The sequence below is a fragment of the Sporosarcina pasteurii genome, assembly GCF_041295575.1.
Taxonomy (GTDB): Bacteria; Bacillota; Bacilli; order Bacillales_A; family Planococcaceae; genus Sporosarcina; species Sporosarcina pasteurii.
In genome coordinates this window covers 1,153,431-1,211,101 of sequence record NZ_CP160452.1, presented here as the reverse complement: position 1 = coordinate 1,211,101, position 57,671 = coordinate 1,153,431, and the positions used below count along the sequence as shown (strand labels likewise).

General features: G+C 39.8%; 42 protein-coding genes, 2 other RNA genes and 1 pseudogene (1 of these 45 only partly in view). 14 read left to right on the top strand and 31 right to left on the bottom strand.

All coding sequences use genetic code 11. From position 1 onward, the window contains the following. Nucleotides 1-2,275, bottom strand: the 5' portion of a protein-coding gene (gene fdhF / locus AB1H92_RS05450) for a formate dehydrogenase subunit alpha (protein WP_115361713.1). 659 nt of this gene lie to the left of the window's left edge; only the first 2,275 of its 2,934 coding nucleotides appear in the window; the start codon lies at nt 2,273-2,275; the stop codon falls past the left edge of the window. A gap of 270 nt (nt 2,276-2,545) precedes the next feature. Between fdhF and fdhD the strand changes: the two genes are divergently transcribed. Beyond that, on the top strand, nt 2,546-3,340 hold the full coding sequence (gene fdhD / locus AB1H92_RS05445; protein ID WP_115361715.1) for a formate dehydrogenase accessory sulfurtransferase FdhD: 795 nt from the start codon (nt 2,546-2,548) through the stop codon (nt 3,338-3,340). 239 nt (nt 3,341-3,579) lie between these two features. Here the strand turns inward: fdhD and AB1H92_RS05440 are convergent, their stop codons facing one another. The 16 genes and pseudogenes from AB1H92_RS05440 to AB1H92_RS05365 all read right to left on the bottom strand — a co-directional run. After that, nucleotides 3,580-5,067, bottom strand: coding sequence for an APC family permease (locus AB1H92_RS05440; protein WP_115361717.1), 1,488 nt, complete (start codon nt 5,065-5,067; stop codon nt 3,580-3,582). A gap of 494 nt (nt 5,068-5,561) precedes the next feature. Continuing rightward, a complete protein-coding gene (gene glaH, locus AB1H92_RS05435; RefSeq protein ID WP_115361718.1) occupies nt 5,562-6,500 on the bottom strand; it encodes a glutarate dioxygenase GlaH in 939 nt (312 codons plus the stop codon). 270 nt (nt 6,501-6,770) lie between these two features. Beyond that, a complete protein-coding gene (locus tag AB1H92_RS05430) occupies nt 6,771-7,085 on the bottom strand; it encodes a DUF3870 domain-containing protein (RefSeq protein ID WP_115361720.1) in 315 nt (104 codons plus the stop codon). Continuing rightward, complete coding sequence (gene lhgO, locus AB1H92_RS05425; protein ID WP_115361722.1) at nt 7,078-8,313, bottom strand: L-2-hydroxyglutarate oxidase; 1,236 nt, start codon at nt 8,311-8,313, stop codon at nt 7,078-7,080. Before lhgO ends, AB1H92_RS05430 begins: the two co-directional genes overlap by 8 nt. Nucleotides 8,314-8,330: 17 nt before the next feature. Next, nucleotides 8,331-8,975, bottom strand: coding sequence for a GntR family transcriptional regulator (locus AB1H92_RS05420; protein ID WP_243835728.1), 645 nt, complete (start codon nt 8,973-8,975; stop codon nt 8,331-8,333). 345 nt (nt 8,976-9,320) lie between these two features. Then, nucleotides 9,321-10,274, bottom strand: coding sequence for a cyclase family protein (locus AB1H92_RS05415; RefSeq protein ID WP_208407982.1), 954 nt, complete (start codon nt 10,272-10,274; stop codon nt 9,321-9,323). A 595-nt stretch (nt 10,275-10,869) separates the two neighbouring features. Beyond that, entirely contained in the window at nt 10,870-12,267 is a 1,398-nt protein-coding gene (locus tag AB1H92_RS05410; protein ID WP_166739481.1) for an amidase, read from the bottom strand. Between the two features lie 87 nt (nt 12,268-12,354). Beyond that, the gene (locus tag AB1H92_RS05405) at nt 12,355-13,656 is read right to left on the bottom strand and encodes an aromatic amino acid transport family protein (RefSeq protein WP_115361728.1); all 1,302 of its coding nucleotides are present in this window, start codon (nt 13,654-13,656) and stop codon (nt 12,355-12,357) included. A gap of 454 nt (nt 13,657-14,110) precedes the next feature. Continuing rightward, nucleotides 14,111-15,313, bottom strand: coding sequence for an acyl-CoA dehydrogenase family protein (locus AB1H92_RS05400; RefSeq protein WP_115361730.1), 1,203 nt, complete (start codon nt 15,311-15,313; stop codon nt 14,111-14,113). 15 nt (nt 15,314-15,328) lie between these two features. Further along, nucleotides 15,329-16,483 (bottom strand): CaiB/BaiF CoA-transferase family protein, encoded by a 1,155-nt coding sequence (locus AB1H92_RS05395; protein ID WP_115361732.1) that lies wholly within the window; start codon nt 16,481-16,483, stop codon nt 15,329-15,331. 260 nt (nt 16,484-16,743) lie between these two features. Then, on the bottom strand, nt 16,744-18,192 hold the full coding sequence (locus tag AB1H92_RS05390) for an NAD-dependent succinate-semialdehyde dehydrogenase (RefSeq protein ID WP_115361734.1): 1,449 nt from the start codon (nt 18,190-18,192) through the stop codon (nt 16,744-16,746). A gap of 29 nt (nt 18,193-18,221) precedes the next feature. Next, a complete protein-coding gene (locus tag AB1H92_RS05385) occupies nt 18,222-20,204 on the bottom strand; it encodes a hydantoinase B/oxoprolinase family protein (protein WP_115361736.1) in 1,983 nt (660 codons plus the stop codon). Nucleotides 20,205-20,221: 17 nt separating this feature from the next. Beyond that, nucleotides 20,222-22,261, bottom strand: a complete 2,040-nt coding sequence (locus AB1H92_RS05380; protein WP_115361738.1) for a hydantoinase/oxoprolinase family protein — start codon at nt 22,259-22,261, stop codon at nt 20,222-20,224. A gap of 145 nt (nt 22,262-22,406) precedes the next feature. Beyond that, a complete protein-coding gene (locus AB1H92_RS05375; RefSeq protein ID WP_115361740.1) occupies nt 22,407-23,759 on the bottom strand; it encodes an aspartate aminotransferase family protein in 1,353 nt (450 codons plus the stop codon). Nucleotides 23,760-24,256: 497 nt separating this feature from the next. Then, the gene (locus tag AB1H92_RS05370; protein ID WP_243835727.1) at nt 24,257-25,093 is read right to left on the bottom strand and encodes a YitT family protein; all 837 of its coding nucleotides are present in this window, start codon (nt 25,091-25,093) and stop codon (nt 24,257-24,259) included. Nucleotides 25,094-25,310: 217 nt separating this feature from the next. Beyond that, nucleotides 25,311-25,523 (bottom strand): annotated as a pseudogene (locus AB1H92_RS05365) (isocitrate/isopropylmalate family dehydrogenase); the annotation flags it as partial. A 120-nt stretch (nt 25,524-25,643) separates the two neighbouring features. Between AB1H92_RS05365 and AB1H92_RS05360 the strand changes: the two are divergent. After that, nucleotides 25,644-27,065, top strand: a complete 1,422-nt coding sequence (locus tag AB1H92_RS05360) for a YfcC family protein (RefSeq protein WP_115361746.1) — start codon at nt 25,644-25,646, stop codon at nt 27,063-27,065. A gap of 160 nt (nt 27,066-27,225) precedes the next feature. On the opposite strand, the gene AB1H92_RS05355 is transcribed toward AB1H92_RS05360, so the two are convergent. The 4 genes from AB1H92_RS05355 to queD form a co-directional block, all read right to left on the bottom strand. Continuing rightward, on the bottom strand, nt 27,226-27,585 hold the full coding sequence (locus AB1H92_RS05355) for a YciI family protein (RefSeq protein WP_115361747.1): 360 nt from the start codon (nt 27,583-27,585) through the stop codon (nt 27,226-27,228). 87 nt (nt 27,586-27,672) lie between these two features. Next, nucleotides 27,673-28,143 carry a peptide-methionine (S)-S-oxide reductase gene (locus AB1H92_RS05350; RefSeq protein ID WP_115361749.1) on the bottom strand — a complete coding sequence of 157 codons (471 nt, stop codon included), beginning with the start codon at nt 28,141-28,143 and terminating at the stop codon, nt 27,673-27,675. 79 nt (nt 28,144-28,222) lie between these two features. Then, nucleotides 28,223-28,951 (bottom strand): 7-carboxy-7-deazaguanine synthase QueE, encoded by a 729-nt coding sequence (gene queE / locus AB1H92_RS05345; RefSeq protein WP_172481076.1) that lies wholly within the window; start codon nt 28,949-28,951, stop codon nt 28,223-28,225. Continuing rightward, entirely contained in the window at nt 28,942-29,379 is a 438-nt protein-coding gene (gene queD / locus AB1H92_RS05340) for a 6-carboxytetrahydropterin synthase QueD (RefSeq protein WP_115361753.1), read from the bottom strand. Before queD ends, queE begins: the two co-directional genes overlap by 10 nt. Before the next feature lie 489 nt (nt 29,380-29,868). On the opposite strand from queD, the gene AB1H92_RS05335 reads away from it, so the two are divergent. From AB1H92_RS05335 to AB1H92_RS05300, 8 genes are all read left to right on the top strand, one after another. Then, nucleotides 29,869-31,134 (top strand): Zn-dependent hydrolase, encoded by a 1,266-nt coding sequence (locus AB1H92_RS05335; RefSeq protein WP_243835726.1) that lies wholly within the window; start codon nt 29,869-29,871, stop codon nt 31,132-31,134. A gap of 55 nt (nt 31,135-31,189) precedes the next feature. Next, on the top strand, nt 31,190-31,474 hold the full coding sequence (locus AB1H92_RS05330) for a hypothetical protein (protein WP_115361755.1): 285 nt from the start codon (nt 31,190-31,192) through the stop codon (nt 31,472-31,474). A gap of 204 nt (nt 31,475-31,678) precedes the next feature. Continuing rightward, nucleotides 31,679-33,190 carry an AbgT family transporter gene (locus AB1H92_RS05325; RefSeq protein WP_370475421.1) on the top strand — a complete coding sequence of 504 codons (1,512 nt, stop codon included), beginning with the start codon at nt 31,679-31,681 and terminating at the stop codon, nt 33,188-33,190. A 42-nt stretch (nt 33,191-33,232) separates the two neighbouring features. After that, the gene (locus tag AB1H92_RS05320; protein ID WP_172481024.1) at nt 33,233-33,406 is read left to right on the top strand and encodes a hypothetical protein; all 174 of its coding nucleotides are present in this window, start codon (nt 33,233-33,235) and stop codon (nt 33,404-33,406) included. A 364-nt stretch (nt 33,407-33,770) separates the two neighbouring features. Then, complete coding sequence (locus AB1H92_RS05315) at nt 33,771-34,610, top strand: YitT family protein (RefSeq protein WP_115361759.1); 840 nt, start codon at nt 33,771-33,773, stop codon at nt 34,608-34,610. A gap of 1,073 nt (nt 34,611-35,683) precedes the next feature. Continuing rightward, on the top strand, nt 35,684-37,126 hold the full coding sequence (locus AB1H92_RS05310) for an amidohydrolase (protein WP_115361761.1): 1,443 nt from the start codon (nt 35,684-35,686) through the stop codon (nt 37,124-37,126). Nucleotides 37,127-37,135: 9 nt separating this feature from the next. Continuing rightward, nucleotides 37,136-38,647 (top strand): AbgT family transporter, encoded by a 1,512-nt coding sequence (locus AB1H92_RS05305; RefSeq protein ID WP_115361763.1) that lies wholly within the window; start codon nt 37,136-37,138, stop codon nt 38,645-38,647. Between the two features lie 42 nt (nt 38,648-38,689). Further along, entirely contained in the window at nt 38,690-39,979 is a 1,290-nt protein-coding gene (locus tag AB1H92_RS05300; protein WP_115361765.1) for an amidohydrolase, read from the top strand. A gap of 214 nt (nt 39,980-40,193) precedes the next feature. Here AB1H92_RS05300 and AB1H92_RS05295 read toward each other — a convergent pair whose 3' ends face one another. Then, nucleotides 40,194-41,114: an HNH endonuclease gene (locus AB1H92_RS05295; protein ID WP_115361767.1), complete on the bottom strand. Its 921-nt coding sequence runs from the start codon at nt 41,112-41,114 to the stop codon at nt 40,194-40,196. A 391-nt stretch (nt 41,115-41,505) separates the two neighbouring features. Between AB1H92_RS05295 and AB1H92_RS05290 the strand changes: the two genes are divergently transcribed. Continuing rightward, nucleotides 41,506-42,243, top strand: a complete 738-nt coding sequence (locus AB1H92_RS05290) for a hypothetical protein (protein ID WP_115361769.1) — start codon at nt 41,506-41,508, stop codon at nt 42,241-42,243. Nucleotides 42,244-42,445: 202 nt separating this feature from the next. Here AB1H92_RS05290 and ssrS (AB1H92_RS05285) read toward each other — a convergent pair. The 4 genes from ssrS (AB1H92_RS05285) to AB1H92_RS05270 form a co-directional block, all read right to left on the bottom strand. Continuing rightward, nucleotides 42,446-42,641: non-coding RNA, 6S RNA (gene ssrS / locus AB1H92_RS05285), on the bottom strand. Between the two features lie 98 nt (nt 42,642-42,739). Continuing rightward, a complete protein-coding gene (locus AB1H92_RS05280; protein WP_115361771.1) occupies nt 42,740-43,570 on the bottom strand; it encodes a carbohydrate ABC transporter permease in 831 nt (276 codons plus the stop codon). Nucleotides 43,571-43,581: 11 nt separating this feature from the next. Continuing rightward, nucleotides 43,582-44,499 carry a carbohydrate ABC transporter permease gene (locus tag AB1H92_RS05275; protein WP_166739480.1) on the bottom strand — a complete coding sequence of 306 codons (918 nt, stop codon included), beginning with the start codon at nt 44,497-44,499 and terminating at the stop codon, nt 43,582-43,584. 65 nt (nt 44,500-44,564) lie between these two features. Next, nucleotides 44,565-45,860: an extracellular solute-binding protein gene (locus tag AB1H92_RS05270; RefSeq protein ID WP_115361775.1), complete on the bottom strand. Its 1,296-nt coding sequence runs from the start codon at nt 45,858-45,860 to the stop codon at nt 44,565-44,567. Between the two features lie 375 nt (nt 45,861-46,235). On the opposite strand from AB1H92_RS05270, the gene AB1H92_RS05265 reads away from it, so the two are divergent. Beyond that, the gene (locus tag AB1H92_RS05265) at nt 46,236-47,540 is read left to right on the top strand and encodes an alkaline phosphatase (protein WP_243835725.1); all 1,305 of its coding nucleotides are present in this window, start codon (nt 46,236-46,238) and stop codon (nt 47,538-47,540) included. A 255-nt stretch (nt 47,541-47,795) separates the two neighbouring features. Here AB1H92_RS05265 and nhaC read toward each other — a convergent pair whose 3' ends face one another. Then, nucleotides 47,796-49,274 carry a Na+/H+ antiporter NhaC gene (gene nhaC / locus AB1H92_RS05260; protein ID WP_115361777.1) on the bottom strand — a complete coding sequence of 493 codons (1,479 nt, stop codon included), beginning with the start codon at nt 49,272-49,274 and terminating at the stop codon, nt 47,796-47,798. 1,239 nt (nt 49,275-50,513) lie between these two features. Between nhaC and ltrA the strand changes: the two genes are divergently transcribed. Next, a complete protein-coding gene (gene ltrA, locus AB1H92_RS05255) occupies nt 50,514-52,313 on the top strand; it encodes a group II intron reverse transcriptase/maturase (RefSeq protein WP_115361779.1) in 1,800 nt (599 codons plus the stop codon). Nucleotides 52,314-52,486: 173 nt separating this feature from the next. On the opposite strand, the gene AB1H92_RS05250 is transcribed toward ltrA, so the two are convergent. Then, the gene (locus tag AB1H92_RS05250; protein WP_115361781.1) at nt 52,487-54,082 is read right to left on the bottom strand and encodes a glutathione ABC transporter substrate-binding protein; all 1,596 of its coding nucleotides are present in this window, start codon (nt 54,080-54,082) and stop codon (nt 52,487-52,489) included. A 474-nt stretch (nt 54,083-54,556) separates the two neighbouring features. On the opposite strand from AB1H92_RS05250, the gene AB1H92_RS05245 reads away from it, so the two are divergent. Next, nucleotides 54,557-55,102, top strand: coding sequence for a hypothetical protein (locus AB1H92_RS05245; RefSeq protein WP_115361784.1), 546 nt, complete (start codon nt 54,557-54,559; stop codon nt 55,100-55,102). 285 nt (nt 55,103-55,387) lie between these two features. Here the strand turns inward: AB1H92_RS05245 and ssrS (AB1H92_RS05240) are convergent. The 3 genes from ssrS (AB1H92_RS05240) to ectB all read right to left on the bottom strand — a co-directional run bounded on the left by ssrS (AB1H92_RS05240) (nt 55,388) and on the right by ectB (nt 57,658). Next, a non-coding RNA gene (gene ssrS / locus AB1H92_RS05240) (6S RNA) lies at nt 55,388-55,584 on the bottom strand. Nucleotides 55,585-55,813: 229 nt separating this feature from the next. Beyond that, complete coding sequence (locus AB1H92_RS05235) at nt 55,814-56,218, bottom strand: ectoine synthase (RefSeq protein WP_115361786.1); 405 nt, start codon at nt 56,216-56,218, stop codon at nt 55,814-55,816. 159 nt (nt 56,219-56,377) lie between these two features. Next, on the bottom strand, nt 56,378-57,658 hold the full coding sequence (ectB, locus tag AB1H92_RS05230) for a diaminobutyrate--2-oxoglutarate transaminase (protein WP_115361787.1): 1,281 nt from the start codon (nt 57,656-57,658) through the stop codon (nt 56,378-56,380). Between the last annotated feature and the right edge of the window lie 13 nt (nt 57,659-57,671).

The following is a 57,671-nucleotide window of genomic DNA, read 5'->3' as shown; positions in this document are numbered from 1 at the left end:
GAGATAAACTTGCCATTTCCGCGAATATTTCGCTAGGATGTGTGTAATTCCAATTTGCACCGAGTCGATTGGCAACTTCTTGTACAATCCACCAATCTGCTTTTCCTTGCCCTAATTCTGGAAGCGCTTTGTATAAACGCTGCACACGTCTTTCCGTATTCGTAAAGGTTCCATCCTTTTCGAGTGACGGAACAGCTGGTAAAATGACATCCGCATACCTTGCAGTTCTTGAAAAGAAAATATCTTGAACGACGAGAAAATCCAGCTTAGATAACATATCGTGGACATAGTTGGCGTTGGAATCAACAAGTGCCATATCTTCACCGATGATGTACATCGCTTTCATAATGTCATCGTTAACTGCTTCTAGCATTTGGATATTGTCAAGTCCAGGTTTATTGTCAATTTTCACACCGTACGCTTTTTCAAACTTCTGTCTTGCTTCGTCATCCGTCACATGCTGATACCCCGGCAACCAACCCGGCAGCGTTCCCATATCACAGGCGCCTTGTACATTATTATGTCCGCGTAATGGATAGGCCCCCGCACCCGGACGGCGATAGTTCCCTGTCGTAAGAAGCAAGTTAGAAATGGCGGCAGAAGTATCCGAACCACCTGTATTTTGCGTGACACCCATGCCCCAAAGAATACATGTACCATCCGCATCACGAATCGTTTCCGCTGTTTGAATAAGCATTGCTTTCGATACACCAGTTATTTTTTCAGCATAGTCCAACGTATACTTTTCAAGGATTTCTTTAAATTCATCAAATGAATGAATATTCTCTTTAATAAATCGTTCATCATGCCAACCATTGTCTATCATATATTTCGTTACGGCCATTAACCATACTTGGTCAGTGCCCTGTTTCGGTCTCATAAATAAATCCGCACGCTCTGCCATTTCATGTTTTCTAAGATCAGCAACAATCAATTTTTGACCGTGCAATTTATGCGCACGCTTCACACGTGTTGCAAGAACAGGATGTCCTTCAGCAGGGTTTGCGCCTACGATGATGACAAGTCCAGCTTCAGCAATATCTTTAATCGTTCCGGCGTCTCCCCCCATGCCGACTGTTCGAAAGAGTCCGTCAGTAGCTGGAGACTGACAGTATCGGGAACAATTATCTACGTTATTTGTTTCAAACACTTGTCGTGCAAGCTTTTGAATGACATAGTTTTCTTCGTTCGTAATCTTTGAGGAAGAAATAATGCCGACTGAATCTTCACCGTGTCTCTTATGAATGTCCCCAAGATTCTTGGCAACGAGGTCCAGCGCTTCATCCCAAGATGCTTCAACGAATTCATCATCTTTTCGGATAAGTGGCGTTGTAATCCGCTTTTCACTATTCACAAAATCCCAGCCAAACTTTCCTTTCACACAAGTTGAAATGGCATTAACTGGTGCCTCAGAAACCGGTTGGATTTTCAAAATCTTACGGTCTTTCGTCCACACTTCAAATGAACAGCCAACACCACAAAACGTACAAACCGTTTTCGTCTTTTTCGTTCTCGTTTCACGCATGGTTGCTTCCGCCTCAGACACCGCCATAATCCCGCTGTAGCTAGGTTCAATCTCTTTCACTAAATCAATCATCGGCGTGAGTATGTCTTCTTTCATGCCCGTCATAAATCCGGCTTCACCAAGCATCGATTTTTCCATTAATGCATTACATGGACAGACGGTCACACAATGCCCGCAGCCGACACATGACGAATCATTAATCTTTGCGCCACCATCCCACAAAACAATCGGACGATCCCTCTCCCAATCCATCGTCAACGTCTCATTTACTTGTAAGTTCTGACAAACCTCCACACATTGCCCGCAAGCAATACATTGGTTTGGATCATAGCGATAAAATGGGTGCGTAAAATCAACACTGTCTTCAGTACATTTTGGCTCATATGGATATTTTTGATGTTCAACTTCCATCATATGTACAGTATTATGAATTTTACAGTTCCCATTGTTATTGTCACAGACCGTACAGTACAGCAAATGGTTTTCAAGAATTCGATCCATTGCTTCCGTCTGCGCTTCCTTGGCACGCGCAGATGAAAGAGAGACGGTCATTCCTTTGACTGCTTTCGTTGAACAAGCGCGCACTAGCTCCCCATCCACTTCAACAATACATGTATCACAAGTTTCGATGGGATCTACTTCCGGCAAATAACAAATTTGCGGATGTTCAATGTTATGCTCATTGATTACTTGTAGTATCGTCATGCCGTCTTGAAATTCATAATTTGATTCATTTAGCTTGATTGACATGGAAGCGCCTCCTTTTCCAATAAAAAACCACCATGAATACGCCTATAGCCTAATGGTGCGCTTTCATCATGGTGGAAGTTTTCTTGCAAAGCCTACTAGATTACGATTCAATCTAATTGAAGTCAAAACATTTTCATATATCTTCTTTCATTCTATTATAGTTGATAGAATAGATTGAAACAATGTATTATTATAATTATCTGAAAGAACTCTAACTAGTATGATATGATGTCGAACATAATATATGAGATTTGTTTGGAGGGAGTTTATATGAAACAAGTCAATAAACGAAAAGTTCACCGTTTTTCAAACGGCCATTTCAAGCAAATTGAAGATATCATTGCGGTTGAATACCCAATCACAATAAAAATTAACGGCAAAGAATTTATCACAATCGTCTGCACCCCTGAGTATATTGAAGACATGGTTGTTGGTTTTTTAGCATCTGAAAAAGTCATTGGCAAATATGAGGATATACAAAAGATTTGGGTGCAAAAGGACTTAGGTTTTGTCCATATCGAAACGAGTAAGGTGTTTCCATATTACGAACAATTGCATAGCAAAAGATACATCACCTCTTGCTGTGGCATGAGCCGTCAAGGATTTGTGTTTGCGAACGATGCGTTAACTGCCAAACAAATGACCAAGACGAATGTGACATTAACGCCTAAAGAATGCTTTTATTTAATGAAAGAAATGGAGAAAACAGCAGATGTTTTTCATCATACAGGCGGTGTCCATAATGCCGCTTTATGTAACCAAAAAGGCGTTGTGCTGGCAAGAATGGATATCGGCCGGCATAACGCATTAGATAAAATTTATGGATACTGTTTAAGAAATAACATCTCCGTACACGACAAAGTCATTGTGTTCAGCGGCCGTATTTCTTCAGAGATTTTATTGAAAGTCGCAAAAATCGGCTGTGAAATTGTTCTTTCAAAATCGGCGCCTACGGAACTTGCGTTGGAACTTGCGGAAGAACTTGGGATTACGACGGTTGGGTTTCTTCGGAATGAGTCGTTTAATGTGTATACACACCCGGAAAGAATCGTTTCAAATCAATAATTGAATGTTTTATCTGATTTGTGTAAACTAAAAATTATACGTACGTCGAACTCTCACCCATCTACCTGACTGCTTGATTTTCACTTACAGATAGATGGTGAAAGACCAAACTGTATTGAATGATAACTAATATCGGTTGATTAAATAACCAAAACTAAAGCCGATTCATCCCACAACGGACGTCATGAGAGTTGTCGGCCTATCTATAAAATTCGGCAATTTAATACTTCATGCTACCATTAATTGTATATCCCCTTCTCAATTTGTTCTCCTTCAGGGAATTCTTTTTCCACTGATTGAACTTCAGATTGCTCTTCTTCATGAAGAATCCGATTCACTTCTTGCTGCATTAATACATCTGCATTTGTAGCCCCATACTTAGAGATCGACCATTTATAAAAAATGAATCCTAGTAAACTCCAGACGAGAATGATAATCCATTCATACGGCCATAACAGTGCAGATGGCATGCCTGGCATATATAAAATTGCAATGCCGATAGACATAAACAAAGCAATCCATCCAATAGACGTGCCACCTTGAACGCGGAATGGTCGTTTCATTTCCGGACGCTGTTTCCTTAGAATAATGAAGGAAAGTGATACCATAAGCCAAGCAACGACTAAAGCGAGACCGCCTGCATTAACGAGCCAAACGAGTGCTGGTCTTCCAAATAAAGGCGCTGCGGTTGTTAAAACTGCGATTAAAAGAATTGCATTGTGTGGCGTCTTATACTTCGGATGAAGTTCTGCTAAAAATTTCGGTAGCATGCCTGCTTTTGCTAATGCGTAGATGGCACGGCTTCCACCAACATAAAAACCAATCCAACTTGTTAAGATCCCACCAATTCCGCCAAGCACAAGCACATTGCCCATCATTTTGCTGCCCCCGAAAGCCTGTGCCATCGCATCGGCCGTTACCAAAGAAGAACCAGCAATTTCTGACGGCGTCAAAACCCGTGAAACACCGAAAATAATTAATAGATACCAAGTAATCGCGAGGATAACCGAAAAGATGAGTAACTGGCCAATCCGCTTACGAGGTAAATTAATTTCCTCCGCTGCTTGAGGAATGACATCAAATCCAACAAACATGAAAGGTGTCATAATAAGTACAATTAAAAGCCCACTCATGCCATTGCCAAATAAAGGTTTCATATTCTCAACATTTCCGGCCAATGAGCTCCCTGTAATTAATAAAACGCCGGCAATCGCAATTAAGAGCGTTAAAATCCCCATAATGACACTCGTCAATTTCATCCCGCGATAATTAATCCAAGAAATAAGAATCGAGCCAACAATCCCAACGGCGGCCCATGTAAGCGTTACATCCCAGCCCGCAATTGTATACATATGACCGACTCCGTATCCAGGGATGAGATAATCGAAAACGGTTGGGAGCGCAACAGCTTCGAATGCTATAACAGAAACATACCCAAGAATGATTGCCCAGGTTGTAATAAAAGAAGCCAACCTTCCCATTGCAGCAAAGCCGTAATACATTTCTCCCCCCGCTAGTGGCAAGGCAGACGCTAATTCTGCATAAGTTAATCCAACAAAAACAACGAGCAATCCCCCAATTAGAAATGCAATAATTGCCCCAAGCGAACCAGCCTCTGAAATCCAAAGACCTGCAGTAACAACCCATCCCCAGCCAATCATAGCACCAAATGCAAGTGCCAGAACATCCTTATTCCCTAATATTTTTAACAGCTTTTGATCTTCCATTTTCATACCCCCTTATGTTTAGCTTTTAATTATATAAAACGCTTACATCAGTTATTTCATGCCTTCCTCCTTGCTATGCCAATAGAAAAAGCCAATTCAAAAAGACCTCGATGGAGACTGTAAGTCAAATTGAACTGGCTTGTACCTGCGAAGAAAAACCTGACTTAGGCTTTAAACAGGCTAGGCAGTATTTTTATTTCATTTGAATGGTTACTGCCTATTATACACAAGGGAATGACTATTGTAAATGTTCTAAATAATTATTTTAAAGCAATTTCTTCTTTAACTTGAAGGAGCTGTTGGAATGAAGAGTGCTTATTAAGAGATTGCGAGCCACTGAATTCTTCATTATTCTAACAAACCCTGTTTAAATCAGCAGTGTTTTAGCTGATTTTTTCAGTAGCTTCCCTCTTTAGATTTTTCTTACGATAAAAAAAGGACATCACCGATTCTTGGCGATGTCCTTTTATCAAACTGAGTGTATATTCTTTTTCTTATTCGTTAAAAAATCCTCTCTGGCGAAGCAATTCACGATTTAGATCTTTATTTTTTTCGAATGCCGCTCTGCCGTGCAACCAGAATAAGTTGTTCAATGCTACTAAATCACCTACCGGTAATGTAAGCTCCAACACGCTACTGTCGTTCTCCATTGATTCTGATAATCCTCTTAAATATTGTGCTTGTTCAATTGTTTCAGGGTATACGAATTGGTCGATGAAGCAAATACAAGGCTTATCATTTTGCTTAAAGAATGTCGCACGGTGCACTTCTTGGTCAACATTTTTACTGCTCGGTGCCTTATACTGGAATTTGTAGCTCGCAAGCGGATGGTTGGCGTAAGTCTCTAATTCAGCCCAATCATCTAAATGCAATAAACGTGATTCTCCGCCAACTGCATTTTCCTCAAACATTTTTTGCATGATTAACCAATCCGTCGGCTCATCAACAAACGTTCCATCTGTATGCATTGTGAATAGACGATATGCTTGACGTAAGTATGAATCACTATCGTCAGTATCTTTCACAACGAAACGTGCGTAGTATTTTCCTGACATTGCATCGAAATTTGGTGTTCCTAAAATATGGGAGATAGCTGTTGAGAAAATGACATATTCATCAGTATCCTTCGTTACGCCTTCTAAACCAACAGTGAAGCCGCCGGTCTCTCTGTCATGGATAATTCCAGTTAAAATGTCGCCAAACTCTTCACCCAATTCTTCTAAAAGATATGCCGCAACAATGCGCCTTTCAAGCGGCGTATACTCTAGCCTTTGGACTGATTGATCGTCCTGGCGGATTCTGTCTAAAAAGTTGATGATTGCCTCTTTTTCAATCGTAATATGATAAAGCCGATCTGATTGAGGATGTACGTTCACTTCATATTTATCTGTTTTAGTTTCGAATGACTTACTCGCTTTTTCTACAATTTTCATTTCCAATTCCTCCTAAAATAATTATTAAAAATAGAAAAACCAGTTGAAAATAAATACCCAGACGTCTTGGGTTTTATTTACCAACTGGCTCCAATTTACCTATCTGCTCTGCTTTAACAGAGTCAAAGTAAATTCGACAGTAATTTATAATAAAAGTTTCACAGACTATTTATGTTTCTGAATGGAATGTTCATACGATAAATATGTCTAATTCTGATTACAAATCTATCTTATCACAAAATTTGAAAGAGTTCAACTATAATTAAAGTATTATTTCAATTGCTGATAGTGTTGCTCTAAATCTTTTAAAGCGGCGACAAGTGTTTTAGTAGCTTTTCCTTTGTAGTAATTTTGAATGCACTCGGAGGCCTCAGCTACCCCTTCATTTAAACTAAATCCCTTCAGCAATTCCCCAATAAAATCTCTTCCTTGGTCTGTAGCTAATGTGCAAGAAGCTTCTATAATGACACCGTACTTGATATCTACTTCTGCAGTAATCGTTAAACTGTCAAATACATTTTTAGCCGCCATTCCTTGCGGTAATCTCGCGTGACCTGCTATAAACATAGTTTTTCCGTTAAACATAAACTTCCTCCTTAATTCCGGTCTCTCTTTCCAATAGATGTGAAGCTCCGGAAATTCTTCGAACAATTTCCTTACCTATTTCAATTGAAGCGGTAGCTGCAGGTGATGGTGCATTGCACACATGAATTGTATTTTTCCCCATAATAATATGAAAATCATCCACCATCGTCCCATCTGCACTTAATGCTTGTGCTCTAACTCCTGCAGGCGCCGGTATTAAATCTTCTTCCTTTATTTCTGGAATGAGCTGTTGTAAACTCTTCGTAAATCTTTTTTTGCTGAAAGAACGTGCGTATTCCTCCATTCCTTCTTTCATAAATTTATTGGCAAGCAGCCAAAATCCTTTGAACCTCAGCACTTCGGCAAGGTCTTTTGCACTAAAATCAGTTTTCTTATACCCTTCACGTTTAAAGCTTAATACAGCATTCGGTCCAGCATCCACTTCTCCGCCAATCATTCTTGTAAAATGAACACCTAGAAACGGGAATTTGGGATTAGGTACAGGATAAATTAAATGTTTAACCAAATGTCTTTTTTCGGGAACTAAATTATAGTACTCTCCCCTGAATGGAACAATTTGCATATTTGTTTGATATCCTGCGGCTTGTGCTACACGATCACTATGTAAACCGGCACAGTTAATGACTGTCCTTGCCTTAAATGTCTCGTTTTTCGTTTCAATAATCACATAATCATTTTCTTCATTGATATTCTCAACCTTGGCATTCAGCTTAATTTCCCCGCCATTGGCTACGATAATTTCTGCAAATTTCTGACTAACCTGCTTATAGTTAACGATGCCAGCTTGAGGTACCTGAATCGCACCTAACCCACTAACATGAGGCTCTATTTCTTTTAATTCATCTACGCCGATTTTTTGGATATCTAGTTTATTTTCAAGCCCTCTTTTGTATAAATTATCTAATAAAGGAAGTTCTTCTTTTGTCGTAGCCACGATTACTTTACCACAAATATCATGTTCAATTTCATGCTTCTCACAAAATTCCGTCATCGTTCTGCTGCCTTTTCTTGCAAATTCCGCTTTAAAACTTCCAGGTTTATAATAAATACCAGAATGAATCACCCCACTATTATGCCCTGTCTGATGTGTTGCAATCTCCGCTTCCTTTTCCAATACGACTACTTTGGCATTTGGAAATCGATCATATAAAGCCATCCCAGTTGAAAGTCCAACGATTCCTCCTCCAACTATTAAAAAGTCATACATCGTTAATATCCCCCTTATTAATCGATCATTTCCATGTATTCTAACAAGTTGTTTTTCGTTCTCAAGACATGGTACTCTACCGCAGAACGTACTTCAGAGGCACTTCCTCGGCATACCGCTTCATAGATAAGCCTGTGCTCACGTTGGGTTTGTTGATAGTATTCGTGTAATAAACTTGGTGCCACTGGAGATATTCCTAGATTATCGACAGTCTTCATTAACCTGACCCAAGGACTTTTCTGTCGTAATAATTTGTGGTATTCATTGTTCAGTTGGATATAAAGTTCATTCGTTTCCTCATTTATTTCTAAATTTTCCATTTCTATTAAAGTTTCTTCGAGTAATCTCTTATCTACTTCACTAATATAAGGAAGTGCTTTTTCTACGACTAATCCTTCTAACATCATTCTCATCGTATAGACTTCTTCAATATCTTCTTTCGTAAACGAATTAACAATTGCACCTTTATGTGGAATAACTTTTACAAGTCCTATCGCTTCAAGCTGAGTTAAAGCCTCCCTAATCGGCATCCGGCTAACCTTTAACTTATCAGCCCATTCTTCTTGAATAATTCTGTCTCCGCCTTTAAGCATACCATCCAGAATTGCTTGTCTTAATTCTTTGACAACTGAACTGACAATCGTAGACTTATCATTTATCATTTCCATTCTTCCACCTTCTCTTTGGATACAATTACATTTAACTTTATCATATATTCTGATAATAATCAATATACACAATCAACTTTGTATCCAATCCTGGTACTCGCGAATGAAATGCGAACACTTATCTGTATACTGTTCAAATAAAGTGGAACTTCAATCATTGGGGGTCCTCATCCCCAACTGATGAACAAAAGCTAAAAGCGTCACGCCCTGTGACAACGCTTGTGTGACACACTCCTGTTGGCCCGAACCAATCGGGCTTTTACGGGCAGTTGAGAGTTTTACTGCCCGTTAATGCGGGATAAAAAAACAGGCGTAAAGTCCATGATTTCTCCAGCAAATCTATTTATACGGAAAAACAATTGGTTGAAGTGGAGCACCTGTAGCACCTTTAATCGGCATAGCCTTCGCAATAAATCCAGACTCGTATACCTTTTCTTTTGCCAGCTCTTCCAAATTTAAGAGTTCAATAATTGGTATCCCAACTTCGGCAAACAAGTAGGTATGCACAGGAAAGTAATTATCTGGCTCTACAGAAGGTCCTTGTTCAAGTGCAATATTATCAGCACCGATAATCATTGCTCCTAATCCCGCTAAATATTCGGCACCTTCAATGTTTAGTCCTGGTGAATTATTTAAATACTGATCTCGATTCGGCCAAACCGTCATTCTACCAGTGCGGATCATAATAATATCGCCTTTTCGTATGTCAACGCCTTGTTTTTGAATCGTTTCTTCAAGATCTTCTTTTCCGATTCCATATGAATCTGGCAACATATCTACGCCTTTTACAGCTGCTACATCCAATAGGATCGCCCTTGCAATAATGACTGGGAATTTTTCTGGACCGCATTTATTCCAATGACGGCTACCTAAGTGTTCCTTTTCATTGAATTCATTCCATATTTCACCTCTATAGCCGAAGTGATTCAATGTATCGATATGAGTTCCGCAATGTGTATACATTGAAATCGCATCCCCAGAGTAACTGATTAACTCCTTGCCTGCTTGACTAACATTCATTAGATCATCATTTTCATTTCCAGTCGGTGTGTGAGTCATCCATATTTGGAAAGGCGGATCCCCTGCACCTGACCACGAAGGCATTCCATTAAAGTATTCAACAGTTAAATCAAAAGTTCTAGTAATGTCTATGCTTTTCATAACTTGTTCTCTTGACTCTGAAGTAATCCAATTTAATCGACCTATTTCATCGTCAGGCCCCCACGGACTTTTACTAGCCATTAATGTTCTTTTATGTTTAAGTTTTTCCATATCCATTACAAATTCACACATTTTTATTTCCCCCTCATAGCCCCTTTAATTTAAGGTAATCTACTTTATGAAAGTATTACATCTAATTGGATACAATAATATGCACAATACTTGTATTTGACAACAACCTTTATAAACCCCATAGCTAGAATGAACAATGGATCCAACTCTACATTGGATCCATTGTTCACTTTACTTGAATCATTACTTTTTCTTTTCATTTTCCGTTTCTTTCAAGACTTTGCAACCACCGCATTGCTTACAGCCCAAATTCGCACGACACATGTTTCTTTCCCTCCTTATAAAATCATCTGTTAAATCAGAAACCGGGCATAAAAAAACCCAATCCTGCATTTACCTCAGTAAACACAAGACTGGGCTTCTGCGTAATTCCAACGGTCTCCCGCGGTGGAACAGATTTCAACAGTCTTCTTAATTTAACAGTTCATTTTTATGCGTACTATTTTACAAGAACCGGTAAAGGCTATTTTATCGGAAAGTAAATTTTGTACGCCTTAACGATATATTATACTATTTAAAATATTTTGTCTACTGTTTTTTGACCGTAGCATAAAAAATTATGCGGAACAGATTAAACCCTCCCAATGGGCCGTATTTATATTCCGATTTCTTGCTCATAAGCATAGGCAATTCGGTAAAGATCACTTTCTCCAAAAGCCTTCCCGATGAGTTGAAATCCATTTGGCAGTTCACCGCCAGAAGCTTTAAATGGAACGGATATACTTGGCAAACCGGTTAGATTTGTAGGGCCTGTCAGCCTATTTAATATCGAAAATATATGTTTCTTAGCGCCATTTACTTCTATTTCTCTTTCATGAAGATTCGTTGGATAAATAGATGTAACCGGGGTCATAATCGCATCGACTTCTTCAAAAATCTGATTAAACTGGAGAATAGCTTGTTTTTTAATTTCCAATGCCTGGATATAGTCATGCGCTTTAACACTTTCACCTTGCTGCAGACGACTTTTCACTTCGCCATTCCACTCATGCGAATGATTTTTAATATGTAGCTTGTGCGTTGCATAAGCTTCACTTCTTAGTACAGTTTGAAATGCTTGTGATATGTCTTCCATACCTTCAATATTTATATAGCGAATTTCAGCGCCGAGTTCTTTATATAGTTGAATCACCTTTTCGATTTCTTCCCTGATGCCATCTTGTAGATCATCAAAATAAAATGAGGTAGGAATTCCAATTACAGTCCCCTTTACACCATCATTCATCGCTTCTGTAAAACTTTCATTTTTCCTATTCACCGAAGATTCGTCTTTTGCATCATAACCCGCAATGGCATTTAAAACGATTGCATTATCTTTAACCGTTCTAGTCATCGGCCCTATATGGTCAAGTGACTGGCATAGTGGATATCCCCCCCATTTACTGACCCTTCCATATGTTGGTTTCATCCCAACAATTCCGCAAAAAGCAGATGGAATCCGAATTGATCCTCCAGTGTCTGTCCCTAGTGAGGCATAGCATAATTGAGATGCTACCGCCGCCCCGGATCCGCTGCTCGAACCTCCAGTAATTTTCGCCAGGTTATGGGGGTTTCTTACCGGTCCAAAGTAAGAAGAATCGCCGGTAGTACCATAGGCAAATTCATGTGTATTAAGTTTCCCTATCATGATTGCCCCTGCTTGATGTAAGCGAGTCACAACAGAAGCATCGTAGCTTGGATAAAAATCTTTATAAATTGAAGAACCCATTGTTGTTCTTATATCTTTTGTGAATATAAAATCTTTTAATCCTATTGGGATGCCATGCAATGGACCCCTGATTTCCCCTCGCATAATTTCCGATTCTGCTTTCTTAGCGGCAGCCAGCGCATGTTCATCTAGAACTGTGATATACGCATTCAGTTTTGCGTTAACTACATGAATTCGGTTCAAAACTTTCTTTGTAACTTCTATCGGAGATATGTTTCTACTCCGAATTGCTTCGGATAGTTTGTCGATATCCCAATTAATAACTTTCTCATCAAGTTCAATCATTTCCACCATCCCCCTTTTAAATTAGTTCAAATACGATTGCCCCTTTTCCAAGGCGATTGTAGGATCATCCCTTCCACGTTTGGATTTTCACCACCCACTTGGGAGAATGTTAAACGTTTTCATAATTGTATATACTGAAGCGCTTACAAAGGTGAGTACAATTAAAGCCTGCACAGCAGGATGGGCGAGCCTACCACAAGTCCATTCAGGTTCTCGGGTGCCGATTTTCCTAGCTCTATTTAGCATCAATACAGGTAAAATCCCCATGATTACACCCGAAAAAGAACCTGTTAAAGATAAAACGTCTACAAAGCCAATTAATCCAGTATAAGCAATCACAAATGGAGGTATTGCAACAATACTTAACGCAATTAAACGGAATTTCAAATCCCATTCTGATGGGAACTTTAATTTATCAACAATATTCGTTAATAAACTTTGTCCAATCGCCCAAAATGAAGTCAGAAAAGCGAAAAGGGTAAATATATTAGCAGTAAAGAACGCCCATTGCCCTAATGCTTCTGCCCATGCAATTGTTACAATTTCAGTTACTTTCTCCGGTCCATTTAAGCCAAGTGCTGACATGGGGACGAGAATTAGTAGTATTGCAACAATTGTATTACCAGTGATAATTGATCTTGGCAAGCGTTTAATATCTCCATTGACAAACCCGCGAGTTAACTCGGGAACCGCGTATTGACCGATAAAAGTAAATATAACAAGCGTAAAAATAGGAATCGAAACGCTAACGTTCATATAAGTAAGGTATTCACCCTTTAAACCAGGTCCAATCACCGTCGCAAGTATTAAAATTAAAACCATAATCACCATACAGGCAGTAATCACTTTTTCTGCAGCCCCTACAGCTTTTAAACCAAACCAGACAACAACTACTGCCGGTATGAAAAAGAGTATACTCCCAATGATAGGTGGTACATTTAAGATTTCTGATAGTACTCTTCCGCTTCCTGTCGTATAAGCAATTAAAGCTCCTAACGAGTTACCGAAAACGGCAATAAACATTAACCAGGCACCAACTTTACCAATATAAGTTTCTGCTAGTCCACTTAGTTGGAACGGTTTTTTCGTACGCAATGTTGTTTCAGCGACATATAACATTGATATAGTGGTAAATAGACCTGTTAAGATTACCCAAAATACAAGAACAGGAAATCCGGCGTTTTTAGTTCCATATGCTAGACTCAGTATCCCAGCCCCGATACTTGAGCCAACAATAATTGCCACCCCGTCCCAAAAATTTATATTTTCAATGCGTAAGGATGACTCCTTAAAACCTTCGTTTTGTGTGCTTTGCGTAATGATAGGATCCGATTGTTCTTTTTCTATGACAATAGACTCAATATTTAACTTCTCCCCTTTTATTCCCATCCCACAATCCCCCTTTTAATCTTTGTAAGACATTATCCTACACATAATACACGTTGTCCTTTTGGTATACAGCTTGCGATAATTTAATTCTTCTGATAATTCTAGCTCGAAATTATCAAAAGACCATTTTGTATCCAATCTAAACTGTATCACAGGTTTTATTTAACGTCAATTCGATATTTTTCGACTATTGTATCCAAAGATGAGGAAATGAGATTATCTGACGCTTCGTTTATACATCTTATCATTAAAGTTCGTCCCATACTTCCACTGCTTTTTAAGCGATTTATTATTAGTAGATGAAAAGGAATAAATGGGCACATGTACTGCTCAAACGCGCCTTCCTATGATTAGTGCGGACAACTAACACTTCAATTTGTACTGAATTTTCCATGTAAAAGGAGCTGTCCAGAATTTCTTCTGTGACAGCTCCTTTTTTATTCATTTATATCTTTCAACTATGCTGCAATTCTTCTTCCCAAGCCGGCAGCATATTGCTTAATTGCTTGTCTTCCCGATACCCAAGGACATATTCCGCTTGCATAATTGTATGAATTTCACGCGTCCCCTCATAAATGACAGGTGCTTTCGAGTTTCGTAGAAAACGTCCAACTGGATACTCGTCTGAATAACCGTATGCACCATGAATTTGAACGGCATCGTCTGCTGCTTTGTTCGCAAAATCACATGCTTGCCACTTTGCAAGGGACGTCTCGCGCGTGTTGCGCAAGCCTTTGTTTTTCATTTCTCCTGCACGGTATACAAGCAGTCGGCTCATCTGATAGCCAGCTTCCATATTTGCAATCATTTGCTGGACGAGCTGGTGTTTTCCGATTGCCTTGCCGAATGTTTCACGCTGATGACAGTACTTCACACTTTCCTCAATACACGCCATGATTAACCCTACTGCTCCAGCAGCTACTGTAAAGCGGCCATTATCGAGGGCGGACATCGCAATTTTGAATCCTTCTCCTTCTTGCCCTAACAGATTTTCAGCTGGAATACGCATATCTTCAAAGAATATTTCACCCGTGTTACCCGCACGAATCCCGTATTTCCCTTTAATCGCTTTTGAAGAGAAGCCCGGCGTTGTTCGGTCAACGATAAATGCGCTTATCCCGTGGTGTTTTTTCGATTTGTCTGTATAAGCGAAAACAAGGAAATTATCCGCGACATCACAGAGTGAAATCCATGTTTTCTGACCGTTCAAGACATAATGGTCCCCGTCACGGACTGCTGTCGTTGCCATTGCAGCCACATCAGATCCTGCGCCTGGCTCCGTCAAGCCGAAAGCGCCAATTTTCTCGCCTTTCGCCTGTGGGACAAGATATTTCTGCTTTTGTTCTTCATTCCCCCATTGCATCAGCGTCATCGAGTTCAATCCAATATGGACAGATACCGCAGTTCGGAATGCGGTATCTCCGCGCTCCAATTCTTCACAGAGAATCGCAAGCGAATTATAATCCATCCCACTTCCGCCGTATTGCTCAGGTACACACACACCCATGAAACCGAGATCCGCAAGTTTCTTCCAAATCGCCGGATCAAAACCACCTTCTGCATCCCATTGTTGAATATGTGGAATAATTTCAGCATCCACAAACTGTCTAACCGTACTCTTTAATAGCTGCTGTTCTGCTGTAAATTCGAAATTCATCTTAACCCACTCCTATTATCTAGTTTTATTAAATAAGCTGCCGATTATTTCATCATTATGCTCTCCTGGTTCCGGCGGATGACGTTTTATGGCCACCGGTGTCCGCGACAGCTTTAATGGGCTTCCAATCATTTTGATTGTTCCTGCTGTCGGGTGTTCATGTTCGACAAACATATTGCGTGATTGAAGCTGGGCATCATTCACAACTTCTTCCAGGTTTTGAATCGGCCCTGCCGGTATGTTATATTTACGGCATTTTTCATACCAAAAGGCAGTCGATTCTTTTAAAAACTCCGTTTGCAATAAAGAAACCAATTCCTTCCTATGCAAGACACGATCCGGATTTGTTTCGAAACGTTTATCGTCTGCATATTGAGGTACATTCAACACTGTACATAACGCTTTGAACTGATGATCATTACCAACTGCAATGACCATTTCGCCGTTAGCCGTTTTGAATGTCTGATAGGGCACGATGTTCGCATGCTCATTCCCAAGTGCTGTCGGAATTTCTTCTTCCATTAAGTAATTGCTGCCGATATTTATAAGCGCACTCACTGCAGAATCATACAGCGATATATCGATTTTCTGGCCCTTTCCGGATTGACTACGTTCCACTAACGCAGCTTGAATTCCGATACAAGCGTATAATCCCGTCAATACATCCGTAATCGCAACGCCTGATTTTTGAGGTCCCGATTGATCGGTTCCTGTAATGCTCATCAATCCGCTCATCGCTTGAATAATAAAATCATATCCCGGCATATGCCGATCCGGCCCTGTTTCCCCGAATCCCGTAATCGAACAGTATACAATACCAGGATTGATAGCTGCGAGCGTTTCATAATCCAAACCAAAACGCTCCATCGTCCCCGTTTTGAAATTATTGATGACGACATCGCTTTCGCTGACGAGTCTTTTAATGATGTCGACGCCTTCAGTCGATTTCAAATCGACGGTGATTGCTTTTTTGTTCCGGTTTGCACATAAAAAGTAAGCACTGACGCCTTCTTTAAATGGCGGTCCCCATTTACGTGTGTCATCGCTTCCTCCCGGCGCCTCCACTTTGATGACTTCCGCACCTAAATCACCTAAAATCATTGAGCAATACGGTCCCGCAAGTACACGAGATAAGTCAAGGACCCTAATGTTTTCCAATGCTCCCGACACTTTCTCCCCCCTCTTTTTATAAAACAAAAAGCCAATTCAAAAAGACTACAGGCATTCCTGTCGGTCAAATTTGAACTGGCTTTTATCTGTGTTTTTGAACCTTGTAAGGTTTCGGACAGATTAGGCAGTTATTAGCTTTTCATATCCCTTGTTGCATTTAATCATACGTGTTAAACGTTTAAGCGTCTTAGCATGATTTCTTATCTATCATACTACCAAATTAACTAACTTTTGTAAAGATTTAAACATTATATTTGTTTTTAATTCACGCCAATTGAAACAAATTGGGTTTCAAGATAGTCTTCAATCCCTTGACGGCCGCCTTCTCTTCCCATTCCGCTTTCTTTCATTCCGCCGAAAGGGGCTTGAGTTGCCGTTGGGGTCCCGTCATTCCAACCGACAATTCCATATTCGAGCTCTTCAACTAACTTCGTACCTGTTGAGACACTATCTGTAAAAACATATGCAGCCAATCCGTAAGATGTATCATTCGCAAGTTTAATCGCCTCTTCGACTGTTTCTATTTTTTGAATCGGCGCGAGTGGGCCAAATGTTTCTTCATTCATCACAACCATCTCCGGGCTCACGTTAGCCAATACAGTCGGCGTATAGAAAGTTCCTTTTGAGTCTTCTACTGGCGAGCCTCCCGTTACGAGAGCAGCTCCTTTCGATAATGCATCTTCAACGTGATGCGCTACTTTTTCTAAACTGGCTTGGTTGATCACCGGTCCGATTTGAACCGTTTCATCGATGCCGTTACCAACTTTCAACGCTTCAACAGCAGCAGCAAATTTTTCCACAAACGCATCATGAACTCCGGACTGGACGTAAATCCGATTCGTACAAATGCATGTCTGCCCCGCATTTCTGAAAGCTGAAGCAACAACACCTTCTACTGCCGCATCTAAGTTGGCGTCATCTAATATAATGAACGGTGCATGACCGCCTAGTTCAAGAGATAAACGTTTCACTTGTTTCGCACTTTGTTCGATGAGCATTTTACCGACCCCAGTTGAACCGGTAAACGTTACTTTGCGTACTTTTTCATTCTCCATAATTGCATTGCCTATTTTGGAGGAAGATCCGGTAACTAAGTTTACAACACCCCGTGGAATCCCCGCTTTTTCACATAGCTCGACCAACTTGACAGCCGACAAAGGACTTTCACCTGATGGCTTAATGACAATTGTACAGCCAGCTGCTAATGCCGGACCTAACTTTCTCGTCAGCATCGCTACTGGGAAGTTCCACGGTGTAATCGCCGCCACGACGCCTACTGGCTTTTTCCATACTTGCAGTCGTTTACCCGCTGCATGAGTAGGAATCGTTTCACCATAAACACGTTTTCCTTCTTCCGCAAACCATTCCAAATAAGAAGCAGCGGACAATACTTCACCTCTGGACTCTTGAATTGGTTTTCCCATTTCTAACGTCATAATTTGGGCCAATTCCTCTTGGTTTTCTAACATGAGTGCATGGAGCTTCTCCAGGTAGCCGGCTCTTTCGTAAGCCGTTGTTTTTGACCAAGTTTTAAACGCTTCATGAGCAGCTTCAATTGCTTCATTTGTTTCTTTTTCACCGCCGTTTGGCACACTTCCGACTACTTTGCTGTTTGCCGGATTGAGCACTTGCAATTCGCCAAGATCCTCCCCAACCCATTCACCATTTATATAGATACGAGATTGTTTCGTTTTCAACTCAACATTCATAATAGTGATACCTCCGCTTTTCTCTTTAATTAACTCCAGTAAGGAACCATTCTTTCTTCCAACATATCACGATATTGCTGCGTCGATTTCGGCAACACTTTATTTTGTTCAAAATCAAATACAACGCCATATCTCCGGATTAAATCGTACGTATCAATTTCTCCATTTAAGAACTTGTTTTCTATCTTTTTAACATCTTCGCGTAACCACTTTTTCCGGTTGTTACGAATTACGGCACGGGCAACGATTGTTGCATCCCAATCGATTTCAAATAGATCAATGTCCCGGTCAATTTCTTTGATGACCACACCATAATCTTTTTCAGCTCTCTCTACAGAGACATACTCATCAATAACGTCTTCAAGGACCGCTTCAGGATCTCTTTCTAGAGGATCTCCGAGTCCGCCGCCTCCTGCAGAAGGCCTAACGAAAGAATCTCCTGGTTTCACTTGAACATTCGAAAAGATTGCGCCAAGGAATTCTTCATTTTCCGTTCCTGGATTCAACCAAGCGCCATGCGGAGATGAAGGCAACCCGCCTGAGATTCCCCACGTAACCGATCTTGATCGATCACAGCAATAGGACATAATTGTATCCGATATATCTGTCAACTTCCCACCTTTTTCGACACCACAGCCTCCCCGGTATTCTCCTGGCCCGCCTGAGTCAGTGATAATTTCGTGTTTTGTTGTAATAACAGGGGATAACCTTTCTTGCCCTTCGCAAGGCTGAATGCTAAGCCCTACTCCGAACACTGGAGACATCGCATTTGCGCCATCCCGTTTATTACGTCCTCCATGCCCTCCTGCCATCCAGTCATACCACATGAAATATTCTTTTTCTTTTTCTCGCTGATCCCAACCGCCAATGAGCAAATACTCCAAATTAAACGAGCAAGCCAGTGCTCTTTCTGGAATAATTTTTGACCATAATTCAAAACATGCGTTCATAATTTTCTCATAAGCCCCCGAACAAAAACCTGTCACTGCGATTGGATAAGGCGCATTGACGACCGAGTCTTCAGGCAAGTGAACGTGAACGACCCGGTAAAATCCAGAATTCAGCGGAATATCCGGGAAAAATGTTTTAGTACCCGCGTATGCTGCCGACAGCGATGCCCCGAAACCTGCATTTAAAAAGCAGCCAATATAAGGATGTGAACCGCTTAAATCATAAAACACTTCATCATCATGAATTGTCATTTTCACATGGATGGGAATTAATCCATCTCCAACCTCCGGATCCATGTCAATATAATCCGTCGTTTCCCATGAACCATTTGGAAGTTCTTTAATATGTGATCTCGTTAGACGCTCTACATACTCTTGAACCTCTTCGAAAGCGGTTACAATTGTTTCGACTCCGTATTTCGCAATTAAAGCTCCCAGCTGCTTCTCTCCCACTTTAGTCGCTTCAACTTGTGAACGAAGATCCCCGAGACGCTCTTCTGGTACACGCATATTCGACACGAGCATATTGGCTACGTCTTCCAAATAAACACCTTTACTATAAATTCGAAGCGGAGGAATACGCAGGCCTTCTCCAAAATGATCTTTCGACTTAATATCAAATGATCCCGGAACGGAGCCGCCCATATCTGCCCAGTGTCCATTCACTTGCATGAAAGCAATCACTTTTCCTTCATGAAAGACAGGTTTTACAACTCTTGTATCACTGAAGTGAGTACCTCCCCGATAAGGATCATTGATAAGAAAGACATCGCCAGGGTGGATATCGTCTTTAAAATCTTCAATAATCGCTTTCGCAGTTAAATGCAATGTTCCGACATGTACGGAAATATCTTGTGTGCCTTGCATAACCGTATTTCCTTCTGCATCACAGATGGCCGAACTGAAGTCACGATTATAAATAACAAACGAATAACACGTTCTCATGATTTGTTCTGCCATTTGGTCAACCAAATTTACAAATGCATTTTTCAACACTTCAAATGTTACCGGGTCCAGTTTGCTTTGAAATATTTCTTGATTTTCAGTTGTAGTTGATAACATACCGATTCATTACCCCCTTATGATTTCGTATACTGAATGATAATATTTCGATACTCGTCCGTTTTTGCCGTGAATTGAGGCGGGATGACAAGTGTTGAATCTAGCTGGTTAATAATCGCCGGGCCTTCCAATTCTACGCCAGTAGGTAAGTCCCCACGTTGATAGACAGAAGTTGGCACAAAACCGTTCGACTCTTCGAAATATACCGGACGTTCTTCTATGAATGCCGCTTCCAATGTCCCTTCTACAATTTTTCTCGGTAGTTCCGGCTTCTCAACGATTCCAACTGCAGCTACCCGGAGTCCATAGATTTCTACATTTTGCTCGGCATTGGAAAATGCAAACTCTCGTTCATGCTCTTTGTGGAATTGGAAAAGTGCATCTTCGATAGAATTTAATTCTCGGCCAACTGTAATCGCTAATGAGCGCCATTGTCCTGCATATCTCATATCGACGTAACGGATAAAGTTCATGTCTTCAGGCTCTATGCCTTCCTCTTCTAATAATTCTTTTCCTTCCTTTTCCATTGTGGAAAATTCTGCTTCCAACGTTTCCACTGAAACGCTTTTTGCATCCGCTAGAAATGTTTTAGTAATATCATGTTGTACATCAACCATCAAACAGCCCATTGCAGCGGCAACACCCGAATAAGGCGGTACAATTACATTTGGAATCCCCATCTCTTTCGCTAAGTAGGCACAGTGCACTCCGCTTGCCCCGCCAAATGATACAAGTGCAAAATCACGAGGATCATAACCTCTTCGAACAGAGATTAAACGCAGCGCATCACACATGTTCGCGTTGGCTACTTTCAAGATGGAGTTAGCGGCTTCCGCAGCTTCAAGATTGAACGGTTTACCGATTTTTTCGGAAACCGCAGTAATCGAGGCTTCCTTATCTAAAGTCATCATTCCATCCAGCAACTTCGTATCTAACCTTCCAAGCACAATATTCGCATCTGTATTTGTCGGCTCTGTCCCGCCAAGACCATAACAAGCTGGCCCCGGTTCAGCCCCGGCACTCTGCGGTCCGTTCCGTAAAGAGCCGCCTTCATCAATCCATGAAATACTGCCCCCGCCAGCCCCAATTGTTAATATTTCAATACTTGGGAACCCAATCGGATAGCCGTATTCAATGTACCAGTCTTTCGTAATTCTCAAATCGCCTTCATACATGAGGGAGATATCTGTACTCGTTCCGCCCATATCGAATCCGATGGCATTTTTATAACCGCATAACTCAGCAATATATTTACTCGCAATTGCTCCCGCAGCGATGCCTGAACTTGCTAACCTTGCAGCATATCGAGGTACCGTTTCAGATGTCATCACACCACCGCCTGAGTGCAAGACTAGGATGTCACCTTCATATCCTAATGCCTCCATCTCACCTTCAAGTCTTTTAATATAATTGCTCACTGTCGGTCCAAGCACCGCATTGACGATCGCTGTACTCATTCGATCCGTCTCGAAAATTTCCGGCAGAATATCACTGGAAGCACAAATATACACATCGCCCAGTTCCTCTTGGAGAATTTCCTTTACTTTGGCTTCATTTTCACCGTTAACATAGGCATTGATAAAGCAGACGGCGACAGATTCTACGCCACGTCTTTTCAATTTTTTGCCTAGTGCACGAACTTCTTCTTCGTCAATCTCTTCCAGTACATTCCCAGCGTAATCTGTCCGCTCCTTCACTTCAAAGCGATCGCGGCGCTTAATATACGGTGGTGCAACATCACTATAAGCATCCCACAGGTCCAGTCTTGTTCCGTCACGGATTTCAATGACATCCCGAAACCCTTTTGTAGTTACAAGTGCAGTTTTCGGCAATTTCCTTTCAATTAAAGCGTTTGTTCCGACTGTCGTTCCATGAGAAAAGTGTATGATATCCTTCCCGGATAATCCTGACTTTTTAACACCTGCGACAATCCCTCTTTCAGGCTCTTTCGGCGTAGAGGATACCTTTGCAATTGCAACCTCTTTATTGCTTTCATCGAACACGAATACATCTGTGAATGTCCCGCCTACATCCACTGCAAAACGATAATTTGACAAATCAATTCATCTCCCTCATTGATTGGTAAATGTCATGGATGATGCGCTAAAAATGATACATGCCAAAACTTCCATGAACTTTCTCTTGCTAATTTATCCTCGGATTTACCGTTATCTGCAAATCCGAGGATAGATGATCACCGTTTTATGCCTTTTCTAGCTGACTTTCTAGCTCGCCCTGAACAGCAAGGACAGACTCACGTAATCTATTAACAAGAATCTCAATCTCTTCTTTATTAATGCTGAGCGGCGGAGAGAAACAAACAATATCTGTCCCGTCATAGGTAACCCCACGGCAGATTACACCCCGCTCATGTAACTCTTCGATGATTCTTGGCGTCACTTTCAATTCCGGTGAAAAACGTTTATTCGTTGAAGGCTCCTCGACAAACTCAATTGCCCCGATTAAGCCGACCATGCGGATACCTCCAACAATCGTACTTTCATCTTTGATTGATTGAAGACCTTTCAACAATTCCTCACCCATGAGACGAGCGTTTTCTACAAGTCCCTCATTCTCAATGATTTCAATATTTTTCAGAGCAACGGCTGCACCTGTTGCATGTCCGCTATACGTAAATCCGTGGAATAAAACTCCCTGCGATTTTTCTTTTAGTACATCATGGATTTTATCCGATACAATCACTCCGCCAAGCGGGAAATATCCGCTCGTAACCCCTTTGGCAAAACACATCAAATCCGGTTCAACGTCCCAATGTTCAATTCCGAACATCTTTCCTGTTCGTCCGAAACCAGTAATGACTTCATCGGCCAAAAACAAAATACCGTACTCGTCGCAAAGCTTACGTACTTCTTTAAAGTAATCTTTTGGCGGAACTAAAACACCGCCGGCTCCTTGGATTGGTTCTGCCATAAATGCCGCCACCGTCTCCGGCCCTTCTTTCTCAATTACTTCTCTAATCGATTGAATAGACTCGCTTGTCCCAATTTCATACGGAGTTTTCGCATGGGCAAAACCAGTTAGCATATGTCCTGCCATATCCCAAAATTGCGGGATGCCTGTTGCACTTGTCGCTCCTGCAGTTACACCGTGATATCCTCGACTAAGCGAAATAATTTTATGCCGTTCAGTCTGTCCTTGTATTTTCCAATAGTGCCGAATTAGTTTGATAGCAGAATCATTGGATTCAGAGCCACCCGATGTGAAAAACACAGCATTTAAACTCGGCGGTGCAAGATCTGCAATTTTTTTAGCTAAACGGATTGCAGGTTCATTACTGAACGTAGAAAAAGTGGAACTAAATGCGAGTTGCTCCATTTGTTCCTTCGCAGCTTCTGCAATCTCTTTCCGTCCATGTCCGACGTTGACATTCCATAAAGATGACATCGCATCGATGTATTCTTTTCCTTCTTTATCTGTCAAATAGATACCTTCGCCTTTTTCAACAATCAGTTTTGGTCCTTTTTCCTGTTGCTCCATAATAGAAGTCGTTGGGTGAATAAAGTGTTTTTTGTCTAATTCGATTAATTCTTTCATATTCTCTCCTCCTTATTGTGTAGGCACTAAAAAAAAGCCAGGTCAAAATAGACTACGGCATCCCGTAAATCTAATTAGTCTGGCTTTTACCTGCGATACAAAACCGGGTATCGATTTTTGACAGGTTAGGCAGTATCTTTGATTATTCATCTCAATTTTTCGCGAATCGTGCGAGAGGAACGTTTTTAGGTCCAGCACGAATCATTGCTTATACATTACACCAACTCCACACAATTGTAAAGATTTAAAATTGTCGAATTATCTGTTTTTACATAGTTTTTTTCGACAATTATATGATTCGGTAACGCATACAACTCGATTTTCCGCATTTTGATGCAATAAAAATGAGCCTTTCAGACACAAGGCAATCGAATAAGTAAATGATTCGCTCGAAAAACTGGTAAGTTTCGAAACATAATAAACTGTATGAAAAAAAGTTGTACCCATATAACTGGTACAACCCTAAAATATTTATTCATATTGAGCATCTTTATAACTCACCGTCTGGTGATCCAAGAAAAACTACCGCCAAATGCTTCCCTCACATCATGTACAACAACGAATGCTTCATCGTCAACTTCATTTATCACTCGTTTCAGTTTCATCAGTTGGTGTTTACTAATAATGATATACGTCATGTCTCTTTCCTCTAGCATATAACTGCCGTAGCCTTCAAAAACAGTTGCGCTTGTTCTCATTTCACTAATTACAGCTTCAGAAATTTCCATTGCTTTGTTAGAAATGACACTCACGGCTTTCCTTGAATCTAACCCTTCGAGCACAAGGTCGGTTGATTTTTTACCAATGTATAAAGCAATAATTGTATACATCGTGTTTAACGGGCCGATGATCAGTAGCCCCGACGTGACAATTGCTATGTCAATGACAAGGTTTGTACGTGTCAAATCCCATCCAAGGTTATAATGAAACATTTGCGCGATGACCGTTGAACCACCCATCGAACTTCCTGTACGTAAAATCATCCCCGTCCCAATGCCAATAAAAAAACCAGCGAATACCGCCGAGACAAGTGGATCTCCTAGAGGTTCCATGATATTTTCAGTAATAAAAAGGAAAAATGAAATCAGCGGCGCTGTAATTAAAGTAAGCCTGATTGTCCGCTTTGGTAAATAACGATAACCTACGACTAAAATAATTCCTGTGAGCAGAAAATTCGTAATCCCTACTGACCAATCGAGGGCATAATGTAAGATGATCGAAGCACCCGCTACCCCGCCTTCCGCTAAATTGTTTGGGATGGCAAGCCCTGTTAATGCAAGTGCATATATGAAAGAACCGAATGTAATCAGCAATATATCCCTAAAAAGTTTCACGATTCTAACTCCTTTCCAAAAATATTCATAAGATACTATGTTGCCTTTTTCAATGAAACATAAACCAAAGTGAACAGTATAAAAGATGATCTGAGAAAAAGCTACTGTTACGTTTACATGAATTCTCTGTCCTAATTTCCTTTTTTAATCGTAAAAGTGCCAGGTTCTCAAACAATTTCAATTTTGTATAGAGACTTTACTGTCATGATTGGTTGTATAAATCCCCGAATAAATTACTTGCGACGATGACATCAAATGCATGCGGCTTAGAAACAAGATAAGCACTTAATGTATCAATATGTATGGATTGCGTCTCTATACCGTCATAGTTTTTAGAGATATCCTGAAACACTTCATCCCAAAATCGCATTGAATAAACGAGTCCAATCGACTTTGTTGCGCTTGTTACGTGCCCCCTCCTCGTTTTAGCCCTCATAATAGTTGTTCATAAGCAGTACTCTCAGATTGTTCTGAATTAACTATTGAAATTAATTTCTCGCACTAGTATGATATATAGAATTAAATTCTATTTAAGAGGAGGAGCAACTATATGGATGAACAAGTGAGTTACAATGAGGAAGAACAAAATACAAAAAGTAAAATCCCTCATATTTTTGTTATTTTATTTTCGTTAATTGCATTAGCTTCATTATTAAGTTACATCATTCCGTCAGGTACGTTTGAAAGAGTTACGAATGAATCTGGTGCCCAAATTATTCAACCCGGTACCTTTACATATACCGATGCAAGTCCGGTTAGCCTTTTTGAATTCATGTTAGCAGTTCCAACTGGCTTAATACAAACTGCTGAAATTATATTCGGGATCCTAATGATCGGCGGCATGTTTGCAGTTGTAGAGCGAGCAGGATTAATTAGCCTTGGTGTTAATAAACTCGGAAACATGTTTGCGAACCATAATTTACTAATCATTCCAACATTAATGATTCCGTTCGCTTTATTTACAACGTTTACCGCACAAGTGGAATTATCGCTAATTTATTTACCAACGATTTTACCCCTTATTATTCGATTGGGTTTCGATAAAATTACCGCCACCGCCACAGTGCTTGTTGCTACGATTGCCGGCTTTACTGTTGGATTAACTACGCCCGCCAATTTAGGAGTTGCACAAGAAATTGCAGGCCTCCCATTTTATTCTGGCATTGGCTATCGAATTGTTATTCTAGCAATCATACTAAGTATTGGGATTTATTATGTTTGGCGTTATGCAAAAAAGATTCATGACGATCCAACGAAAAGTATTACGTATGAGGAAGATAAAGGAAACCAGAAGCCGCTGAAAGAAATGACAACGATAAAAGCAACAACTCGACAATTGATTGCATCTATTGCGCTTGGTATTTCGATTATCATTTTAATTTACGGATTATTAAAGCATGGATGGTATTTCCAAGAGTTAGCTGGATTGTATATTATTATTGGGGTTGGTGTGGGGTTAATTTCCGGTTTAAAACCATCGGAAATCTCAGAATCATTTATTGATGGTTTTAAACAAATATTACTCGGTGCAATGATTGTAGGAGTAGCTAGAGGGGTAGCAGTTGTGCTGAATGATGGAAATATCATGGATACAATTATCCACGGGGCTAGTTTGGTGATTGACTCTGTACCTGGAGCAGTTACTGCCATTGTGATGATGATTATCCAAGGCGGATTAAACTTCCTCATTCCTTCTGGAAGCGGACAAGCGATGGTGACGATGCCGATTATGTCTGGATTAGCGGATTTGTCTGATGTTACGAGGCAAACTGCTGTACTCGCTTTCTTGTTCGGCGACGGTTTTTCAAATATATTTTATCCGACATCTGGATACTTCATGGCGACACTCGCTTTAGGCGGCGTTCGATGGGAGAAGTGGATTAAATTCATTACCCCCCTACTCATTATTTGGTATGCACTTGCGACAGCTTTTCTCATCATTGCACAGTTTATGAATTATGGGCCGTTTTGACAGATTAATTTGTACACACAAGTAACAAAGCCGTATTTTTATAACACGGCTTCGTTACTTTTATATTTAGTAGTTATAATCGCGTTGCAGCATCACCTTTTAAGGAATTTGTATGCATCATGCGCTGACACGCAAGGTTTTATCGGTTGTTTAATGAACCCTATATAATACCCAATTGTTTTTGAATCTTATGCTTGTACTCAATGTATTCCTGGCCGAATTTTGGGTTTATATTTTCTAATCTACTCATTTTATAATCCCATTGCTTAATTTCATAACTGAAGACACCGTTTTTAACGGCCGGGTCATTTTCAGCAAATTTTATAACGTATTCCTCATTATCTGCATCAATCACGATAGCGCCTCCGGTTGAACCCCCAAATGGACCAGCTAGAACAATATTCCCGTTGTTATATTCATTTTGCACATACACAGCATGTTCGGGCATAAAAGGTTGATTATGCAAAACAATACCTTCTATCCAATTTTTTGATGGCGTTAATAATATTAAATATCTCATATGCATTCCCCCTATCCAAATAAATAATTGTGATTACAGTAGTAAAATATTTCCGGAAATAAAAAGCCTACAAACCATTACTCTTCCTTACTTATATTTACTTAATAGTTCTACTGGAATATGACAATAATCATTTGGATATCTAGATAACCTATCTTGATGTTCTTCTGCACTTCTCACATAGTTTGTAAGAGGTAAGACTTCAACAACTATCAAGTCATGATCCTTTCTTTCACTAATAAATGTCTTTGCCTCTTTTAAGTGTTCCGGATTTTCACTATATACGCCTGTTCTGTATTTCACGCCAACGTCCTGACCTTGTTTATTCAAACTGTAGGGATCAATGATTTCAAAGAAATACGCCATTAATTCCCTGATTGTGATAACCGTCGGATCGAATTCTGTTTTTACACATTCCGCGTATCCATCATAATCACCCTCAAGGGTATGACTTGTTCCATTCGCTCTTCCCGCCTCTGTATGCATAACGCCAGGTAAAGTTTTTATAAAAGCCTGTACGCCCCATAAACATCCACCTGCAAAATATACGACTTCCAAATATACTCCCCCTTTTAAAATAAAATGGCCCAACAAGGGCCGAAGTTTTGCGCTGATTACTAAGATTTTTTCATTGCATTTAAACGCCTCGTTTATTCCCCCACAAATACGTATGTAGCTGTGGCAGAACACGTACATGCTTTAATTCCTTGTCAGCCATTACTTGGTCAATTAGCCGCTCATATCTTTCTAGTAAATGAACCAGTAACTCCGCTTCATTTGCCTTTTGAAGGTCATCATTTCCGACCTGAATAAATAACTCTACTGTAGGATATCTTTGGTGCACCTTCCTTGCATAGCCCAAATCTTCATCATCAAAAACAACAATCTTCAAACTGAATGTCCCTTTTTGCTCAATACTCAATGATTCAATGATTTGATCCAGCACGGAAAAGTCTGTTTGCATTCCGGAACTTGGCGGCTTTGGTGAAAGTGTGAGCTCATCGATTTTTGTAAACCACGGCTGCCATCTGCTTCCTTGTGTTTCCAGTGCAATTTTTATACCTTGTGCATGCAACAAGTCGACTAAACTATTTAATTGCGGAAGTAATCCTGGATTTCCCCCTGAGATGGTGACATGACCAAATCGGTCGCCGCCTTCTTCTATTAATGCATCCAAGATTTCCTTCGCATTCATTTTTCTAATATTTTTTTTTTCTGATCCGTCCCATGTAAATTTGGAATCACACCATGAACAGGAATAATCACAACCTGCCGTCCGGACGAACATTGTTTTTTGCCCAATGACCATCCCTTCCCCTTGGATGGTCGGACCAAATATCTCAAGTACAGGAATTGTCATTGCGATGACGCCTCCTTTGGGCGATAAACACAGTAACTTGTCGGCGTTTCCCTTAAAAATACTTGAACACATTTCGGTTGATTGTCCAGCGTATCCAAGTGTGCTTGAACGATTTCATAAATCGTCCGTGCAATGACTTCTGAAGTTGGAAAATAGGAAGGATCCTCATCGGAAAACGCTGCATCTTTATTCAACACACGATGATCAAAACGACGGTGAACCAAATCCTTTATTGTTTTAAAGTTCACAAGGAACCCTGAATGGTCAAGCGTATCACCAACGATTGTGATGTTAGCAAAATACGTATGTCCATGTATATGCTGACATTTACCAGCATCCGTGCTCGGAACATAATGAGCCGCTGCAAAATGGAAATCTTTATTAATCTCATAGGCATAGTCATGAGGGACAACTGGATAAATTTGTTGCATCATTCTACTTCAGCCCCCTTTTTTCTCGACACATTTTCTACAAGAACAAGTTCAAGTGATAAGCACGTCGTACTATCCTGACCTCTACTAATTACCAAAATTTCATTTTCGTTATTCATTTTATCTCCCTCTCTCTAACAAGTTTGAGAGATTCGAGCCTCTTCACATCAAAAAAAACAACACAAAAGGAGTGTTGTTTTGCGCTCCTAGTTTTTTATCGAGGGATGGAATTGCGAACCTCTCCTGCAAATATGCAGATTCTTATATTGAATACTACTCTAACATACTTTTCCAATTAAAACAGAATACCATCTTTTATAGACATCGAGGGTGTTTTATTGTATCGTGTAAAGAAACTAAAAAATCTGTCAACTGAACAAGAATAGATAAACCATTTACCTAAAATATTGAAACAACTCATTGCATAAACTATCATTCTACCGAAAATAAGTGCATACCTATCTTAGTTACTAACAAAACTTTCGAAAGGGATTGATCACAATAGAAAATCTATTACATTGGATTCAAGAAACTTTATTGCAATTAAATCTAACAAACGATATGAATCAGCCAAAAGGCTTTTCTCGTCTTGGCTATACAAAAGAAGAACAAGACGCACATGAACAGTTTCGGGTGATTGCTCAAAATCTCGGCTTAGAAACACATCAAGATTCTGCAGGCAATCAATGGGCTGTATGGAAAGTAGATGAAAACGCAAGTACAATTGCCGCTGGATCACACTTGGATACCGTTTATAATGGCGGCGGCTATGACGGTGTTGCAGGCGTACTAACCGCCTTCGCAGCAGTGAAAATTCTTAAGGCTAAACAATTTAAGCCTGTTAAAAACATTGCCATTGTTGCATTTGCATGTGAAGAATCCGCACGGTTTGGGGTGTCAACGATTGGAAGCAAGGCCGTTTGCGGATTACTAAATACTGATCGCGTTGCGAATCTCAAAGATACAAATGGCATTACACTTCAAGAAGCCGTGAATGATAGCGGGTTGAATTGGCAAGATATTCAAGAAGCGGAGCTAGCAACAGATGCATTCGAACAATTTATCGAAATCCATATCGAACAAGGACGATTGTTAGAAAAAACCCGGAAAGATATCGGCATCGTTCGTGCAATCGCACAACCGACACGGCTTTTGATTACTTGTGAAGGCATGACAAACCATACAGGCACTACACCTATGAATGATCGTCAAGATGCACTGGTTGCAATAGCGGGATTAATTAGCCACGTTGAAAGCGCCGCACTTCAAATGAACGAGCGGCAATCGATTCCAGTAATGGCAACCGTAAGCACGATCAAAGCTAGTCCTAATGCCATGAATATGATTCCTGGACAAGTTGTCATCGGGGTCGATATTCGCAGTACAAATGCGGATTTAAAACAAGAAATGGTTGAAGTTATCCTATCTTTTATTCAGCACACAGAAGTTAAAAGGTCCGTTACCTTCCATATCGAAACGCTTGCTGACGATCCGCCAATTCAACTCGATATCAACATTCAAGGAGTCCTCGCCGAGCTGTGTGAAGAATTAAATTTGTCTTCGATGATAATGGACAGTGGAGCGGGTCATGATGCGATGAACATGGCTAAACGTTGGCCGAGCGGTCTTTTATTTATTCCGTGTCGTCAAGGCATTAGCCACCATCCGGATGAATACACTGATAGCCAGTCCCTGCTAAATGGCGCTAAATTACTTGCTGCTTACTTTAGTAAATGTAATGAAGCCCCTAGCTGTTGAAGTACTCAACTTTATCAGACTAATATAGGAGGAGTTTAATTGTATAAATTCATCAATGAATATATCGAAAAAAATAAAGACTATTTCAGCCAAGTCACAAGACGAGCAAGATTTTTATATCGATTTGATGAGTGGATTCGACCATATCGGCGATGGTAGTGAGTTTTCTGGAAAACATCTCGCAGATTCGATATCTGCATTCAAAGAATCTGATGAAATTTTCTTTGGTTCTACTGACGTGGCAGATGTTAGTTGGGTAGTGCCTACCGCACAATCAACAGCTGCAACAAGTGCTCTTGCTACTCCGCTGCATACATGGGAAATGACGGCACAAGGTTAAACTAGTTTCGCGCATAAAGGAATGTTACGCGCCGCGGCTGCGATGGCATTGACCGGCATTCCCCTCCTTTCTTCTGAAGGGGAATTATAGAAAGTGCAAGATGTATTTTACCAATTCCAATAAACGCATCCTTACAGAAATCCGATTCCAAAAGATATCAGACCGACAACACTGAACGGAAAAACAATCTAATGAGGTGAAATGATGGAAGAAAAAAGAAGCTTGTTTCAAAGGTTTCTAGATATTGTCGAGCGAGTAGGAAATAGACTTCCTGATCCATTTGCTATATTCGTTGGCCTTGCAGTGATGATGATAATTATTTCTTGGTGTTTCAGCTTATTTAATGCCTCTGTGATCCATCCCGGAAATGGAGAAACGCTTCCCATTAAAAGCTTAATTTCTGGAGAAGGCTTGCAATTCATCCTGACCTCGATGTTGGACAACTTTACAGGTTTTGCACCGTTAGGATTAGTGTTGGTTATGATGTTAGGGGTTGGATTAGCAGAAAAAGTTGGTTTACTCGATTATGCTGTACGGAAAACAATTCTAAAATCACCACCATACTTGCTGACATACACAGTAGTATTTGTCGGGATTATGGGAAATCTCGCGTCTGATGCTGCCATCGTTTTAATCCCTCCATTAGCAGCACTCGTTTTTTATAAAGTTGGTCGCCATCCGCTTGCCGGTTTAGCAGCAGGATTTGCCGGTGCTGGTGCAGGATTTACAGCAAATTTATTTATTGCTGGAACAGACGCATTACTTGCTGGTATATCAACCGAAGCTGCACGTTTTATAGATGAAACAATGACGGTCACACCTGTTGATAACTGGTTTTTCAACATCGTATCTATGTTTGTTCTTACGATTGTCGGTGGACTTATAACAACCCGTTTTATTGAGCCTAGACTCGGCACGTATAAAGGGGATGCGATTGAGGAAGAAACAACCGAAAATTTGCCCCAAACGAAAAGAGCATTTATTTTTTCGATGCTTGCTGGACTCATTTATATATTAATTATCGCGGGTGCAATTTTCATTCCGAATAGTCCATTGACGAACGAAGATGGCGGACTCATTCCCTCCCCATTTCTCGCTGGTATCGTTCCGCTTATTTTATTCTTTTTCGTGATTATCGGAATAACTTTTGGAATTTCTGTCGGGAAAATCAAGTCTAGTAAAGACGTAAGTTTCTATATGACCGAGTCAATTAAGGACATGTCGAGCTATATTGTACTTGTTTTTGCCATTGCACAGTTCACTGCCTATTTTAATTGGTCCAATCTAGGGACATGGGTCGCAGTAAACGGTGCGGAATTACTAGAAAGTATCAACTTTACAGGGTTACCGCTTATTGTAGGTTATATACTCTTTACATCACTGTTAAACTTCCTGATCACATCTGGTTCTGCAAAATGGGCCATTGAAGCGCCAATATTCATTCCAATGTTTATGCAGCTTGGCTATCATCCTGCGTTTACTCAAGTAGCCTATCGAGTCGGGGATTCTTCAACCAATATCATTACCCCACTCTTTCCTTACATGGTCATTATATTGGCATTTATGCAGCGATACGATAAAAAGGCAAGTATTGGAACCTATATTTCACTCATGCTTCCCTATTCAATTGCTTTCTTAGTCACATGGATTATATTAATTATTGTATTCTTTTATTTTGGTATCCCGTTCGGACCGGGTATTCATGCTCGTTTTTAATATATTGATTATGCGAGCATCAATGAACTTGGAGGAGTTTTTATGCAATTAGAAGAAAAAGCTGTCCAAGAACGAGGAGGCCAAGCAACTTACTGCATTTTTGGCACAGACCTTCCTGCGGGACACCATCATGAACAATTTGATATTAGTGAAGATCCCCTTCTTCCGGCTGTGGAGATATTGTTTGAAACTGCTTGTCAGGTTGGGAGAAGTTAAGGATTATTCCTTGATATTAAAATGCTGAAACGCTGTTTTATAAGCGTTTCAGCATTTTCTTTTGTTTTTTGAGCGTTTAACTTCCTATGAGACAGTCCTTGCGAGATTAGTTAAATATAGAATGGAATGGTTGATTAGTACTTAGCTCAAATATTATGTCCGTACCACTTCACGAATAAAAATAAGTATATTGTACAAACCTTAATAAGAAAGACTTTAAAAACTCACCTCTGTTATAGTTGTTTGTCTGTACATTGACTTATACAGGCCTTTGATGGTAAATTAAAGAGATATTCGCAGAAGGTGCGGTAAAGTTTAGAAAGATTTATCATATCCGAATTTTTGGCAGATGGGCGGTTAGTATATGAAAAAAAGAATGGTCGACTTTCTCTTTATTATTGCAGGGGCTTTTATTTTTGCGTTAGCTGTAAATCTTTTCGTCATTCCGAATGACCTTGGAGAAGGTGGCGTAACTGGCCTGACGATTATTGCTTATTATCTTTATGGCTGGTCGCCTGGACTCGTAAACTTAGTGCTCAACGGTATTTTGCTTATTGTGGGTTATAAATTTTTAAGCAGAAATACAACCATTTACACGATTATTGCTGTTTTATTCAACTCGCTCTTTTTACATATCACATCGGACTGGCGGATTGCGTCAGATGAAATTATTGTAAACACAATTTTTGGCGGTGTATTTGCAGGCGTTGGCATTGGGCTCATTATTCGCGTTGGCGGCACGACAGCTGGTACAACAATCCTTGCGAGTATGACGAACAAATTTTTCGGCTGGAGTATCAGCTATGGCTTGTTATTTTTTGATTTAATCGTCGTTTTATCATCCTATTTTATTATCGGTGCTGAAAAAGTGATGCTGACAATTGTGATGCTATACATCGGTACAAAAGTGATGGAAGTCATTATCGAAGGTTTCAGCATGAAAAAAGCGGTTACGATTATTTCAAAACATCCAGACCAAATTGCACAGCAAGTGAATGTATTCATGGGCAGAGGTGTGACCGTCTTTGCGGGGCATGGCTACTATACAAAAGACAAAAAGGACATTCTGTATATCATCATTAGCAGCCGAGAAGTGGTTAAACTGAAGAACATTGTGAAAGAGGCAGATCAAGAAGCATTTATCGCCATTCATGACGTTCGTGACGTTTTCGGCGAAGGATTTAGGGAAATTTCGAAATCGTAATGAAAACTTATCACTGCAAGACGCAAACCCCTTCTGGAGTGAACTGCACCCCATTTGTTAGACACCATTTAACAATTGGAGGTGCAATTTTTTTGTCTAAATTACTGTAGTGGAAAAATTACAAGGTGTTACTCGGGCGCTCAGGAAAATATTGAAGAGTACCTATGTGCGTCTTATAACAATTCAATTATTCCAATAAACATCAACAGTGGAATACCAAAAAATGTTGTAGCGATGGGATTCTCTCTGAATTCATGCAACTTTAGTGTATGTATAGAAGGTTAGATTACGGAGTCGCCCATTTGATTTAGGAAAATTTACTATTGAAATTTACCTATCGCACTTGTATGATAAATAAATAAAATTCTCAAATTCATGTCAGCAGCCCCATCTATTCTTATAGAAACTGCTGAAATGATTGGCGTAATGCTATCTGTTGTAGAAGGAGTAAAATTAATTAGCCTCGGGATAAGACACTAGGGACCACATTCAATAGTCTTAATTTACTAATAATTCTCTCGATAATTCAGAGTCCACTGATCCTCAACTAAAACAAGATAAAGACGGTATATCTGTTTTCTTCAAAAAATCTTTTGAAAGGTTGATAACAATGGAGAATCTTTATATTGGATCAAGGAAACTTTGCAATTAAATCTACCAGACGACATGAATCGCGGCATCACACTTGAGGAAGCTGTTCATCATTATGGTTTAAATTGGAACAGTTTTAAAAAGCGAAACTGCCAACAGACGCGCTAGAACGAACAATTTATCGAACAAGGTCGTGTGCTGGAAAACGCACTAGATGTGAATCGCCAAGAAGATTTCACGGAATTGTGCTAATAATCAAATCTTTCTTAAGCGTTTATGGATAGCACAGGCCACGATGCGATGAACACGGCATGGTCTAAGCGGTCTATTGTTTATTCCTTGTCATCAAGGCATCAACCATCCCCCGCAGAGAACACTGATAGTCAGTCCTTGTTAAATGGTGCGAGATTTCTTGCAGCTTATAAGATCCGACTAACTGTTCCAGTACTCAATTTCAATAGAATAAAATAGGAGGCATTTCATTGCACACATTCATCAAAGAATATATCGAAAACAAAAAAGATTATTTTGAACAAGTATCAGAATACATTTTCAATCATCCTGAAACACGTTTCGAAGAATATGAATCTGCTCATTTCCTAATGACTGAATGCGAAAGACAAGGTTTTACAGTAGAGCGCAATATCGCGAATATCCCAACCGCTTTTAAAGCGACTTATGGTGCTGGGAAACCTGTCATTTCATTTTTAGGAGAATTCGATGCCCTTCCAGGTTTGAACCAAAAACCATGTGCAACTCAACAAGAACAGATTGAAGGAATGTCTGATATCGGGCATGGTTGCGGTCATAACTTACTAGGTACAGGCGCGTTTGCAGCTGCCTGTGCAGCGAAAGCTTATCTTGAAGAAAATGATCTTTCCGGAACCGTTATTTTTTATGGCTGTCCTGGAGAAGAAGGCGGTTCTGGTAAAACATTTATGGTGCGGGAAAATGCCTTTGAAGGCGTTGATGCGGCATTAACATGGCACCCCTCCCCTGCGAACGCCATTATGAGTTTACCAACGCTCGCAAATTACCAAGTCTCCTTTCATTTTGAAGGTGTTGCTGCTCACGCTGCAAATTCTCCTCATTTAGGGCGAAGTGCGCTAGATGCTGTTGAATTAATGAACGTCGGCGTCAACTATTTACGGGAGCATATTATTCAAGATGCTCGGGTCCATTATGCAGTGACGAACACCGGCGGTTTTTCTCCAGCAGTTGTTCAACCAAATGCAGAAGTCCTTTATTTAATAAGGGCCCCGAAAATAGATCAAGTAGAAGGCATTTACCAACGTATTTGCAAGATAGCTGAAGGTGCAGCTTTAATGACAGAAACCAAAGTAACCGTTGAGTTCCACAAAGCTTGTTCCAATTATGTGCCTAATAGAAGTTTAGAAGCCTTGCTACATAAGAGCTTTAAAACCATTGGGGCTGATGAACCGACATATGAAGAAAAGGCTTACGCTAAACAAATATGGGACACTTTCACACAAGACGAACAAGATTTCTATATCGATTTGATGAGAGGATTCGGCTATATCGGGGATGGTAGTGAGTTCGAAGGAAAACACCTCTCTGATTCTATATCCGATTACAAAGAATCCGAAGAAATTTTCTTTGGTTCTACTGATGTGGCGGACGTCAGTTGGGTTGTGCCTACCGCGCAATTAACAGCAGCGACAAGTACCCTTGCCACTCCACTGCATACATGGCAAATGACGGCACAAGGTTTATCTAGTTTTGCTCATAAAGGAATGTTACGTGCCGCCGCTGCGATGGCATTGACTGGTATTAACCTCCTTACCTCCAAAGAAGAGTTAAAGAAAATACAAGATGAATTTTTCCAATTCCAAGCAAAACATCCATACAGAAGTCCAATTGGGAAAGACATCAGACCTACAACATTAAATGGAAAGAAAATATGAGGTGAATTTATGAAAGAAAAAAGAAAGTTATTTCAAAGATTTTTAGATCTTGTCGAACGTGTAGGAAATAAACTTCCTGATCCATTTGCGATATTCATTGGCTTAGCTGTTTTTATGATCATCATTTCATGGTGCTTTAGCCTATTCAATGCATCTGTTGTTCATCCCGGAAACGGAGAAACACTTCCCATTAAAAGTTTAATCTCCGCTGAAGGATTGCAATTTATCCTAACCTCGATGTTGGATAACTTCACAGGATTTGCACCACTAGGATTAGTATTAGTGATGATGCTAGGGGTTGGATTAGCTGAAAAAGTTGGTATGCTAGATTATGCTGTTCGGAAAACAATTTTAAAATCACCACCCTACTTACTGACATATACAGTTGTTTTTGTAGGTATCATGGGTAATCTTGCTTCTGATGCTGCTATTGTTTTAGTTCCTCCTTTAGCAGCACTTGTCTTTTATAAAGTAGGCCGCCACCCGCTTGCTGGTCTTGCCGCAGGGTTTGCTGGTGCTGGTGCAGGATTTACAGCGAATTTATTTGTAGCTGGAACAGACGCATTGCTTGCTGGTATTTCAACTGAAGCGGCACGTTTTGTCGATGAAACAATGACCGTTACTCCTGTTGATAATTGGTTTTTCAATATCGTATCTGTATTTGCGCTCACGTTTGTTGGAGGACTTGTCACAACACGCTTAATCGAGCCTAGGCTGGGAAAATATACTGGCGAGGCGATTGAAGAAGACAAAACAGAAGATTTGCCACAAACTAAAAAAGCATTTATTTATTCTTTAATTGCGGGACTCATTTATGTATTGATAATTGTTGGGACAATTTTCATACCGAATAGTCCACTGACCAACGAAGAAGGAGGACTTATTCCATCGCCATTTCTCGATGGCATCATTCCGATTATTTTATTCTTCTTCTTAATTATCGGGATCACATTTGGTATTGTCGTTGGAACCATCAAGTCCAGTAAAGACGTGAGTCATTATATGGCCGAATCAATCAAGGATATGTCGAGCTATATCGTACTTGTTTTTGCCATCGCACAGTTCACTGCCTACTTTAATTGGTCCAATCTTGGCACATGGCTCGCAGTCAACGGAGCAGAACTACTTGAAAGTATTAATTTTACAGGGTTGCCACTTATTATAGCGTACATTATCTTTACATCCATGTTGAACTTCCTCTTAACATCCGGTTCAGCTAAATGGGCAATTGAGGCTCCAATATTCGTGCCGATGTTTATGCAACTCGGATACCATCCAGCCTTTACGCAAGTGGCTTACCGGGTCGGGGATTCTTCAACCAATATCATTACTCCCCTGTTTCCATACATGGTAATCGTATTAGCATTTATGCAGCGTTACGATAAAAAGGCAAGTATTGGCACATATATTTCACTTATGTTGCCCTATTCCATTGCTTTCTTAATTACATGGATCATTTTAATTATTGCATTCTATTACTTTGGAATTCCATTCGGTCCAGGAATTCATGCTCGTTATTAATCTATTGAATGAGCGGTCATCAGTTTAGATGGAGGGATTTTTATGCAACTAGAAGAACAAGTTATTAACTGGCGTAGGAATTTCCACCGCTTTCCTGAACAAGGATTTTTAGAAATGAGAACGGCATCTATTGTAGCGAGCGTGCTAGATGAATTAGGCTTCGACTTACAAATGGGTAAAAGTGTTATGAAGGAAGAAGCATGTATGGGGAAACCAAATGCAGAAATAACGGACAACCATGTCTTATGGGCAAAGCAACATGGAGCTATCGAGCGTTTTCTTCCCTTCTTCCAGGAGGGTTACACAGGGATTGTCGCTTCACTTCAGACAAATCGTCCTGGACCTACCGTTGCCTTCCGTTTCGATATGGATGCGTTGCCAATTGTAGAGTCTGATTCATTCGATCATGCGCCTATGCACTTAGGATTTCGCTCAATTTCTGAAGGTACAATGCATGCTTGTGGACATGATGCGCATACCGCAATTGGGCTAGGATTAGCGACGCTACTGTCGGAACATCAAGCGCAGCTTACTGGTGTGATTAAACTCATTTTCCAGCCGGCGGAAGAAGGAACAAGAGGGGCAAAAGCCATGGCATCCGCTGGCGTGGTAGATGATGTTGATTATTTTATTGCCGCCCATATAGGCACAGGTGTACCGAAACACCATTTCGTTGCGGCGAATAACGGCTTTTTAGCTACGTCCAAGCTGGATATCACATTTTCTGGAAAATCTTCCCATGCCGGAAGTGAACCTCAAAAAGGAAAAAATGCTTTACTCGCCGCAGCAAGTGCCGCTTTAAATATGCATGCTGTGAGTCGGCATTCGAGTGGCGATTCCCGTGTGAATGTCGGTGAACTTCATGCAGGTTCCGGCAGAAATATTGTCGCAAATCATGCAACGATGAAAGTGGAAACACGCGGAGAAACGAGCGAAGTAAATGACTATATGAAAGAACAGATAGAAAATATTGTCGACGGAGCAGCTCGTATGTATGACGTTGAACAGACCATTGAGCTTGCAGGAGAGGCAATCAGTTGCAAATGCTCTGAGCAGCTGGCAAAAGAATTAGCTCAAATCGCCAATCAGCACTCTTTCATCGAAAATGTTACGCTGTTAAGTGAAGATAATGCCGGATCCGAAGATGCAACTTATTTCTTAAATGCCGTGCAAGAACGTGGAGGACAAGCAACATACTGCATTTTCGGCACAGACCTAGCTGCAGGCCATCATCATGAAAAATTTGATATTGATGAAGATACCCTTCTTCCTGCTGTGGAAATATTATTCGAAACCGCATGTAAGTTCGGCAAGGTGGAGAAGCAATCTTAAGGTATGTCCATTCAGGATGCAGTCGAAAAGAAACAAATTGCAAAACATGCTTTTAGGGATTTATTTCCCGGGAAACACGAAAAAAGAGTAGCATCTATCGTAGATGCTACTCTTTTTTAGTTCAACAGAAATATTAATAATCAATTCTAGCAAAAATTTTCCTTCAAACCCTTCTGGACGGCTTTATAGGTTTTACAATTTATATTTTTCGCCTTTAGCTTCTAAACAAATGCCTTTTATGCCACTTAAGATATTGCTTATGATTCTCTTGCCGGGCAATCTTCATTTTTTTATGTAAGTCGTATCTTCCATAATCCTCTTCGGACAATTGCGATGAAATATGGAGTCTCCCCTGTCCATCGAAAGCAATCAATCCATTTTCATAAAGAGCCGCATGATTTTCACAAAGTAATAATCCGTTGTACGGATCTACCCTTTCCACATCAGAACTATCCTTCCACGGTTTTGATCGAACAGCTTTCAGCAATTCAGGTAAATCAATCCCGCATAGAACACATTGATGAGCCCATAACAGCATCAAGTCCTTACAGAAATTTTGTTCACTATGACGGATTTTAGTCCTCATTCTTGCCTCAGCAGTATGTAATAGCGGAAGCAACATATCTCTTTCAACCGGAACAACCGGACTCATGGCGAACTCTAATTGTTCATCTTCCACTTCAGTAATGTTGGCATCTGCAATTATTCCCAGCAGCTTAACAGCTAATTTTTCATTGCAAGGATACAGATAACCTTGATTGCCATGGCTATTGAGTTGAAATGGCGAATACCTAATCGGCAAAAGTGGACGGATTTCATCAAAATTCGACTGAATATGAATCGGTACGTTAAGCTCATGATATTCTAGCTCAACATAATATCCTTTTTCAGCCTGCCCACCAATAGATTGATCATTCGATGGTCTATCAGCAATTTTACAACTAGCCTTTGCTACACTTACCGCCAAAATACGCCCATTCACATAGTGAAAAACCAAGTCCCCTTTTTTCACATCAGTCAAACGTTGCCATGAATGGGAAGGCATGCCACTGCGATCTTTTTTCGCAGCCCAAATAAAACCCAATTCTTTTTCTTCGTTATAAGTGTGCCCTTGCATAACAAGAAAACTTTTCAAAATTAGAACACTCCCTATATAATCGTTCGATGTGCCTTCTCTTTATCATAACGATTTCTTGGTTTAGTTGCACTTTATTGAGATTATGAAAGGGGTTAAGTTAGTCATTATTCTTTTAAAACGTTCCATATAGTAGAAATTCATTAAAAAGTTTAGTCATTTTTGTGATTGCATGTTCGTAGATTACATTTCTATACAACGTAGAATATACCTACAAAACAATGTACCTCTTTAGAACTACATGTGTTATAATTATCATTAATACAGAATAATTCGATTCAACATTAATGAACTATAGTGTTATCTCTAAAGTTCCGATCATCGTTTTTATAAACTCGGTATTAGGAAAATAAATCGAATGTTTTGTTATAAATTTTAGGAGGTTATCGTGTTGAAAAAACTATGGTTATTTTTAGCTATGGGCTTATTGGCAAGTATTTTAGTAGCCTGTGGCAACAGTGACTCATCGAATGGAAGCGATAGTAACGATGAAACAGCAAATGAAATAATTGAAGACGTAGAGGCTAATGATGCAACAGAAACAGAAAAAGAGGAAGAGGAAGAAGTCGAGCCCGAACCGGAGCCTGAGCCTGAACCAGCCCCTGTTCCAGAAGCCATTGTTTACGAAGGTAATGGTGATGATGTAATAAAAATTGAGAAAACCGAAGAAGGTCCAGTTGTTTTATTCATTAAAGGAAACGAAGAAAGTAGACATTTTTCTGTAAAGGGTTTTGATGACAACGACAATTCAACGGAACTGTTTGTCAATACAACTGACATATACGAAGGTATAACTCTAGATCCTCGTGGCACAACTACTCTACTAGAAATCTCAAGCAAAGGTCCATGGACAATTGAATCACGTTCTGTTCGTTCAATGCGGGCTATTGAATCACCTGGTAGCATTGAAGGTACTGGAGACGAAGTTTTATTAGTAGAGGGCAACCCAAGCCTTGCGAAGATTAAAGGGAATAGTGGAGAAAGGCATTTTGCAGTTAAAAGTTACGATCCCGATAAAGATTTATTGGTTAATACAACAGATGCTTATGAAGGAACTACTCGTATCTCAAAAGACGCAATTATTATTGAAGTAACTGCCATAGGCGAATGGACAATTTCTTTAGAATAGACGGATGTTCTAACTTTAATCCCGATAAACTACTAAAAAACCGATGAAGAAAACGGATGGTATTTCTGCATCGGTTTTTATGTTTTTTCAAATAATTCTTAGTATATCGCACAAATACGAAAAAAAAATGCCCAGCAAAACAAAAACATCCTTCAAATTCGAAATACGGATTTGAAGGATGTTTATTAAATTTTTTATTTATGTAGAAGCCGCCTTTGCCGTACGTCATTAGAAAGTTTTAAACCACCACTCCTCAAAGTGGGTGTCCGCAGAAACCTTCCTGTCTGTCCTCGTTGTTTGTGAAAAGAACAAGGCTTGCCATTTCAGTTTCGATTTAAAACTCCCTTTTATAGCTTAAAGGTTAAAACTTAATAGTGGTACGAACAATGCAGCTTGTATTCATTATTTTACACCGCAAGCTTACTTTTTTCAATGGAAATACCTTCCGACAAGGCAATACGCCACTCATATTTGTGATAGTCAATGGTTTCGTTAATCACCCTTTCGTTCCGCTAAGTGCGATTCCTTCAACAATTTGTCTTTGGAAAATTAAAAAGACAATGATCATCGGAATGACCGTTAACGAACTCATCGCCATAATCGTATTCCATTGAATTCCCCCAGCATCTGAAGTTCCATACATCGCAATTCCAACAGGTAAGGTTCTCATTGCAGCCGTGTTTGTTACGATGACTGGCCATAAATACGCGTTCCAATTCCCTAAAAAGGTAATAATTGCGAGTGCAGATATGGCGGGCTTCACTTGTGGCATCGCAATTCTTAGCCAAATTTTAAATTCACCCATACCGTCTATTCGCGCCGCATCTAAAATGTCTTCCGGTACAGAAAGCATAAACTGTCTCATTAAAAAGATACCAAACGCTTCCATCAACCCCGGGAAGATTAATCCCCAATACGTATCAACCCACTGGAAGTCACTGCTGAATACATACCACGGTATAATTAACATTTCCGTTGGGATCATCATTGTACTTAATATAATTAAAAAAATTAATTTTGCGCCTGTAAACCGAAATTTTGCCAATGTATACCCGATTAACGAGCAGAAAATAATATTACTTATCGTCACGACAATCGCAACGATAAAACTATTGAAATACCATCGGGTGAAATCAGTTTTTTCAAAAACATACTTATATCCTGAGAGATCGAGCGACTTTGGCCAAAATGAAAAAGAGTAAAAATCCGCCGTACTTTTGACCGACGATAAAATCATCCAGACAAAAGGAAAGGATACCGCTACAATCCCGATAATCAGGAGGATATTGACAATCATTTTTGAGATACTAAACTTTTTCTTTTTCATGATTTCACCCCTCACAATTTATAACTTTTGTTAAATGTTCGGAATTGAATTAACGTCACGATTAAAATTAAAATAAACAGGAATACCGTACTCGCTGCGGCATAATGTAAATTATATTGTCGGAAACCTTCGTTATACATGTAAACAACAACACTCATCGTACTGTTTAAAGGACCGCCCAATCCGCCGCCGGAGCTCCCCCCTGTTAAGTTGGCAATCTGTGTGAAGGTTTGTAGCGTTTGGATCACCCCAATAATTGCTAAAAAGACAATCGTTGGATTCAACATAGGAAAAGTAATATGCCAGAAAGTCTGCCATTTACTGGCCCCATCAATATCAGCTGCTTCATAATACTGTCTTGGGATAACTTGTAAGCCCGCAGTAAATAACAGCATACAAAAACCCATCATCTGCCAAATAATGACCACACTAATAGAAATTAGCGCAGTAGATGGACTTCCTAACCATTCTTGTGTTGGTAAATGCAATTTCACTAAGATTTCATTCAAGATGCCTGAGTTAGGATCGTATAATAATCGCCAAACCCAACTAATGGCCACGATTGACGTCATATACGGTAAAAAGAAAACAATTCGATAAAACCACTTCAACTTCCCGCCCATTCTTTCAATCGCTAACGCTAAAATTAACCCAAATAACATTTGTAACGGCACAATAATTATGACGTAAAGAATTGTATTTTTAACAGACTTCCAAAACACTTCATCGTTTATTAATTTATGATAGTTGTCCATCGTAAACGCAGATGAACTACTCGTTGTAAAAGACATCAAAAAAGCTTGAAATGCGGGAATGATTCGGATTGCTAAGTAAAATAAAACGGGTATCAATAAAAACGAATAAGCAATCAAAGCCTTCTTTGTCTGTAAACTGAACGTTCTCTTCGCTGTCGTCTCCTTTCTTTTCAAGTTAGCCATCCCCCTCCTAAAGCAGGACATTTAGCTTTCATAGCTAAATGTCCGCTCGCTACTTTTTATTGCTTATTAAAGAATTCATCTCGTACTTCCTGAATCTTTGTCACGATTTCATCAAACGTCTCATCATAATCCGCATCTTCCAAACGAATTTTATCTACGCCATCGATAATAATTTGTCGCTCTTTATCTTCGTTTACAAAAAATGTAGCATGCGCATAGTCCAATCCTTCAATAAACGGTCCGTAAGTTGGATCATTCACAAGCTCTTCGTCCGCGATTAACGCTTTCGAGGCAGGTAACTCACCAACATTTTCTAACCAATCTTTTTGCACATCTTCTTGGATTAAATACGCAAGGAACCTTTCACTCGCCTCTAATTTTTTGCCTTCTACCCCTTTGGCAATGGCATTCGTCCAATAAGACGCGTAGTTTGACTGTAAACCGCCTTCTTCAAGTACAGGCAAAGTCGTCACGCCCCAGTCAAAACTTGCATTTTGAATATCCCCAACTGCAAATGAACCATCCACAATCATCCCCGCAATGCCGGCAAGGAAAGCTTCCCGGTACGTATTGCCTACATCTGGATCCCCGATTTTATGCACCATTGTCATATCTAGCCAATATTTAAATGCGTCATATCCTTCTTGCTTTTCGTTCCACAATACTTTTGACGCATCTTCGCTATAAGGCTCTACGCCATATTGACGTAACAACACTTGTTGGAATTCATGTAATCCTTGCCCTGCCGCATTCCAGCCAAACCCTTCTTTTTTATAACGGCCATCATCCGTCATTTCAGTCATTGCTTTGGCATTTTCAATTAATTCTTCCCAAGTTTTTGGTGGACTTTCCGGATCTAATCCCGCTTCTTTGTACATATCTTTATTCCAAAATAAAGCCAATGAACGCACGGCCACGGGTAATGTATAAAACTCCCCATCCAATTCGTACGGTTGAATCATATCCACATAGTAATCTGAAATTTCTTCTTTACTCATAAACTCTTCGCGAATCGGTTGGATATAATCCATATCCACATATTTTGAAATCCACCCATTATAAATATTCAGTATATCCGGCCTATCTCCAGCTTCAACTGCCGCAAATATTTTATTTTGATATTGATCGTATGGAAAATCTTGCGCTACGACTTTAATATCCGGATTCTCTTTTTCAAAATCGGCTATAATCTTATCAATCTGCTCAACTTTGGTTGGGAATGTGTACTGCCAATACGTAATTTCCGTTACTTCTGAATTGCCTTTACTTTCTTTAGAATCCTTACTTGAACAAGCTACTAATAAAATCGATCCTATGAACAAAGTAAACAGCATCGCGAATACCTTCTTCATTTCCTCATCCTTTCATTTATTAAATTTTGCATCCCTGTAAATTATTTGACGCGTGATTTACAAAATCGAGTACATGCTAAGGTCAATTCATCCCATTTTCACTGTAGATCAATCGTCACGGAGTCTCGCACTTTTTTTTACAATTCCCCTTCATTGATTGTATTCCTTCATTCCTAATATCATGCGGAAATTGTGCTCATTAAATTATCTAAATGCATACCCCCTTTTGCACCGTTGTTCATCACAATAAACTGCAACATACAACGCACTCAAACAGCTGACGAAAAATTAACAATTCCCGAACAATAGATTAATACTAGATTAACAATCGAAAGATAGAATGAAATTGAACGATATTTCAAAGGAGGAATTGGATTGAAGAAAACGTTTAAGAAAAAGAGTATGATCCTAGCAATTGCTGGAAGTTTACTTGTAGGAAGTTTTGCGGGAAACGCAGCTTTTCAACCCGCTGAAGCAAAAAATCCTCAATCGAACGAAAAGGTAGAAAATGTGATTTTCATGATTCCAGATGGATACTCTACTGCGTATGCGACAAATTATCGCTTGTACAAAGGGGAAGAATCAGTCATGGATTCACATCTAGTTGGTATGCACCGGACTTACTCTGCTAACTCGGAAGTGACGGATTTTGCTGCTGCCGGTACTGCGATGGCTACTGGAGTAAAAACGAACAACGGGGTGATTGGGATTGATCCTGAGGGGAATAAACACACTTCAATTTTACAGGCAGCCGAGAAGAGCGGAAAATCTACAGGATTAGTCGCAACTTCAACGATTACCCATGCCACACCAGCGGCTTTCGCTTCAGAAGTTGAATCGCGCGCAAACGAGGCAGCTATTGCACCACAACTCCTTGAAAATGATGTCGATGTCCTCCTAGGTGGCGGTAAAAAGTATTTTAGTAATGAACTTTTAAATAAAGCACAAAAAAATGGTTATGAAATTGTATCCGATGCACAATCGATGAGTAATCTAAAGAAAGTGGACAAGTTAATCGGTCTCTTCGCGGAAGATAGTTTAACTCCTGAATTAGATCGTGAGACGACTAATGAGCCAAGTTTGCAAGAAATGACAGCCGCAGCTATCGAAGTTTTAAGTAAAAATAAAGACGGATTCTTCTTAATGGTTGAAGGCAGTCAAATCGATTGGGCTGGCCACGCAAACGATGCAGCATGGGCGATGAAAGATACCGAAGCGTTTGAAGATGCAGTCAAAGAAGCTTTAGATTTTGCAAAAAAAGATAAGAAAACATTAGTCGTTATCGCAAGTGATCATGACACAGGCGGTATGTCTGTCGGCGGTTACAATCAATCAGGTGCTAATTTGGACATCCTTAAAAATGTAACAGCTACTGGTGATTTTATGGCTGCTCAATTAAATGAAGAACGAAATAATATTCAAGAAGTTGTATTGGAACATACAGGCATTACATTAACTGAAGCCGAAATAAAACAAATTAAACAAGCAGGCAATCCAGCGCTTCAAATTAACTCAATCATTTCTAGGCATGCACTTGTTGGTTGGTCACATACTGGACATACGGGTGAAGACATCCCTATTTATGCTTATGGACCACAAGCCCATAAATTTGCTGGTCTTATCGAAAATACTGATTTCCCACAACTGATGGCCGAAGCAATGAAAATACCATTTAAGTAAATTTTGGTCACAATGGTAAAAGTAGTGCAAACCAATTTATGGTCTGCACTACTTTTTGGTTGTACTCTCTTCATCAAACTTTGATATATCTAGGTACCTATTACCATCGATAACAGTAAAAAATGATATCCCTACACGAAGATAACAGGAAGAAATTATACAGCAGCCACTTAATTTAATTAGCCGCCGTTACGCCAACAATATCTTCGGATTCGATAAGGTTTTATCTTGATCATCAAAATCCGTGCCCAATCATCAAAAATGACTGGATACCGATTTTTCTAGGGGGGTAAGCACTTCTTGTGACTGTAAAGCTTGCGTTTCTTCTACTTCCGCAGCTGCTTTTTCTTCTTCCGTTAATTTCGTGATTGTAAAGCCTGTCACCGCATAAATCATCCCAAGAATCGGAACAGCGAAATTTAAAATGGCATAGGGGCCGTATTGCACGACGCTAACTCCTAATGTCCCAAAAATAAAGACGCCGCATGTATTCCACGGAATGAAAACGGAGGTTAATGTTCCCCCGTCTTCCAATGAACGCGATAAGTTCTTGGAATGAAGCCCCATTTTACGATATGCACCACTAAACATTCTTGATGGTACAACAATCGAAATATATTGTTCTGAACATGAAGCATTCGTCATAAAACAAGCAGCAATCGTTGATACAATCAGTGATTTTGCTGATTTCACGATTTTTAATAGCTGATTCATCATCGACTGCAACATCCCCGAAAATTCCAAAATCCCACCGAAAGTCATCGCAACGATTGTCATTGAAACCGTATACATCATTGAATCCAAGCCGCCGCGATTGAATAGTTCATCGACCATTTCATTGCCTGTCGAAATTGTAAAGCCACTTTGAAGCGCTTCAATCGCTACCGCCATCGACCCGCCTTGCACAAACACTTGCGCTAAATAACCAAGTACAATCCCAACAATTAAAGCAGGAATGGCCGGTACTTTAAACGCAACAAGTACAATGACGGCAAGTGGAATAAGTAATAACCACGGCGAAATAATGAAGCTTTCCTGCAACACTTGCACCGTTTGTCCTATTTCCACTGTTTCAATGCTCGCCGCTGCAAAACGTTGCCCTAAATAAGCATAAATACCAAGTGCAATCGCAAGACCCGGAATCGTTGTCCATAACATATGTTTAATATGTTCAAACAAATCCGTACCCGTTAACCCCGCTGCCAAGTTGGTCGTATCTGACAATGGCGACATTTTATCGCCAAAATAAGCACCTGAAATGACTGCCCCCGCAACCATACCAGCAGGTATCCCCATACTTAGACCAATCCCCATTCCCGCGACACCGATTGTTCCCATCGTGGACCAAGAACTCCCAATCGCGAGTGAAACAATTGCACAAATTAAAGTAATCGTCACCAAAAACCAAGCGGGCGAAATAATTTGCAAACCATAATAAATCATCGTCGCAACAATCCCGCCACCCATCCACGCACCGATTGTTGAGCCGACTAAAATAATAATGACAACTGCCGGTAACGCAAGGCGAATTCCTTTATACATCATTTCCTCAATTTCTTTCCAATTAAAGCCAACTTTCCAAGCAACTAGCGCAGCAATCGATGTCCCGACAATTAGTGGAATATGTGGACCTTGTTCCAGTTTTACAACTGTAAAAATCATCACAACAATCATGATCACTAAAGGCAATAACGCAAGCCAAATATTCATTTCCTTCTTTGTATGATTTTTCATCTACATTCCCCCTCAAACCCCTTATACAAAGCATGTTAGAATTATCTGTATAGTAGAATACTATATTTTACATATGCTTATGTCAATAGTAAATTGCGGTTTATTCTTATTTTTTTGAAATTAAGATTCATTAATAAGCTTTATCCTTTTCTTCTAACGGTGTGCTGGCCAATTCCACCGATAAAAATCTAGTAAACACACCATTTTTCGGTAGCTGGATAGGACATTCCCGACTCAGGAGAGGATGTCCTTGGACCGAGGGCGAACAACATGAACAGTTAAGAGGACATCGTAAAATTCAGCGAAGATCCGCGATCGGGGAGAGGACATCACTGGAGCGGGGACGGACATTCCCCCATCTGTTCCCAAACGAAACAACAAAAAGCACCCTATCGATTTCCATAGGGTGCCTTTTCGTATCTCTGTATTTCAAACTTTTCCGGCACTCTTTTCTTCATAATCCATGCGAAAATAATCGCATCGATTGGTGAGGGGTTCCTGCACGAAAAACTATTCAGATAATGCGCTAGCGCGACACGTTTCGCTATAAATGCCTACGGCATGAAATGCGAGATTTCTTGAACCAAAAGAAATATAACTAATTAACTGTAGTTCGGAATGAAAGCCGTCATGTTGAGCCGAAACGAACTGTCTAATACTCCTGCGTGCGACTAAGAAATATAGTTCTGAATCGTACGAAGCCAGGTGAAGTCGACTGAATATAACCTAAATCAAGCCACTATAATGACAAGGATATAGATAGGTCGGGATGCTATAAAATATCAATGGTGAGAATGTTCTATAAGAACTGACAAAGTTGTGGATTAAAGGGTCTAGATTGTCACTACACGCGAAAGATGTAGCCCACTCCGTGGGGTGAAGTACCGAAAAGTAAGACTGGCGTTATGAAATTCGGAATAGGTAACGATGAATCTATAACTTCACAGGCTCAGAGCAACCACCTAAAGATATATGCACAGCTAGGTTAATTGGAACGTGGAAAGCAAGAAACGACCACAAAAACGACTATAATCGGGTCGATGTTTATAAGGTTAAAAACCAACCGAAATGACTTTATTCTTGTGAGAGTAGGGGCACAGTATTTATGAAACAGTGATAATAAACTGCGGAGAGATAGCCCCAAGTCTTAATTCTCGAAAATAATTACAACTTAAATGCAACTCACAAGGTCGTGTAGGATGATGGGACTTTTCGAAAGGAAAGGGAAGCAATCCATCGGTGAGTACACAATTACGTCATAATGAATACTACAATATGCAAACCAAGTTGGATGAACTCTATGAAAGAAGTAAGAATAACGGGCTAGAGGGATACGACTTATATGGAAAAATTACTGAAAAACATAACATCTTACTTGCGTATAGGAACATTAAAAGCAATACCGGTTCCAAAACTGCTGGTGTTGACGGAAAAACGATAGCTGATTTCAAGATAGAGTCTGAAGATAGTTTAGTCAACGAAATCGTGAACTGCCTAGACAACTATGAACCAAATGGTGTGAGGAGAGTCGAGATACCAAAACCGAATGGTAAAACAAGACCTCTGGGAATTCCGACGATGCGCGACAGGTTGATACAACAAATGTTAAAGCAAATCCTAGAGCCTATCTGCGAAGCGAAATTCTACAATCATTCTTATGGCTTTAGACCAAATAGAGCTACAAAACATGCAATGGCTCGTTGCCAACATTTAATCAACAGGAATGGTCTGCACTATGTTGTAGATATAGATATAAAAGGATTTTTTGATAATGTCAATCACAATAAGCTGATGAAACAATTATACAATATGGGGATAAAGGATAGAAGAGTGTTAGCGGTAATAAATAAAATGTTGAAAGCACCTATTGAAATAACAGGGGTTCCAACAAAAGGCACACCGCAAGGTGGGATATTGTCGCCCCTTTTATCGAACGTGGTACTGAATGATTTGGACCACTGGATATCAAACCAATGGGAATCATTGAACACGAATCACAAGTATAGTGACAATGGATGTAAATATAGATCGCTCAAGAAAACGAATCTAAAAGAAATGTTCATTGTCCGTTATGCAGACGACTTTAAGATATTCGCAAGGAATCACAAATCAGCTTATAAAATTTATCATGGAGTCAAAAAGTATCTGAAAAACAATTTAGACCTGGAAATTTCGCCTGAGAAATCTAAGATTACAAACCTTAGGAAAAATAAATCTGAATTTCTTGGTTTCACGCTAGAAGCGAAAAGAAAGAAGAAAAAGTATGTAGCAATAACGCACGTAGCCCCCAACAAGAAAAACGAAATAGTAAATAAGGCTAGGGAGCTAATCAAGACCATACAGAAAGACACTAGCGTAAAATCGGTTAACCATTATAACAGCTACGTAATGGGGATTAAGAATTATTATAAATCAGCAACGCATGTTAGCATTGACTTCGCTAAAATTGCCTATCGCCTATTCCGCACCTTGTACAATCGTTTGAAATCTATTGGTAAGTATGGTGTTCCAAGAAAACCATCAGAAACTTATAAATTATTTAACAAAAACAACTATAAAACCTTTGAAGTACTGGGTGTACATCTGCATCCTATTGCGGATGTCAGAACTTTGGATAATAGAAACTTTAAGCAAAGTATCTGTAATTACACATCAGAAGGTCGAAATGATAAACAAATAATTAAAGGGAGTATAGCTCTGGAACTGCAACTAATGCTTATGAATACACATGGAGGACAAACTGTAGAATATACGGATAATAGGCTTTCAAGGTATTCAATGCAGAAGGGAATCTGTGCAATCACTGGAGAATTCATTTATAGCTATGATGTGCACTGCCACCATATACTGCCAAAGTCATTAGGCGGGACGGATGAATATAGAAACCTAGTAATAGTGAACCGAACGGTTCACAAGTTGATTCATGCGGTAACCGATAAAACGATTGAACGATATATGCAAATACTGAAGTTGAACGGAAAACAGCTTGAGAAACTAAATAAATATCGTAAGAAGTGTAATTTAACTGAAATTATCTAATCAGATTAAGATGGAACGCCGTATGAGGTGAAAGTCTCACGTACGGTGTGGAGCAGGGGAAAAGGTAGAGATAATTTCAAAGCCTTACCTATTGCTATCAATTGCACACTCCTTTGAAAAGAAGTTGAATGTATTAACGTTTGTAGGAATTCCTCTCTATAATTTTGACACCTTTATTTATGCATGTCTCGCAAGAAAAAAATACTACTCGGATATTGCCAAAAATCTTCTACCTCATTATTCAATCCTGCTAATAATTCGGAGTGATACAAATAAGCAACTGGCGCTTCTTCAGCTAATAAATTTTGTGCTTCTTCATAGAGTTCTAGCCTCTTCTGTTCATCGCCTTCTTCTCTCGCTGCTTGAAGCACTTTATCTATAGCATCATTTTTTAAAAACGACCGGTTGCCTGAGTAACCTGCATTCGAGGAGTGGAACATCGGATATAACCCATAATCTGCATCTAACGTAACTGTTCCCCATGCACCGATAAACATTTCTGAATTACCTTCACCAGTCGCATCCAAATAGGCGCCCGTTTCCACAGTTTCGATGTCTACTTCAATGCCAATGTTTTTTAGCTCTGCCTGTAAAAATATTGCTAAATCAGCATTTGCGCTCGTTTCATACGTTAACAATGTAGTTTTAAATCCATCTTCATAACCGGCTTCTTTCATTAATTCTTTTGCTTTTTCCACGTCATAGCCAAGTGTATCAATCGAGTCTGAATATCCAAAAACTGTCGGAGCGATTGGACCAATAGCAGGTAAAGCTCTACCTTCCAATATTCCATCAATTAAATTATCTTTATTAATTGCCATCGATATCGCTTGACGCACTTCTTTCTGATTAAACGGCTCAACTTCTGTATTAAAACCTAAATATGTTAGGTTAGAACTTTTTGATTGTTGAACATGAGCTGAATCTGATGCGTCAATTCGCGCAACATCTACAGGACTTATAGGATAGATTAAATCCGCTCCGCCTGTTTCTAACTCTGCGATTCTTGTAAAGTCCTCAGGAATTGTTTTAAATGTGATGGACGCTGATTTCGCTTTTTCTGTATCCCAATATTTTTCATTTTTGACAACTTTAATTGCAACGCCATGCTCACGTGATTCAAATTTAAAAGGGCCTGTCCCGACCGGTGCCTCATTTACCGTTGCAAAAGGTAGTGCACCATTTTTAACGGCTTCATTATCCGCATCAATCGATTTTTTACTAATCATGCTGCCTCCCGGATGCGCCAAATGTGCAGGGAGAGATGCAAATGGATATGCCGTTTTAATATGCACCGTATAGGAGTCAATCACTTCTACTTCTTCAATCATGTCGTACAAAAAGCTAAGAGGTGAAGCAATTTCTGGATCTCTTACCCGGTCCAAGTTCGCTTTCACAACTTCAGCATCAAGCTTAGACCCATCATGAAATTCTACACCTTCACGAATTTTTGCTTCCCAAACCGTATCACTAATTTGTTCTAAGCTTTCCGCAAGTCCAGGTGTGATTGTTAAATCTTTATCCAAATAAACAAGTTTGTCATACATCGTACTCATGACATATAAAGATATGCCATCATTAGCGCCGTGTGGATCGAGTGAATTTGGATCAGAGCCAAGCATAATGGTTAAATCACTTGCCTCCGATGTGTTTTCGTCACTTTGCTCACCTGTTGAATTGCTCTCATTCTCTTCAGATGAATTACTGCAAGCCACTATTATTACTGCTAGAAGGCTTACTAAAAAACTAAATAAAATTCTCTTCCTCATTTCATTTCCCCCTAAAGTAAATTAAACACATTGAATAAGTAGGGTTTAATTTTAAAAAAATTCCTACTACCAAGTATTGTAACTGAAAGTTTAATAATTTGCTACATATCGATTAATATAAAGTATGGTTGATTTAAGATACTTCACTCCTGCTGATAAAATACAGGAGTACCAGGGTCATCATTCTGTTCCTATTCAACCGATTTATTGTATGAGTTATCCAATTCCCCTCACGAAAACAGCCATCCGTTCAATCCATTTGATAAAGGCTATCCTTATTCATGTGTATTGAATATGATTAAATGTTAGAATGAGGATATGTGATTGAGGTAACTGTGCAGGTTAGTTCAATTAGGATAAAAGACTTATACCAGTAATGGTTATTTTGCAAATGGTGTATGTTATTATTTTGGTTAGAATAATAATTAAATGACTACTTGTCAGCGTTATAACATGAAATAAGGTGGAGAAAAAATGGATAATCAAATAAAATTGGCATTTGAAAAATCAAAATCGGGCGATAAAGATGAGCGTTATGAAGCCTATCAAAGTATTTTAAATGCAACTGATAAACAAGTTGATTGGGCTTACGAGGTGTGGAATCAACTAATAGAGGACTTAACTCATAAAGATAACCATCAACGATCTCGTGCGGCACAATATTTAGCCAATCTTGCCAAAAGCGACCCAGAGATGAGAATGATGAAAGATTTCCCTAAATTGTGGGAGGTAACTAAAGATGAAAAGTTTGTTACGGCTAGACATAGTCTACAATCTATATGGAAAGTCGGAATCGCAGGGACAGCCCAACAAGAAATGGTTATGAAGGCTTTGGTTGAACGCTTTAAAAAATGTGTAGATGAAAAGAATTTCACCTTAATTCGTAATGACATTATTCAAAACATGAAAAATCTATATGACAGCTTCAATGATGAGTATATAAAACAAACGGCCCTGGATTTAATTGAAACGGTTGACGATAAAAAATACAAAAAAAAATATATGGATATATGGAAGTAGTTTAACTATCTCATCACGTATATTCGTAGAATTCAATGTATATTCTTTCATTTCTTCATTACGAATCATAATACTTTTTAGTGCAAATGCAAATCCCCCCTTCGAACTTTTTTTGCCAAAAGTTTGAAGGGGGGTATATTTTTGAATAATTAACGTTGGTGATTTTCGCACTTATTTATAATTATGAAATGGATTGTCCGCCATCAATGTTCAATTGCATAACGGACCATTTGTGTGAGTTTCGGAGGATGCTTATATATAGTTAGCATATTTATTATGAATTATGTATCAGCCGCCTCTGCCGTACGTCTCTAGAAAGTTTTAAACCACCACTCCTCAAAGTGGGTGTTCGCAGAAACTTGCCTGTCTGTCCTCGTTGTTAATTAAAAGAACGAGGCTTGCCATTTCAGTTTCAATCATAAAACTCCCTTTTACAGCTTAAAGGTTAAAACTTAATAATGATACGAACAATGCAGCTTGTATTAGTATCTTATAATAAAGGAGCGCTATTTTCAACGGTAATATATTCCTACAGTGCCAGTGCGATCATCAGCACTATATAAATAGAAGGAACTCGTTTATTCAAGAAATAAAAAGCCTTTATTGTTAACAATAAAGGCTATTTTATTCCAGTGTTCCCTCAGACAATTAGCGTAAGGAATCTCTGTACAACCTATGATGACAATATAGGACATTTGATCAAAACTCACCTTATTTTCCAACAGGTTGTTTCGAAAGAAGTGGGTACACACCATTTTCATCATGTGTTTCGGTACCGACGAGCGGTGGATTGAATGTACAAATTAGCCTCATATCCGTTTTTCCCCCGCGGAGATAATGCTCATCATGTTGATCCAATGCATACATCGTTCCGTCTTGAATCGGATACACTTTTCCATCCGAGACCGTTTCAATCTCTCCATCTCCACCGACACAGTACACCGCTTCTAAATGGTTTTGATAGTGGATATGCGTTTCTGTACCTGCATAGATAATCGTTTCATGAAATGAAAAGCCCATGCCATCTTTTTCAAGTAGTAAACGGCGACTCGTCCATGTGTCCGATTCCACTTCATTTTCTGTTCCTATGATTTCATCAATCGTTCGAACGATCATTTCTTCATCTCTCCCTTTGTAAGTTAAAAAAATTTAATGAGTGGGGGTTCCCTATCCCCCACCTAAAGTTTTGAGGTAGGCAACTTATCACGAGCAGGACGTGTCCTGACTTATCCGACCTACACGTTGATACAAAATCCATTCACACATCATCTATCCTTATTGACGAACGACTTCTTCAATTGCTTCTTCTAAAATACCTAAGCCTTTGATTAAACTCGTTTCGTCAATTGTTAACGCGCCTAGAAATTTCACGACTTCCCCGCTAGGTCCTGACGTTTCCATGATGACCCCTTTTTCAAAAGCTTTCGCACAAATTTTTGTTGCATATGCCTCTTTTCCTTTTCCACATGCGATGCCTTGCATAAAACCTCGGCCACGTGTTGTCGCTTTTAATTCTGGATAATCTTCAACGATTTGCTCGAAACGCAATTTTATAATCTTAGATTTCTTTTGAACAGATTTCGCTAAGTCGTCTGTTTTCCAGTAAGATAAGGCTTCTGTCGCAGCGACGATTGCCATATTATTACCACGAAATGTGCCATTATGTTCGCCTGGCTCCCATATATCATGTTCTGGTTTAATTAACGTGATGGCTAATGGCAAACCATACCCACCAATTGACTTAGACAAGCAAACGATATCAGGTTGGATGCCTGCGGGTTCAAAGCTAAAGAACGTGCCGGTTCGACCACACCCCGCTTGCACATCATCGATAATGAGCAAAATATCATAACGACGGCATAACTTTTCAATCCCTCGTAACCATTCAAAGCTTGCAGCGTTGATGCCGCCTTCCCCTTGAACTGTTTCTAGGATCATGGCCGCCGGCAGGTCTACCCCACTTCCGGTATCCTCCAAATACTGTTCAAGATAATCAATTGCATTGCCATTTTTAAAGAAAGTATCATACGGCATGGAAATCGTGTTTGTCAGCGGGACCCCGGCTCCGTTACGAATTGATGAATTTCCCGAGATAGATAGCGAACCCAACGTCATACCATGAAAAGCATTTGTAAAGCTTATAATGTTCTGACGTCCAGTTACCTTCCTTGCAATCTTTAAGGCACTTTCGACTGTGTTTGTTCCAGTTGGACCTGGGAACATCACTTTATAATCTAAATTCCGTGGCCTTAAAATAACTTCGTTAAATGTCTCGAGAAATTCAGCCCGGGCAACCGTCCCCATATCCAGGCTATGTGAGATGCCATCGTTCATCACATAGTCCATGATTTTCGTCTTCATCTTCTCATTATTATGGCCATAGTTCAGTGAACCTGCACCTGCGAAGAAATCGATATACTCTTTACCGTCTACATCCCACACCAAATGATCCTTCGCTTTCTCAAATACTGTTGGAAAACTACGGCTATAACTTCTGACTGCTGACTCACGTTCTTCAATAATTTCCATACCATTTTTTTCTTTAGTTAATAACATTGGTTTGACATTC

Bases quoted from the DNA above. Each gene is read 5' to 3' on its own strand.
- AB1H92_RS05390 (WP_115361734.1), bottom strand. From the start codon at position 18,192: ATGAATGTTGAGTTGAAAACGAAACAATCTCGTATCTATATAAATGGT.
- AB1H92_RS05245 (WP_115361784.1), top strand. From the start codon at position 54,557: ATGGATAATCAAATAAAATTGGCATTTGAAAAATCAAAATCGGGCGAT.
- AB1H92_RS05420 (WP_243835728.1), bottom strand. From the start codon at position 8,975: ATGATAAATGATAAGTCTACGATTGTCAGTTCAGTTGTCAAAGAATTA.
- AB1H92_RS05305 (WP_115361763.1), top strand. From the start codon at position 37,136: ATGAAAGAAAAAAGAAAGTTATTTCAAAGATTTTTAGATCTTGTCGAA.
- AB1H92_RS05355 (WP_115361747.1), bottom strand. From the start codon at position 27,585: ATGAGATATTTAATATTATTAACGCCATCAAAAAATTGGATAGAAGGT.
- AB1H92_RS05320 (WP_172481024.1), top strand. From the start codon at position 33,233: ATGCAATTAGAAGAAAAAGCTGTCCAAGAACGAGGAGGCCAAGCAACT.
- AB1H92_RS05330 (WP_115361755.1), top strand. From the start codon at position 31,190: ATGAATATATCGAAAAAAATAAAGACTATTTCAGCCAAGTCACAAGAC.
- AB1H92_RS05405 (WP_115361728.1), bottom strand. From the start codon at position 13,656: ATGGGAATAAAAGGGGAGAAGTTAAATATTGAGTCTATTGTCATAGAA.
- nhaC (WP_115361777.1), bottom strand. From the start codon at position 49,274: ATGAAAAATCATACAAAGAAGGAAATGAATATTTGGCTTGCGTTATTG.
- AB1H92_RS05360 (WP_115361746.1), top strand. From the start codon at position 25,644: ATGGATGAACAAGTGAGTTACAATGAGGAAGAACAAAATACAAAAAGT.
- AB1H92_RS05250 (WP_115361781.1), bottom strand. From the start codon at position 54,082: ATGAGGAAGAGAATTTTATTTAGTTTTTTAGTAAGCCTTCTAGCAGTA.
- AB1H92_RS05415 (WP_208407982.1), bottom strand. From the start codon at position 10,274: ATGTGTGAATTTGTAATGGATATGGAAAAACTTAAACATAAAAGAACA.
- AB1H92_RS05235 (WP_115361786.1), bottom strand. From the start codon at position 56,218: ATGATCGTTCGAACGATTGATGAAATCATAGGAACAGAAAATGAAGTG.
- AB1H92_RS05400 (WP_115361730.1), bottom strand. From the start codon at position 15,313: ATGAATTTCGAATTTACAGCAGAACAGCAGCTATTAAAGAGTACGGTT.
- AB1H92_RS05270 (WP_115361775.1), bottom strand. From the start codon at position 45,860: ATGAAGAAGGTATTCGCGATGCTGTTTACTTTGTTCATAGGATCGATT.
- lhgO (WP_115361722.1), bottom strand. From the start codon at position 8,313: ATGTATGACTTTTTAATAGTTGGAGGAGGAATCGTTGGACTTTCAACT.
- AB1H92_RS05315 (WP_115361759.1), top strand. From the start codon at position 33,771: ATGAAAAAAAGAATGGTCGACTTTCTCTTTATTATTGCAGGGGCTTTT.
- AB1H92_RS05280 (WP_115361771.1), bottom strand. From the start codon at position 43,570: ATGAAAAAGAAAAAGTTTAGTATCTCAAAAATGATTGTCAATATCCTC.
- AB1H92_RS05385 (WP_115361736.1), bottom strand. From the start codon at position 20,204: ATGTTATCAACTACAACTGAAAATCAAGAAATATTTCAAAGCAAACTG.
- ectB (WP_115361787.1), bottom strand. From the start codon at position 57,658: ATGTTATTAACTAAAGAAAAAAATGGTATGGAAATTATTGAAGAACGT.
- AB1H92_RS05325 (WP_370475421.1), top strand. From the start codon at position 31,679: ATGGAAGAAAAAAGAAGCTTGTTTCAAAGGTTTCTAGATATTGTCGAG.
- fdhD (WP_115361715.1), top strand. From the start codon at position 2,546: ATGAAACAAGTCAATAAACGAAAAGTTCACCGTTTTTCAAACGGCCAT.
- glaH (WP_115361718.1), bottom strand. From the start codon at position 6,500: ATGAAAATTGTAGAAAAAGCGAGTAAGTCATTCGAAACTAAAACAGAT.
- AB1H92_RS05430 (WP_115361720.1), bottom strand. From the start codon at position 7,085: ATGTTTAACGGAAAAACTATGTTTATAGCAGGTCACGCGAGATTACCG.
- AB1H92_RS05300 (WP_115361765.1), top strand. From the start codon at position 38,690: ATGCAACTAGAAGAACAAGTTATTAACTGGCGTAGGAATTTCCACCGC.
- queD (WP_115361753.1), bottom strand. From the start codon at position 29,379: ATGATGCAACAAATTTATCCAGTTGTCCCTCATGACTATGCCTATGAG.
- AB1H92_RS05375 (WP_115361740.1), bottom strand. From the start codon at position 23,759: ATGAAAGAATTAATCGAATTAGACAAAAAACACTTTATTCACCCAACG.
- AB1H92_RS05440 (WP_115361717.1), bottom strand. From the start codon at position 5,067: ATGGAAGATCAAAAGCTGTTAAAAATATTAGGGAATAAGGATGTTCTG.
- AB1H92_RS05410 (WP_166739481.1), bottom strand. From the start codon at position 12,267: ATGATTGAACTTGATGAGAAAGTTATTAATTGGGATATCGACAAACTA.